Source organism: Streptomyces sp. NPDC006193, from assembly GCF_040613915.1.
Lineage (GTDB): Bacteria > Actinomycetota > Actinomycetes > Streptomycetales > Streptomycetaceae > Streptomyces.
The window spans coordinates 55,467-112,188 of the sequence record NZ_JBEXTB010000009.1; the positions used below are offsets into that span (position 1 = coordinate 55,467).

General features: G+C 73.7%; 53 protein-coding genes and 2 pseudogenes (2 of these 55 only partly in view). 38 read left to right on the forward strand and 17 right to left on the reverse strand.

Annotated features, from left to right (window positions below):
* From ABZ261_RS11985 to ABZ261_RS12010, 6 genes and pseudogenes are all read left to right on the forward strand, one after another.
* Positions 1 to 208, forward strand: the 3' end of a protein-coding gene (locus ABZ261_RS11985; protein ID WP_356858002.1) for a UdgX family uracil-DNA binding protein. Its footprint begins 443 nt before the window's first position; only the last 208 of its 651 coding nucleotides appear in the window; its start codon lies off the left edge, out of view; it ends in the stop codon at positions 206 to 208.
* Positions 209 to 224: 16 nt separating this feature from the next.
* Positions 225 to 750, forward strand: a pseudogene (locus tag ABZ261_RS11990) (GNAT family N-acetyltransferase).
* Between the two features lie 75 nt (positions 751 to 825).
* Complete coding sequence (locus ABZ261_RS11995; RefSeq protein WP_356858004.1) at positions 826 to 1,134, forward strand: DUF4229 domain-containing protein; 309 nt, start codon at positions 826 to 828, stop codon at positions 1,132 to 1,134.
* Between the two features lie 29 nt (positions 1,135 to 1,163).
* A complete protein-coding gene (locus ABZ261_RS12000; RefSeq protein WP_356858006.1) occupies positions 1,164 to 1,853 on the forward strand; it encodes a TetR/AcrR family transcriptional regulator in 690 nt (229 codons plus the stop codon).
* Positions 1,854 to 2,106: 253 nt separating this feature from the next.
* Positions 2,107 to 4,047, forward strand: a complete 1,941-nt coding sequence (locus ABZ261_RS12005) for an AMP-dependent synthetase/ligase (protein WP_356858008.1) — start codon at positions 2,107 to 2,109, stop codon at positions 4,045 to 4,047.
* Positions 4,048 to 4,194: 147 nt separating this feature from the next.
* Complete coding sequence (locus tag ABZ261_RS12010) at positions 4,195 to 4,401, forward strand: hypothetical protein (protein WP_356858010.1); 207 nt, start codon at positions 4,195 to 4,197, stop codon at positions 4,399 to 4,401.
* A gap of 63 nt (positions 4,402 to 4,464) precedes the next feature.
* Here the strand turns inward: ABZ261_RS12010 and ABZ261_RS12015 are convergent, their stop codons facing one another.
* From ABZ261_RS12015 to ABZ261_RS12040, 6 genes are all read right to left on the reverse strand, one after another.
* Complete coding sequence (locus tag ABZ261_RS12015; RefSeq protein ID WP_356858012.1) at positions 4,465 to 7,515, reverse strand: BTAD domain-containing putative transcriptional regulator; 3,051 nt, start codon at positions 7,513 to 7,515, stop codon at positions 4,465 to 4,467.
* Between the two features lie 217 nt (positions 7,516 to 7,732).
* Positions 7,733 to 8,695: an SUMF1/EgtB/PvdO family nonheme iron enzyme gene (locus ABZ261_RS12020; protein ID WP_356858014.1), complete on the reverse strand. Its 963-nt coding sequence runs from the start codon at positions 8,693 to 8,695 to the stop codon at positions 7,733 to 7,735.
* Positions 8,692 to 10,380, reverse strand: a complete 1,689-nt coding sequence (locus ABZ261_RS12025) for a WD40 repeat domain-containing protein (protein ID WP_356858016.1) — start codon at positions 10,378 to 10,380, stop codon at positions 8,692 to 8,694. Before ABZ261_RS12025 ends, ABZ261_RS12020 begins: the two co-directional genes overlap by 4 nt.
* Positions 10,377 to 11,063, reverse strand: a complete 687-nt coding sequence (gene ribA / locus ABZ261_RS12030) for a GTP cyclohydrolase II (protein WP_356858018.1) — start codon at positions 11,061 to 11,063, stop codon at positions 10,377 to 10,379. Before ribA ends, ABZ261_RS12025 begins: the two co-directional genes overlap by 4 nt.
* Positions 11,060 to 12,316 carry an MFS transporter gene (locus tag ABZ261_RS12035; protein ID WP_356858020.1) on the reverse strand — a complete coding sequence of 419 codons (1,257 nt, stop codon included), beginning with the start codon at positions 12,314 to 12,316 and terminating at the stop codon, positions 11,060 to 11,062. Before ABZ261_RS12035 ends, ribA begins: the two co-directional genes overlap by 4 nt.
* Complete coding sequence (locus tag ABZ261_RS12040) at positions 12,313 to 14,199, reverse strand: WD40 repeat domain-containing protein (protein WP_356858022.1); 1,887 nt, start codon at positions 14,197 to 14,199, stop codon at positions 12,313 to 12,315. The genes ABZ261_RS12035 and ABZ261_RS12040 overlap by 4 nt, the downstream gene beginning before the upstream one ends.
* A 585-nt stretch (positions 14,200 to 14,784) precedes the next feature.
* On the opposite strand from ABZ261_RS12040, the gene ABZ261_RS12045 reads away from it, so the two are divergent.
* Genes ABZ261_RS12045 through ABZ261_RS12070 form a run of 6 tightly spaced genes read left to right on the forward strand, consistent with a single transcriptional unit; the run spans position 14,785 to position 21,534 of the window.
* Positions 14,785 to 15,597 carry a cupin domain-containing protein gene (locus tag ABZ261_RS12045; RefSeq protein WP_356858024.1) on the forward strand — a complete coding sequence of 271 codons (813 nt, stop codon included), beginning with the start codon at positions 14,785 to 14,787 and terminating at the stop codon, positions 15,595 to 15,597.
* Positions 15,598 to 15,601: 4 nt separating this feature from the next.
* Positions 15,602 to 17,431 (forward strand): asparagine synthase (glutamine-hydrolyzing), encoded by a 1,830-nt coding sequence (gene asnB, locus ABZ261_RS12050; RefSeq protein ID WP_356858026.1) that lies wholly within the window; start codon positions 15,602 to 15,604, stop codon positions 17,429 to 17,431.
* The gene (locus ABZ261_RS12055) at positions 17,428 to 18,519 is read left to right on the forward strand and encodes a PrpF domain-containing protein (RefSeq protein ID WP_356858028.1); all 1,092 of its coding nucleotides are present in this window, start codon (positions 17,428 to 17,430) and stop codon (positions 18,517 to 18,519) included. The genes asnB and ABZ261_RS12055 overlap by 4 nt, the downstream gene beginning before the upstream one ends.
* Complete coding sequence (locus ABZ261_RS12060; protein ID WP_356858030.1) at positions 18,498 to 19,673, forward strand: acyl-CoA dehydrogenase family protein; 1,176 nt, start codon at positions 18,498 to 18,500, stop codon at positions 19,671 to 19,673. Before ABZ261_RS12055 ends, ABZ261_RS12060 begins: the two co-directional genes overlap by 22 nt.
* Positions 19,661 to 21,028: a dihydroorotase family protein gene (locus ABZ261_RS12065; RefSeq protein WP_356858032.1), complete on the forward strand. Its 1,368-nt coding sequence runs from the start codon at positions 19,661 to 19,663 to the stop codon at positions 21,026 to 21,028. The genes ABZ261_RS12060 and ABZ261_RS12065 overlap by 13 nt, the downstream gene beginning before the upstream one ends.
* Entirely contained in the window at positions 21,025 to 21,534 is a 510-nt protein-coding gene (locus ABZ261_RS12070) for a flavin reductase family protein (RefSeq protein WP_356858034.1), read from the forward strand. The genes ABZ261_RS12065 and ABZ261_RS12070 overlap by 4 nt, the downstream gene beginning before the upstream one ends.
* A 64-nt stretch (positions 21,535 to 21,598) precedes the next feature.
* On the opposite strand, the gene ABZ261_RS12075 is transcribed toward ABZ261_RS12070, so the two are convergent.
* From ABZ261_RS12075 to ABZ261_RS12090, 4 genes are all read right to left on the reverse strand, one after another.
* Positions 21,599 to 22,450 (reverse strand): hypothetical protein, encoded by an 852-nt coding sequence (locus ABZ261_RS12075; RefSeq protein WP_356858036.1) that lies wholly within the window; start codon positions 22,448 to 22,450, stop codon positions 21,599 to 21,601.
* Positions 22,451 to 22,802: 352 nt separating this feature from the next.
* Positions 22,803 to 23,372: an NAD(P)H-dependent oxidoreductase gene (locus ABZ261_RS12080; RefSeq protein ID WP_356858038.1), complete on the reverse strand. Its 570-nt coding sequence runs from the start codon at positions 23,370 to 23,372 to the stop codon at positions 22,803 to 22,805.
* A gap of 16 nt (positions 23,373 to 23,388) precedes the next feature.
* Positions 23,389 to 24,102 (reverse strand): class I SAM-dependent methyltransferase, encoded by a 714-nt coding sequence (locus ABZ261_RS12085; RefSeq protein ID WP_356858042.1) that lies wholly within the window; start codon positions 24,100 to 24,102, stop codon positions 23,389 to 23,391.
* Between the two features lie 316 nt (positions 24,103 to 24,418).
* Positions 24,419 to 24,985, reverse strand: coding sequence for a snapalysin family zinc-dependent metalloprotease (locus ABZ261_RS12090; RefSeq protein WP_356858044.1), 567 nt, complete (start codon positions 24,983 to 24,985; stop codon positions 24,419 to 24,421).
* Between the two features lie 355 nt (positions 24,986 to 25,340).
* On the opposite strand from ABZ261_RS12090, the gene epsC reads away from it, so the two are divergent.
* The 6 genes from epsC (at position 25,341) to ABZ261_RS12120 (ending at position 32,373) form a co-directional block, all read left to right on the forward strand.
* Positions 25,341 to 25,919, forward strand: a complete 579-nt coding sequence (gene epsC / locus ABZ261_RS12095) for a serine O-acetyltransferase EpsC (RefSeq protein WP_356858210.1) — start codon at positions 25,341 to 25,343, stop codon at positions 25,917 to 25,919.
* A gap of 106 nt (positions 25,920 to 26,025) precedes the next feature.
* Positions 26,026 to 27,102 (forward strand): cysteine synthase family protein, encoded by a 1,077-nt coding sequence (locus ABZ261_RS12100; protein ID WP_356858046.1) that lies wholly within the window; start codon positions 26,026 to 26,028, stop codon positions 27,100 to 27,102.
* 165 nt (positions 27,103 to 27,267) lie between these two features.
* A complete protein-coding gene (locus ABZ261_RS12105) occupies positions 27,268 to 28,587 on the forward strand; it encodes an MFS transporter (RefSeq protein WP_356858048.1) in 1,320 nt (439 codons plus the stop codon).
* Complete coding sequence (locus ABZ261_RS12110; protein WP_356858050.1) at positions 28,584 to 29,852, forward strand: ATP-grasp domain-containing protein; 1,269 nt, start codon at positions 28,584 to 28,586, stop codon at positions 29,850 to 29,852. The genes ABZ261_RS12105 and ABZ261_RS12110 overlap by 4 nt, the downstream gene beginning before the upstream one ends.
* Complete coding sequence (locus tag ABZ261_RS12115) at positions 29,849 to 31,129, forward strand: ATP-grasp domain-containing protein (protein ID WP_356858052.1); 1,281 nt, start codon at positions 29,849 to 29,851, stop codon at positions 31,127 to 31,129. The genes ABZ261_RS12110 and ABZ261_RS12115 overlap by 4 nt, the downstream gene beginning before the upstream one ends.
* Positions 31,126 to 32,373 (forward strand): hypothetical protein, encoded by a 1,248-nt coding sequence (locus ABZ261_RS12120; RefSeq protein WP_356858054.1) that lies wholly within the window; start codon positions 31,126 to 31,128, stop codon positions 32,371 to 32,373. The genes ABZ261_RS12115 and ABZ261_RS12120 overlap by 4 nt, the downstream gene beginning before the upstream one ends.
* Before the next feature lie 528 nt (positions 32,374 to 32,901).
* On the opposite strand, the gene ABZ261_RS12125 is transcribed toward ABZ261_RS12120, so the two are convergent.
* On the reverse strand, positions 32,902 to 33,216 hold the full coding sequence (locus ABZ261_RS12125; RefSeq protein WP_356858056.1) for an AzlD domain-containing protein: 315 nt from the start codon (positions 33,214 to 33,216) through the stop codon (positions 32,902 to 32,904).
* Positions 33,213 to 33,911: an AzlC family ABC transporter permease gene (locus ABZ261_RS12130; RefSeq protein ID WP_356858058.1), complete on the reverse strand. Its 699-nt coding sequence runs from the start codon at positions 33,909 to 33,911 to the stop codon at positions 33,213 to 33,215. Before ABZ261_RS12130 ends, ABZ261_RS12125 begins: the two co-directional genes overlap by 4 nt.
* A 68-nt stretch (positions 33,912 to 33,979) precedes the next feature.
* Between ABZ261_RS12130 and ABZ261_RS12135 the strand changes: the two genes are divergently transcribed.
* Positions 33,980 to 34,543 carry an XRE family transcriptional regulator gene (locus ABZ261_RS12135; protein WP_356858060.1) on the forward strand — a complete coding sequence of 188 codons (564 nt, stop codon included), beginning with the start codon at positions 33,980 to 33,982 and terminating at the stop codon, positions 34,541 to 34,543.
* Positions 34,544 to 34,644: 101 nt separating this feature from the next.
* On the opposite strand, the gene ABZ261_RS12140 is transcribed toward ABZ261_RS12135, so the two are convergent.
* Positions 34,645 to 34,848 carry a cold-shock protein gene (locus ABZ261_RS12140; RefSeq protein ID WP_003974443.1) on the reverse strand — a complete coding sequence of 68 codons (204 nt, stop codon included), beginning with the start codon at positions 34,846 to 34,848 and terminating at the stop codon, positions 34,645 to 34,647.
* 285 nt (positions 34,849 to 35,133) lie between these two features.
* Between ABZ261_RS12140 and ABZ261_RS12145 the strand changes: the two genes are divergently transcribed.
* From ABZ261_RS12145 to ABZ261_RS12165, 5 genes are all read left to right on the forward strand, one after another.
* Positions 35,134 to 35,982, forward strand: coding sequence for a menaquinone biosynthesis protein (locus ABZ261_RS12145; protein ID WP_356858062.1), 849 nt, complete (start codon positions 35,134 to 35,136; stop codon positions 35,980 to 35,982).
* Between the two features lie 96 nt (positions 35,983 to 36,078).
* A complete protein-coding gene (locus tag ABZ261_RS12150; protein ID WP_356858064.1) occupies positions 36,079 to 36,825 on the forward strand; it encodes an A24 family peptidase in 747 nt (248 codons plus the stop codon).
* 93 nt (positions 36,826 to 36,918) lie between these two features.
* Positions 36,919 to 38,118: a cyclic dehypoxanthinyl futalosine synthase gene (gene mqnC / locus ABZ261_RS12155; RefSeq protein WP_356858066.1), complete on the forward strand. Its 1,200-nt coding sequence runs from the start codon at positions 36,919 to 36,921 to the stop codon at positions 38,116 to 38,118.
* Positions 38,119 to 38,125: 7 nt separating this feature from the next.
* A complete protein-coding gene (locus ABZ261_RS12160) occupies positions 38,126 to 38,731 on the forward strand; it encodes a hypothetical protein (RefSeq protein ID WP_356858068.1) in 606 nt (201 codons plus the stop codon).
* Between the two features lie 72 nt (positions 38,732 to 38,803).
* Positions 38,804 to 39,499: a demethylmenaquinone methyltransferase gene (locus tag ABZ261_RS12165; RefSeq protein ID WP_356858070.1), complete on the forward strand. Its 696-nt coding sequence runs from the start codon at positions 38,804 to 38,806 to the stop codon at positions 39,497 to 39,499.
* 16 nt (positions 39,500 to 39,515) lie between these two features.
* Here the strand turns inward: ABZ261_RS12165 and ABZ261_RS12170 are convergent, their stop codons facing one another.
* Entirely contained in the window at positions 39,516 to 39,824 is a 309-nt protein-coding gene (locus tag ABZ261_RS12170) for a PASTA domain-containing protein (protein WP_356858072.1), read from the reverse strand.
* A 119-nt stretch (positions 39,825 to 39,943) separates the two neighbouring features.
* On the reverse strand, positions 39,944 to 40,459 hold the full coding sequence (locus tag ABZ261_RS12175) for a GNAT family N-acetyltransferase (RefSeq protein ID WP_356858074.1): 516 nt from the start codon (positions 40,457 to 40,459) through the stop codon (positions 39,944 to 39,946).
* Between the two features lie 100 nt (positions 40,460 to 40,559).
* Here ABZ261_RS12175 and ABZ261_RS12180 point away from each other — a divergent pair, with 100 nt between their 5' ends.
* Positions 40,560 to 41,843 carry a geranylgeranyl reductase family protein gene (locus ABZ261_RS12180; RefSeq protein ID WP_356858076.1) on the forward strand — a complete coding sequence of 428 codons (1,284 nt, stop codon included), beginning with the start codon at positions 40,560 to 40,562 and terminating at the stop codon, positions 41,841 to 41,843.
* 3 nt (positions 41,844 to 41,846) lie between these two features.
* Here ABZ261_RS12180 and ABZ261_RS12185 read toward each other — a convergent pair.
* Positions 41,847 to 42,135: pseudogene (locus ABZ261_RS12185) on the reverse strand (peptide deformylase); the annotation flags it as partial.
* Positions 42,136 to 42,241: 106 nt separating this feature from the next.
* Positions 42,242 to 43,066: a C40 family peptidase gene (locus ABZ261_RS12190; protein ID WP_356858078.1), complete on the reverse strand. Its 825-nt coding sequence runs from the start codon at positions 43,064 to 43,066 to the stop codon at positions 42,242 to 42,244.
* 742 nt (positions 43,067 to 43,808) lie between these two features.
* Here ABZ261_RS12190 and ABZ261_RS12195 point away from each other — a divergent pair.
* The 13 genes in view from ABZ261_RS12195 to ABZ261_RS12255 are tightly spaced (at most 15 nt apart) and all read left to right on the forward strand, a layout consistent with a single transcriptional unit that may run on beyond the window.
* Positions 43,809 to 44,168, forward strand: coding sequence for an NADH-quinone oxidoreductase subunit A (locus ABZ261_RS12195; protein WP_053654533.1), 360 nt, complete (start codon positions 43,809 to 43,811; stop codon positions 44,166 to 44,168).
* 15 nt (positions 44,169 to 44,183) lie between these two features.
* Entirely contained in the window at positions 44,184 to 44,738 is a 555-nt protein-coding gene (locus ABZ261_RS12200) for an NADH-quinone oxidoreductase subunit B (protein WP_143628055.1), read from the forward strand.
* Complete coding sequence (locus tag ABZ261_RS12205) at positions 44,735 to 45,499, forward strand: NADH-quinone oxidoreductase subunit C (RefSeq protein WP_356858080.1); 765 nt, start codon at positions 44,735 to 44,737, stop codon at positions 45,497 to 45,499. Before ABZ261_RS12200 ends, ABZ261_RS12205 begins: the two co-directional genes overlap by 4 nt.
* Positions 45,496 to 46,836: an NADH-quinone oxidoreductase subunit D gene (locus ABZ261_RS12210; RefSeq protein ID WP_356858082.1), complete on the forward strand. Its 1,341-nt coding sequence runs from the start codon at positions 45,496 to 45,498 to the stop codon at positions 46,834 to 46,836. Before ABZ261_RS12205 ends, ABZ261_RS12210 begins: the two co-directional genes overlap by 4 nt.
* Positions 46,833 to 47,705 (forward strand): NADH-quinone oxidoreductase subunit NuoE, encoded by an 873-nt coding sequence (gene nuoE / locus ABZ261_RS12215; RefSeq protein ID WP_356858084.1) that lies wholly within the window; start codon positions 46,833 to 46,835, stop codon positions 47,703 to 47,705. Before ABZ261_RS12210 ends, nuoE begins: the two co-directional genes overlap by 4 nt.
* On the forward strand, positions 47,702 to 49,051 hold the full coding sequence (gene nuoF / locus ABZ261_RS12220) for an NADH-quinone oxidoreductase subunit NuoF (protein ID WP_356858086.1): 1,350 nt from the start codon (positions 47,702 to 47,704) through the stop codon (positions 49,049 to 49,051). The genes nuoE and nuoF overlap by 4 nt, the downstream gene beginning before the upstream one ends.
* Positions 49,048 to 51,552, forward strand: a complete 2,505-nt coding sequence (locus ABZ261_RS12225) for an NADH-quinone oxidoreductase subunit G (protein WP_356858088.1) — start codon at positions 49,048 to 49,050, stop codon at positions 51,550 to 51,552. Before nuoF ends, ABZ261_RS12225 begins: the two co-directional genes overlap by 4 nt.
* Positions 51,549 to 52,913, forward strand: coding sequence for an NADH-quinone oxidoreductase subunit NuoH (gene nuoH, locus ABZ261_RS12230; RefSeq protein ID WP_356858090.1), 1,365 nt, complete (start codon positions 51,549 to 51,551; stop codon positions 52,911 to 52,913). The genes ABZ261_RS12225 and nuoH overlap by 4 nt, the downstream gene beginning before the upstream one ends.
* Complete coding sequence (nuoI, locus tag ABZ261_RS12235; RefSeq protein ID WP_356858092.1) at positions 52,906 to 53,556, forward strand: NADH-quinone oxidoreductase subunit NuoI; 651 nt, start codon at positions 52,906 to 52,908, stop codon at positions 53,554 to 53,556. Before nuoH ends, nuoI begins: the two co-directional genes overlap by 8 nt.
* Positions 53,553 to 54,398, forward strand: a complete 846-nt coding sequence (locus ABZ261_RS12240; RefSeq protein ID WP_356858094.1) for an NADH-quinone oxidoreductase subunit J — start codon at positions 53,553 to 53,555, stop codon at positions 54,396 to 54,398. The genes nuoI and ABZ261_RS12240 overlap by 4 nt, the downstream gene beginning before the upstream one ends.
* Positions 54,395 to 54,694 carry an NADH-quinone oxidoreductase subunit NuoK gene (nuoK, locus tag ABZ261_RS12245; RefSeq protein ID WP_030778338.1) on the forward strand — a complete coding sequence of 100 codons (300 nt, stop codon included), beginning with the start codon at positions 54,395 to 54,397 and terminating at the stop codon, positions 54,692 to 54,694. The genes ABZ261_RS12240 and nuoK overlap by 4 nt, the downstream gene beginning before the upstream one ends.
* A gap of 15 nt (positions 54,695 to 54,709) precedes the next feature.
* On the forward strand, positions 54,710 to 56,656 hold the full coding sequence (gene nuoL, locus ABZ261_RS12250) for an NADH-quinone oxidoreductase subunit L (RefSeq protein WP_356858096.1): 1,947 nt from the start codon (positions 54,710 to 54,712) through the stop codon (positions 56,654 to 56,656).
* A 5-nt stretch (positions 56,657 to 56,661) separates the two neighbouring features.
* Positions 56,662 to 56,722, forward strand: the 5' end (the start) of a protein-coding gene (locus ABZ261_RS12255; RefSeq protein ID WP_356858098.1) for an NADH-quinone oxidoreductase subunit M. 1,511 nt of this gene lie beyond the right edge of the window; the window shows 61 of its 1,572 coding nt (coding positions 1–61); its start codon is at positions 56,662 to 56,664; its stop codon lies beyond the right edge, outside the window.

A 56,722-nucleotide genomic window follows, 5' to 3' on the forward strand; every position in this document is an offset into this window, starting at 1 on the left:
GGGGGCGACGGCCGGCAAGGCGCTGCTCGGGTCGTCGTTCCGGGTGAGCCAGGTGCGCGGGACCGTGGTGGAGGAGGAGATCCACGGCCGGGCGGAGCGGCTGGTGCCGACCGTGCATCCGTCGGCCGTGCTGCGGGCGGACGACCGGGAGGGGGCCTTCCAGGGGCTGGTGGCCGATCTGCGGGTGGCCGCCCGCGCCCTCGGGTGAGGCATAGCATGCCGGCATGCCCCTTGGCTTCACGATGGACCCCGCGGTCACCCCGGCCCTCCGCGACGGCATCCTCGACCTGTGGGCGGACGTCACGGACGCGGGCGGCGCCGTCGGCTTCGTCCCCCCCGGTGACGCGCGAGGAGATCCGGCCGGAGCTGGTGCGGCACTTCGTGCAGATGGCCGAGGGCCGCACCCGGCTGCTGGTCGGCCGCGACGAGGACGGCGCGGTGGCCGCGGCCGCCTTCCTCACCCGCAACACGCACCGGCTGATGACGCACTGGGTGTGGCTCTGCACGGTGATGGTGCACCCCCGGCACCAGGGCAAGGGGTACGGTCGTGACCTGCTGGCCGCCGCCGCGGACGCGGCCCGCGGCATGGACGGGGTGGAGGCGGTCCGGCTGACCTGCCGGGGCGGGCTCGGCCTGGAGCGGTTCTACGCCTCCTGCGGGTACAAGGAGGTCGGCCGCGTCCCCGGCGCCATCCGGGTCGCGCCCGGCGACGACCGCGACGACGTCGTCATGCTGCTGCCGCTCGGCTGACCCCCCTGCATGCCCACCCGTGGGGCGTGCTTCACTGGACGATGACCCCTTATGGAATCGGACGGGTGGATTGAGATGCTCCGCTACACGCTGATGCGCCTCGGGATCTTCGCGGGCTGCCTCGTGGTCGTCTGGGGCGCCGTCTACTCGGGCGTCTTCCCGCGCGGCTTCGGCGACTCCAACGGCCTGTGGGTGCTGCTGCTCGCCCTCGTCCTGTCGGCGCCCGTCAGCTGGGTGGTGCTGCGCAAGGAGCGGGACCGGGCCTCGGTGCAGATCGCGGCCAGGGTCGAGCGCCTGAAGGCCGGCCTGGACGCCGACCGCCGCCAGGAGGACGTGGACGACGACGCGTCGCGCGCGCAGGGCGGGGCCGCCGCGCCCCGCTAGGGGTTTCAGCAGGGCCTAGGCTGGCCCTCATGGGTGCCGTCAAGACCAAACGGATGCCGAGGGCGGTGCGCGAGCAGCAGATGCTCGACGCTGCCGTACGCGTCTTCGGCCGGCGCGGTTACACGGCCGCCTCGATGGACGAGATCGCCGAACTCGCGGGCGTGTCCAAGCCGTTGGTCTACCTGTACCTGAACTCGAAGGAAGAGCTGTTCACCGCCTGCATCCGCCGTGAGGCGAGGGCCCTGACCGAGGCCGTCCGCGCGGGGGTCCGGCCGGGGCTGCCCGCTGACCGGCAGCTCTGGGAGGGGCTGCGGGCGTTCTTCGCGCACACCGCCGAGCACCCCGACGGCTGGTCGGTGCTGCATCTGCAGGCCCGCACGCACGGGGAGCCCTTCGCCGCCGAGGCCGCCGCGATGCGCGCGGAGATCGTCGCGTTCGTGACCCGCCTGGTCGCGGTCGCGGCCCGGGAGGCGCAGTCCCGGTCGCCCGGCTGCGTGGGGGCGGGGAAGGCCCCCCAGGACGCCGGCCCGGCCGGGCACGAGGCGGCCGGGCTCGCCGAGGCGCTGGTCGGGGCCGCCGAGTCGCTCGCCGCCTGGGCGAACGCCACACCCGGCGTCACCGCCCGGCAGGCCGCGGCGACCCTGATGAACGTCGCGTGGGCCGGTCTGGGCAATCTGATGCGGGGCCAGGCGTGGTCCGCGCCGGCCGAACCGCGGTAGCGCCGCGGACAGTCGGGCGCCGCGCCGGCGGGGATCCGGCCCGCCGTTCCTGAACACCCCCGGCCTCCGGCGCCCAGAACGAAGGTGAGCGCCCCTCACATAACCCCCGACGCTGCACATCCCCGGCTCCGGACCATCGACGAACCCGCACAACGCCCTCACAGCGGACCCGTACGATCACCTGCCGACCAGCGGTGACCCCTCTTTTCCGTGAGGGCCCGCCGCAGGTGCACGCACGCCTCAGGAGCCGCCCGTGTCCACGCCGTACCCGCACACCCCCGTCTCCTCCGGCGCCCCCGTCGACGCCACCGACCACGACGGCCGCCCGGTCCTGGTGACGCCCGAGCTGCGGCGGCTGGACGGCGCCGTACGGGAGGCGTCCGTCCAGCCCTTCGCGGCCCCGGTCACCCACGGCTCCCTCGCCGACCTGCCGTACGAGAACGCGCAGGCGGCCCCCGACGCGGCCGTGCTCAGCCGCAAGGGCCCCGACGGCCGCTGGACGGACGTGACGTCCGCCCGCTTCGCCGCCGAGGTGCAGTCCGTGGCCAAGGGGCTGATCGCCGAGGGCCTGATGCCGGGCGACCGGATCGCCGTCATGGCCCGCACGACCTACGAGTGGACCCTGCTCGACTTCGCCGCCTGGGCGGCCGGCCTGGTCACGGTCCCCGTCTACCCCACCTCCTCCGTCTTCCGGGCCCGCTGGATCCTGCACGACTCCGGCGCGGTCGCCCTGGTCACGGAGACCGCCGCGCAGGCCGCCGCCCTCGGCCCCGAACGCGCGCACCTGCCCGACCTGCGCCATGTGTGGGTGATGGACAAGGACGACGTGACCCGGCTCGCCGAGACGGGCGGCGAGGTGCCGGACGGGGAGGTCGGCGTGCGCCGGGGCATGCTCGGCCCCGACACGCTCGCCACGCTGATCTACACCTCGGGCACCACCGGCCGCCCCAAGGGCTGCGCCCTCTCGCACGGCAACTTCTTCGCCGAGGTCGACAACGCGATCGCACTCCTCCACCCGGTCTTCAAGGCCGAGGGCGAGGAACCGTCGGTCCTGCTCTTCCTCCCCGTGTCGCACGTCTTCGGCCGGATGGTCGCCGTCGCCTGCGTGCGCGCCCGCGTCCGGCTCGGCCACGCCCCCAGCCTGGCCCCGCGCGACCTCCTCCCGGACCTGGCCGCGTTCCGGCCGACCTGCCTGCTGACCATCCCCTACATGCTGGAGAAGGTGTACAACTCCGCACGCGCCGAGGCGGAGGCCGGCGGCCGGACGACTCTCTTCGACCGGGCGGCGGCCGTGGCCCGGCGCTACGGCGAGGCGCTGGAGGCCCGCCAGACCGGCGCCGGCAACGGCCCGACCCGCGCCCTGCGAACGGCCCGCGCCTGCTACGACCCCCTCGTCTACCGGCGTATCCGCGCCGCCATGGGAGGCCGCGTCCGGTACGCCCTGTGCGGCGGCTCCCCGCTCGGCCGGAGCCTCGCCGCGTTCTACGCGGGCGCGGGCATCGAGATCTTCGAGGGCTACGGCCTCACGGAGACCACCGGCGCCGCGACGGCCACCCCGCCGCTCAGACCCCGCCTGGGCACGGTCGGCTGGCCGCTGCCCGGCACACGGGTGCGGATCGCGGCGGACGGCGAGATCCTCCTCGCCGGGGACCACGTGCTGCGCGGCTACTGGGACCCGCAGGCGGGCGGAGTCGTCCCCGCGACCCGCGACGGCTGGCTGGCCACGGGCGACCTCGGCGAACTGGACGACGAGGGCTACCTCACCATCACCGGCCGCAAGAAGGAACTGCTGATCACCGCGGGCGGCACATCGGTGGCCCCGGCCCCGCTGGAGAACTGGCTGCGCCAGCACCCGCTGATCTCCCAGGTGATGCTGGTCGGCGACGGCCGCCCGTACGTCGCCGCGCTCATCACCCTCGACCCCGACGGCATCACCCACTGGCGCCGGATGCTCGGCAGGCATCCGGTGCCGCCGGAACTCCTCGCCGACGACCCGGAGTTGACCGCGGTCCTGCAGCGAGCGGTGGACGAGGCGAACAGGCTCGTCTCCCGCCCCGAGTCCATCCGCCGCTTCGCGGTCCTGCCGGTGGACCTCACCGAGGCGGCCGGCCACCTCACCCCGTCGATGAAACTGCGCCGGGAGCAGGTGCTGCGGGACTTCGCCGCCGAGGTGGAGGGCCTCTACCTGCGGTGACACCCGGAGCGGGTACCCGGCACCAGGGTGATACCGGACGGCTTCCGAGTGCGGGGAACGACTCGGGAAGGCGCGGGTAACGGCCCCCCGCAGTATCGGTGACGTCCCGGGGACGGGACCTCACCGAAGACAACAGGGGGTAGAGAAATGCGCAGGATCACGCTGCGGACGAGGTCGGCCGTGGTGACGGTGACCGGACTGGCGCTGCTGACCGTCGCGACGGCCACCGCACAGGCCGACGGCCGCGGCCCCGGGTCCGCCGCCACCACCGTCCTGGCGGACGGCCGCGGCCCCGGAGTGATCGGCGTCGCGGTCCCGGGCGACGGCCGCGGACCGGGCAGCGCGGTCGCCTGACCGGCCCGACCCGCCTGACCGTCCGCGCCGTCCGGGTCCGGTGCGGGCCGGGACGAGGGGCCGTCACAGCCGGCGGCCCTCCTCGGCGACGCCCATCGCGTCGTAGAGCTCCTCGGCCGCCCGGCGGTGCGCCCGGGCCTGCGGCTCGTCGCCCAGCGCCTCGGCCGCCCGGGCCATCCCGTGCAGGGCGCGGGCCGTCTCGATGCGGTAGCCCACGGCCGAGGCCAGGCGGTGGGCGTGCCGGTGGAGCTCCATCGCCCGGTCCGCCTCGCCGCGGCGCAGCCGGACCAGTCCCACCACATTGGCGACCGCCGCCTGCCGCAGGGGAGTGCCGCGGGCCGCGACCAGCTCCAAAGCGTGGTCCGCGTACTCGGCGGCGGTCTGATCCTGGCCCAGCCGCTGGCACAGCTGGGCCCAGTGCGCGTGCACGAACGCCACGTTCCCGGGCTGCAGGGCCTCGTCGCACAGCTCCAGGGCCTGCGACAGGCAGACCCGCGCCCGCTCCTCCTCGTCGAGGCCGAGGTGGGCCAGCGCCAGCCAGGTGAGCGAGGTGATCTCGTTGCCGCGCTCGCCCAGCCTGCGGTTCAGCTCGGTCGCCCGGGCCGCGTGCCGGGCGGCGTCCGCGTACCGCCCGGACCAGGTGAGCACCGAGCTGAGGTTGACCAGCGCCTCCGCCTCCATGCGCGGCACGCCGATCTCCCGGTGCAGGGCGATGCCCTGCTCCAGATGGGCGCAGGCCCGCTCGAAGTTGCCGAGGGCGCTGTGCAGCAGGCCCAGCACGTCGAGGCAGAAGGCCGTCGTGGGCCGGTGGTCGTCGGCCGTCACCAGGTGCAGCGCCTCCTCCGTCACCTCGATGCCGTCCTGGAAGGCGCCCAGCCACCAGTGGGCGATCCCGAGGTTGCCGAGGCTCACCCGCAGCAGCAGGGGGTCGCCGAGCACCCGCGCCGAGGCCACCGCGATCCGGCTGATCGCGCCGAACTCCTCGTGGTGCCCGCGCAGGTTGAGGTAGAACATGAAGTTCCGGGCGAGGACGACCGCGTCGCGGTGCAGCCCGTGGGCGCCCGCCCGTTCCACGACGGCGCGCAGCGCCTCGTGCTCCCGGCCGAACCAGCGCAGCGCCTCCTCGGCGCCGTCCATCCCGGGCAGCTCCCACGGCTGCTGGGGCGCGCCGGAGTCGTACCGGGACCGTCCCGGGAAGAGCACGTCGCACGCGGCCTCGCTGGCCGTCACGTAGTACGACGCCAGGCGCCGCACCGCGTCCTGGCCGTCGTCCTGGTCGCGGCGCAGCGCCATCGCGTAGGTGCGCACCAGGTCGTGGAAGCTGTACAGGCCCATCTCCGGCTGCTCCAGCAGGTGGATGTCGAGGAGATGCTCCATGGCGTCCTCGGCCTCGTGCACGTCGCCGCCGAGCAGCGCCGCCGCGGAGTGCACGTCGAGGGTGCCGCCGGGATGCACCGCCAGCAGCCGGAAGGCGGCCCGCCGGTCCTCCTCCATCGCCTGGTACGACAGCCGCAGCGTGGCCTCCACACTGCGCTCGCCCGCGCTGAGCTCGTGCAGCCGGCGGGTCTCGTCGGCCAGCCGGTCGACGAGGTACTGGATGGTCCAGCGGGGCCGGTTGCGCAGGCGCGCGGCGGTGATCCGCAGGGCCAGGGGCAGGCCCCCGCAGAGCTGCACCAGAGCGGCCGCGGCCCTCGGTTCGCCGGCGGTGCGCTCCTCCCCGAGCGTGCGGGTCAGCAGGGCGGCGCTGTCGTCGCCGGAGAGCAGTTCCAGGGAGATCCACTCGACGCCGTCGAGGTCGAGCATGCGGATCCGGCTGGTGATGAGCACCAGGCAGCTCTCGGAGGCGGGCAGCAGCGGCCGGATCTGCGCGGCGTCCACTGCGTTGTCCAGGACCAGCAGCAGCCGGCGCTGCGCGCAGACGTTGAGCCACAGGGTGATCCGGCGCTCCAGGCCGTCGGGCATCCGGTCGTCCGGCACCCCGAGGCTGCGCAGCAGCGAGTCGATGACCGTACCGGCCTCCTGCGGCTTCTCCCCGGGGCTGAAGCCGCGCAGGTCGACGAAGAGCTGCCCGTCCGGGTAGTCCTCGGCCAGCCGGTGGGCGGCGTGCACGGCGAGCGCGGTCTTGCCGCTGCCGCCCATGCCGTCGATGCCGAGGAGCCGGGCCGCGCCCCGTCCCGGGGCCCGGCCGGCGGCGACGATCCGGCCCAGCTCCGCCTCCCGCCCGGTGAAGTCGGGCAGGTCGTACGGCAGGGTCCGGGGCGGCTGCTCCAGCTTCGGCGGCAGGTCGTCCTGGGCGGCGGGCGCCGGCACCCCGCGGCCGGACACGGACTGCGGCGCCCGCGGCGCCACTTCCGGGCTGTCGCGCAGGATGGCCTCGTACAGCCTGGTGAGTTCGGCGCCGGGGTCGATGCCGAGCTCCTCGACGAGCAGATCGCGGACCCGGCCGAACTCCTCCAGGGCCTCCGCCTGCCGGCCCGAGCGGTACAGGGCGAGCATCAGCTGGCCGCGCAGGGTCTCGCGCAGCGGATGGGAGGTGACCAGCTCCCGCAGCGGACCGACGAGTTCGGCCGCCTCGCCCATGTCGAGGCGCAGCTCGTGGTACTGCTCGGCGACCGCCATGTGCCGCTCCTCCAAAGCGGCGGAGGCGGCGGAGAGCACCGACCCGCCCGCGCCGGCGAGGATCGGCCCGCGCCACAGGTCGAGCGCGGCGCGCAGCTCCTCGGCCGCCTCGGGCGCCCGCCCGGCGGCCATCGCCTCCCGGCCGAGCCGCGCGTGCCGGTTGAACAGGTGCAGGTCGAGCTGGTCCTCGTCGAGGACGACCCGGTAGCCGGTGCCGTCGGTGACGATCAGCTCGGCGCCGCCCGGTATGCGGTTGCGCAGCGCGGCCACGGCCTTGCGGACCTGGTGCGCCGCGGTCTGCGGCGGCTCGTCGTCCCAGGCCGCGGCGACCAGGCGGGACACCGGCACCATTCGGCCAGGCTCCAGCAGCAGCGTGACGAGCACGCGCTCCTGTATGGGACTGCCCAGCTTGAGCCGCTGCTGCCCGTGCCAGCCCTCGAGCGAGCCCAGTATGTGGAATTTGATGGCAGGACGCCCCGACTCCCCCAACGCCATGGACCTTTCCCCCAGCCCCCGGATCTCGCGTCCACCGGAGAAGATCGGGTCCATCCTAGGTGTCCGAGTGATTACTTGAAGTATGCGGTATGTGATCCCGGACACATCTGTTCGCGGGGTGCGCGGCGGGCTTGCGCGCGCCGGGGGGACGTGACGGGACCGGCCCGGGCGGGGCCGGCGGGCCGGTCGCGTCCGGCGCCGGCCCGGGCGGTGCGCGTCACGGCGTTTCGGCCAGCCGGAACCCGATCGCGTAGATGGGCTTGTCGTACCAGCCGTGCCGCCTGCTGCACCGGGTCAGATCGCCGTACCGGGTGAAGCTGCCGCCCCGCGCCACCCGGTACGCGCCCTGCGTCAGCAGCAGATCGTCCGGCCGGGGGTCGCCGCCGGGGTAGGGCCGGTAGTCGTCGGCGACGAACTCCTCCACGTTCCCGGCGACGTCGTCCAGGCCGAACGGGCTGCGCCCGGCGGGGTAGACGCCGACCGGGGTGGTGGTGAGCGGGCCCGCCTCCACGGTGTTGGCGCACTCCGGTCGGAACGTGTCGCCCCAGGGGAACTCACGGCCGTCGCCGCCGGAGGCCGCGTACTCCCACTCGGCCTCCGACGGCAGCCGGAAGCGCCGGCCGGTGCGCCGCGACAGCCAGGCCGCGTACGCGTCGGCGGCCTCGGCCGGGATGCCCCACACCGGGTGGTTGGCCAGCTGGCGGGGGTAGACGCCGAACGGCCACGACCGCGGCAGCCACGTCGAGTGCGTCTCCTCGAGGAACACCCGGTACTCGCTGTTCGTCACCGGATAGCGGGCGATGCGGAAGGCCGCGACGGAGACCTCGTGGGCCGGGCACTCCTTCGCGATCCACTCCTCCGCCACGCCCACGTGCCGCCACCGGTCGGTCACCTCCGCCACCCGTTCCGGCGGCAGGCCCACGGTGACCCGGGCCGCCGGCACGTCGACCATCTCGGGGTCGAGGACGCGGATGCGCGGATCGCCCAGGAGGCCCAGCACGGTGCCGGCCGCGTGCCGCCGGGAGAACTCCTCGTGCGGGGCGGCCGCCACCGCGGCCAGCGTGGCGGGGGACGCGGTGAGCAGGTCCCGGTGGCGCCCGAGGGGTTCCGACGGGGCGCGCTGCACGAACGAGTCGGGCAGCCCCATCGCCTCCCGGTCGCCGACCAGGTTCGGGTTCACCGCCCGCCTCCCGGGATCTCGTACACCCGCCCGTCGTAGGAGCCGGCCAGGAAGACGTCCCGGCCCGGGTCGTGGCACAGCGAGGAGACGCCCGACGTGGTCGGGCGGGTCACCACCGGCCAGGTGCCCGACCCGGTGTCGAACACGGCGACCAGGCCGTTGTACGACCCGGTGGCCACGTACCGGCCGTCCGGCGAGGCGGCGACGCACTTCACGGAGTGGTCGTGCGGGGTGGGGTGGGCGCTCGCGGTGAAGCCGTCCCACAGCCGCAGCACCCGGTCCCGGCTGACGCTGGCGAACCGCCCGCCGGGCAGCGCCGCGCAGCCGTTGGCGATCCGGCCGTGGGCGGCGTCGACGCGGCCCGCCTCGGAGAAGTCCGCCACGGAGAACCAGGAGGCCGCCGCGTCCGCGCACACCGCGAAGATGCGGCCGCCGGAGACGGCCACCCCCTTGACCGCGCCGGAGTGCAGCGGCAGCGTCGCCTCGTGCTCGACGGCGCCGTCGGGCCGGACCGAGAACACCAGGCCCTCGCCGGTGTAGGCGCCGATCACCACGTGCGGCACCCCGTCGCGTTCGAACGCGGCGCCGCAGTTGAGGGGCGAGCGGTGCTGGTACAGCGCCTCGCCCGTCAGCGCGTCGAAGACGGTGCCCGTCTGGCCGCCGCTGAAGACCCGCCCGCCGGCCGGGGTGAGGAAGTTGCACAGGCTGCCCGTCTCGGCGGCCGGCGCCCCGTCCGCCCGCAGGATCCCGGCGTCGCCGATGGTCAGCCGCCGCCCCTCGTGCACCGCGACGGCGTTCACCCCGTGCGTGGGTTCCACGTGGTCGAGGTCCCAGGCGCCGTCGGCGATGCGGTGGACGGCGTACGACGACCCGAAGGTGGCGAACGCCAGCGTGTCGCCGTCCAGGAAGGCGCACGAACGCGGCCACACCTCGGCGGGGAAGGTGGAGGCGGCCACCGGCCGCAGCCCCCGCGTCACGTCCCACACCCGCAGGGTCCGGTCGTAGCTGAGGCTGACCATCCGGCCCCGGGCGGAGTCCAGCACCAGCCGCTTGACGCCGGCCTCGTGGGCGCGGTGGGCCGTGGTGCCGTCCGCGGCGAGCACCACGATCTCGCCCTCGTCGTTGCCCGCGTACACCGTGCCGTCGGGGGCGACGGCGATGGTGTCGGTCTCCACGCCGCCCAGATCGGTGTCGCCGACCAGCCCGCCGGCCCGCAGCGACCAGCGTTTGACCGTGCCGTCGTCGCTGGAGGAGACCAGCTCGTCGCCGTCCGCCGCCCACTCCACGGAGATGACGTCGGCGGTGTGGCCCGCGAAGGTGTGCAGCAGCGTGCCGGCGAAGTCGTACACCCGCACCCGGTGGTCGCGGGAGGCGGTGGCGATGAGCGGCTCGCGGGGGTGGAACGCCGACATCTCCACGTCGTCCTCCTGGTCCGAGAGCACCGCCAGCAGCTTCAGGTCGGGCACCGACCACAGACGGGCGGTGTAGTCGCTGGAGGAGGAGACCAGGTGGCGGCCGTCCGGGCTGAAGGACACCTGGTTGGCGAGGTGGTCGTGGACCGCCCGGGCGAGCGCCCGGCGGGTGGCGGCGTCCCACAGGACGAGCTGGTTGTCGTAGCCCGCGGTGGCCACGAACCTGCCGCCGTGGGCCGCGACTCCGCTGATGGGACCGTTGTGGCGGATCACAGGACAGACACCTCCAGGTCGTCGGTGCGGGAGGCGGACGCGGTGGGCAGCGCGTCCGGGACGAGCAGGGTGTGGCCGGCGTGCCGGGCCTTGGCCTCGAGGTAGCGGCCGTTCTCGCCGGTCAGGTAGACCCCGGTCGGCACGGTCTCGACGACCTCGATGCCCAGGTCGGTCAACTGCGCCGCCTTGTCGGGGTTGTTGGTCAGCAGGCGGATCCGGGTCAGGCCGAGGGCGCGCAGCATCTGCGCCGCCGCCGTGTAGTCGCGCTCGTCCTCGCCCCGGCCCAGCAGCCGGTTGGCCTCGAACGTGTCGCTGCCGCGGTCCTGCAGGAGGTACGCGTCGAGCTTGTTGTACAGGCCGATGCCGCGTCCCTCCTGGCGCAGGTACAGCACGGCCCCGCCCTCCCGGGCGATCCGCAGCAGGGCCTCCTCGAGCTGGGGGCCGCAGTCGCAGCGCGCCGAGCCGAACACGTCGCCGGTCAGGCACTCGCTGTGCAGCCGCACCAGCGGGACGGTGCGGCGGGGGCCGGGGACGACCACCGCCACGTGTTCCTCGCGGTCCGGCAGTGCGGTGAAGGTGACCAGGTCGGCGGTGCGCTGCCCGGCCCGGTGCAGGGTGACCGGGACCCGGGCGCGGACGGCCGTGCGGCCGTCGGACCCAGTGGTGTCGGTGCCGTCGTTCATGCCGGGACGGCCTCCTCTCGGGACGAGTCGAGCGGTGCGGTCGGCGCCCACTGCCCCCAGGTGCGCCACAGCCAGAGCAGGCCGGCGAGCTGGAGGCAGCCGAAGGCGAGGAAGGTGGCGGACGCGCCGAGCGCGTCGGCGAGGGCGGGGACGGCCAGCGGCCCGGCGAGGACCGGCAGGCCGAGGACGAGGTCGACGATGCCGCCGACCCGCCCCAGGGCGTCGGCGGGCACGAACGCGAACACCATCAGGTCGCTGGCCACGCCGAGGGCGGCCTGGAAGCCGAACATCACGACCATCGCGGGGACGAACACCCGCAGCGAGCCGGACGCCATCAGCAGCAGCGCCCCGCCCATGCCGACGGTGCCGGCCAGGACGATCGCCCGAAACGGGAACGTCCGCCGCTCGGAGACCAGGACGGTGCCGAGGACCCCGGCGATCCGCACGGCCACCAGGACCAGGCCGACCGTCCGCGGCGAGAGCTGCCAGTCGTGCTGGAGCCGGAACAGCGACAGGGTCATGGTGCCGGTGGTGCCGACCAGCAGCATCGGCACGAACACCAGCACGGCGTGCCGGAGCACGGGAGTCGTCCCCATCACCCGCAGGCCGTCCGCCAGGCCGCGCAGCAGCCCGTCGTCCCCGCCCGCGGGCCGCTGCCGCGGCGGACGGACGCCCATCAACCACACGGCGATCGGCGCGAAGAAGGTGAGCACGTTCAGCCAGAGCAGGCCGGTGTAGCCGATCCACAGCAGCGCGGCGCTGACCAGCAGCGGCCCCACCACGTTGGTGAGCGTGTAGAGGCTGCCGAGGCTGGCCCGCGAGCGCACCGGGTTGTCCGGGAACATGTGCGCCACACCGGTCATCCAGCCCATCCGGTAGGCGGCGCCGCCGATCTGCACCAGGGCGCCGAAGACGAACAGTGGCCAGACGGGGGCCTGTCCGGCCAGGCCGGTCAGGTTCATCGCGACCGCCGAGGCGGCCTGCACCAGCAGTCCCGGCACCACCAGGACCCGGGCGCCGTACCGGTCGACGACCGCGCCGAGCACCGGGGCGAGCAGCAGCGTCGCCGGGGTCAGCACGGCCAGCAGCGACATCACGGTGAGGGAGCCGGTGCGTTCGTAGACGAACAGGGGCAGGGCGACGGCGTAGACGGCCTCGCCGACGTTGTTGACGACGTTGCCGGCGGCGAAGATCTGGAACCGGCGGTCCCGCCAGGGCGACGGCGCGGACCGCTCGGCGGCCGCCGCGTTCACGGCGTGGTCCTCTGCCGGGGCAGGAGCAGGTCGCGCACCCGGGTCAGCGGCGCCTTGCGGTCCGGGCCGGCCGGAAGGAAGAGCCGGATCCAGCCGCCCCGGCCGCCGGCCAGCACCACGTGCCCGTCCCCGAACGGCACGGCGGCGAGGGCCTTGGCGAAGTCCGGCAGGTCCTCCACGAGGGCGGTGATCTCCGTGGACCGCCGGTCGTACGCGGCGATCTGGGCGCCGTAGGAGACCGCGTACACCGTGTCGGGCAGCAGCGCGCCGTTCTCGACGGTGTTGTCGAGGAGCTCGGTCCAGCGGTGGGTGACCTCGCCGGTGGCGAGCAGGACGCGCTTGACGCCGTTCTCCCCGGTGATGATCACGGCGTCGGCGCCGTCGGCCCACATCCGCTTGGGGTACTCGCCGGTGCCGAAGCGGCGCAGCGCCTCCCCGCCCTCGGCCGGGTACACGGCGACCTCCCCGTTGCTGGAGGCGACGACCCGCTCGCCGGTGGGCAGGTAGCAGCCCGCCCACGCGGACGCCCGGCCGATGTCGATGCGGGCGACCGGCTCGCCGGTGGCCGCGTCGATCTCGTCGACTCCGTCGTTGTGGCAGGCGAGCAGACGGGAGTGGTCGGGGGAGCCGGCGACGGTGTGCCCGAGGGCGTCGAGGCGGCGCCGCCACAGCAGCGTGCCGTCCCGGCGGGCGCGGAAGACCCACCGGTCGCGGGTGATGCCGGCCCAGCCGCCGGGCAGTGGCACCACACGCCGGGTGAAGCCCATGCCGTGGCTGTGGTGGGCGCGCACGTCGAGGCGCGGCTCGCCCATGCCGTCGGGGACCACGCCGAGCACGGCGACGCCGTCGTCGGTGGCGGCGTACAGCTCGGCCGGGTCGTCCACCGAGGCCCGGATGTCCCACACGCACTGCCGCCGGAAGGGGGCGCGGGCCAGGACGCGGGTGCCGTCGGCGGTCAGCCGGCGGATCTCGCCGTCCTGCGTGAGGGTGTAGACCGTGCCGTCGTCGCCGACGGCGAAGTCGGTGAGCTGATGGGAGAAGCCGCCGACCGTGGAGGCCACCTTCAGCTCCGGTGTGCTGTTGTCCAGCAGGTGCAGCTCGCCGTCGAAACCGCCGACGTACACCGTGCGGTGGTCCGGCGAGAACGCCAGGAACTCCACGTCGTCGCGGGCGAGCAGCAGCCGGCCGGTGACGTTGCCGCGGGCGTCCAGCGTGAGCACGCCGTTGGCGATGTTGTCGTTCTCGTCGACGCCGTCGTCCTGGGTGGCCCAGAACCGGTGGTGCAGCGGGTCGTACAGGATGCGGTGGATGTTGCCGCCGTCGGCCTGGACGACGGTGGGGAAGTCGAGGGTCTCCAGGTCGCCGAGGAAGACCCGGCCCGCCTTGTCGGAGGCCGCGTCGACCTCCGGGTGGTCCTGGCAGAACCACTCCACCGGGACATGGCCGGCGAAGTTCGGCACGATGCGCTCGACGGCGAAGGTCTCCAGGTCCAGCACGGCCAACTGGCGGTAGCCGTTGTTGACGTAGACCTTGCCCCGGTGGACGGCGATGCCGCGGCTCATCACCGGCGAGGGCTCCTCGTCCTCCATCAGCCCGGCGCGGTCGGCGGTGCGGTCGGCGTCCAGGACGTCGACCAGGTCCAGGGTGTCCAGCCGCCAGCGCAGCAGGGTGCCGCGCTTGTCGCGGCCCACCACCCAGTCGCCGGCCGCGGTGATCGTGTACACCGGGGCGTGGCCCGCGGCCACGCTGCCCGTCGGGGCGGACGAGGACCTCAGGACGCTCAGGTTCTCGTCGAGCAGGTGGATACGGCCCGTCACGTCGGCGGCCAGCAGCCCGGCCCCCGGTACGTGCACGATCCGCACGACGCGGTCGGTCAACTCCATTTCAGGCTCCTGTGAGGGTGGTTGCTCGAAAAGGCGGTGGCGGGCACGCGGAGGCCGCAGTGCCCGCCACATGAGGGGCCCGGACTACCCGGCCACCGGTGTGCGGAAGCCGTCGCCCCGGCGGACGGGCCCGCCGGTCACGGCTGTTTCTCGCCGATCACGGCTGTTCCTCCGTCCGGGGCCGGCCGGGACAGGTCGGGTCGTCAGGCGAGGACGTTCTTGCGGGAGCTGACACCGCGGCGGACCGGCTTGCGGATCACGGCTGCACCTCCTCTCCGTAACTGGTCGGGACGGGGTGTGCGGCCGTCAGGCGAGCACGTTCTTGCGGGAGCTGACGCCCCGGCGGACCGGCTTGCGGATCATGGTCGTACCTCCTCTCGGGAGCTCGTCCCTGCCGCCGTGTCCCGGCGACGCAGCCACGGTGCCCCCCGGCCTTCCCGACTCGGTCCCGGCCGGTTACCGGTGGCTCCCGTTCCGCCGCCCGCCGCCGGGAGCGGCCGGGTACGTCACCGGTACGGCCCTCCGTGACGCTCGGCACGAACCCGACATGCACGACGCATGCGACGTACGAGCCTGGAGTCATCCATGACAACGACGCGGACGGCGACGTACCTGGGCGAGGCCCGGATCATCCGTTCCGGCGAACTGGACTTCGCGCCACAGGAGGGGATGCGCACCACCGTCGCCACCCCCGTGAGTCCCGAAGCCGGCGCCACCTTCGTCACGCTGCACGTGGCCCGCCTCGCGCCCGGCGAGACCTGGAGCCCGCCCCGCACCCTGCAGGAGGAGAACACCGCGGTCGTCTTCGCCGGCTCCGGCCGGATCGCCGTGGACGGCGAGAGCCGCCCGGCCGGGCCCGCCTCCGCCGCGTACGCGCCGACCGGACGCGCCCTGGCCCTCACCGCGGACGCCGCGGGCATGACCGTGTACGTGTGGCGGTCCCCCCTCCGGCCGGGCCGCCGCCCCGGCGCCGACCCGAAGGTCTTCTCCTCCCTGTGGGACGAGACCACCCGGCTGCAGGGCTTCGCCGGCACCGGGCAGGTCGCCGCCGAGGGCCGCCGGGCCGCCATGAACTTCGTCTTCTGGCCCGGCTCCGGCAGCTGCCAGCTCTGCCTGCACTGCGGCATCCAGCAGCCCGGCGAGACCTTCAACGTCCATCTGCACCCCGAGTCCGACGAGGCGTTCATCGCCTTCGAGGGCGTCGGCCAGATGTACCTCGTCGACCGCTGGGTCGACGTCGCCGCCGGCGACGTGCTCTACGCCGCGCCCGGTGTGCTGCACGGCGCCCGCAACCCGCACACCGGCCCGGAGGCCCGCCGGTTCGTCACCTGCGGCGGCCCCACCCCCTTCGACCCGGCCCTCTACGACGCCGCCGGCGTCTCCAGCGAGGTGATCTGACGCCATGTGCCGCATCTACGGAACCTTCAACGCACGGACCGCGCACCGGGAACTGAGAACGGTCGCCGCCCTGCTGCACCACGGCGGCCCCGACGCCCAGTCGTTCACCGCCGGCACCGGGCCCGCCCACCCGGACTGGGCCCTGGGCAACAACCGGCTGTCCATCATGGACCCCGAGGGCGGCGACCAGCCGTACCACCTCGACGGCGTCACCGTCGTCTTCAACGGCGAGCTGTACAACCACGACGAGCTGCGCGCCCGGCTCACCCGGCAGGGCTTCACCTTCACCGACCGCTGCGACGGCTCCGTGCTGCCCGCCCTCTACCACGTCTACGGCGACCGGTTCCCCGAGCACCTGGACGGCATGTACTCCGTCGCCGTCATGGACCTGCGCGCCGAGCCGAGGCTGGTCATCGCCACCGACGAGTCGGGCATGAAGCCGCTCTACCACACCTGGGACGCGGCCACCGGCCGGTTCCGCTTCGCCTCCGAGATCCCGGCGCTGCTCGGCTTCGCCGACGTCCCCGCCCACGAGGACCCGTTCGGCCTCGACGCCTACCTGGCGCTGAAGACGCCGTTCGGCGAGCGCACCATGTTCGAGGGCATCGACGTGCTGCCGCCGGCCGCGACCCTCGTCGTCACCCGCGAGGACGGCCCCCGCATGCGGGTGCGGGCCACCGCCCGGACCGCCGAGCCGCACGACCGCACCCTCGACGAGACCGGCGCGGAACTGCGCGCCCTGCTCACCCGCGAGGTCTCCCGGCTGCTGGTCGCCGACGCCCCGGTGGCCGCGATCACCTCCGGCGGCCTGGACTCCAGCCTGGTCACCGCCCTGGCCGCCCGGGACCGGGCCGGACTGCACACCTTCAACATCGCCTACTCCGGCGACTGGCCCTTCGACGAGCGGGCCTACGCCGCCGAGGTGGCCCGGGTCGCGGGCACCGTCCACCACCAGGTGGAGATCGACCCGGCGGACTTCCCGGAGCTGCTGTCCGACGTCGTCTGGCACCTCGGCCAGCCCAACGCCGACCCGATCACCCTGAGCACCTTCGCCCTGTTCCGCGCGGTGCGCGACGCGGGCTTCAAGGTGGCCCTCACCGGTGACGCGGCCGACGAACTCTTCGGCGGCTACGCCCGGATGACCGAGGCGGTCAACGCGCCCTGCGGCCCCGGCTGGGTCGGCGCCTACCTCGACCACCTCGCCGCCGTCCCCGCCGCCCTGCGCGCCCGGCTGTACACCGACGCCTACGCGGCGGCCGTCGCCGACCGGGGCCCCGCGCTCCCGGACGACCTGCTCACCACGCTCCACCACGGCCCCGGCACCCGGCTGCAGCGGCTGTGCGCCGTCGAGCAGCGCTACCGGCTGCCCGCCTACCACCTGCGCCGCGTCGACCACCTCAGCATGGCCAGCTCCGTCGAGGTGCGGCTGCCGTTCTGCCAGCCGTCCGTGGTGCGCTACGCCACCACGCTCGCCGACGAGCACCGCATCACCGGCGGCGGGGTCAAGCGCGCCCTGTACGCCGCGGCCGGCGGACTGGTCCCGGACAGCGTGCTCAACCGGCCCAAGCAGCCGTTCACCCTGCCGATCACCGCCATGCTCCGGCCCGGCGCCGCCCTGTGGGACCTGGCCCGCGACACCCTCGCGCCCGCCGTGCTGCGCGCCGACGGCCGGCTGCGCCCCGAGGCGGTCGAGGACCTGTTCACCGAGCAGGCGTCCCGCCCCTCGGACCGGGTGTCCCTCGCCCTGTGGTCCCTGATGACCCACCAGATGTGGCGGGACCAGTTCTTCGGCGCCTCCCACCCGTCCGCCCCGGCACGCCAGGAGGCACGGTGAACGCCACGATCGCACGGGCCGGCGCGGCCCACCTGGTGCACGCCGAGGGCGCCCCGTGTCCCACCCTCGTCGTCGACGCGGACCGCCTTCCCCCCGGTGACGAGGCCCTGCTGGAGGGCCTGGCCCGGGTCCGGGACGGGCTCGGCGCCGAGACCCGGCGGACCGTCCTGAAGAACGCCGTCGTCCGCCCCTCCGCCCACCCGCTGTTCGACCTCGACTACTACTTCGTGCAGTCGCTGCCCGGCGGCCGGGACCGCTTCGACACCCGCGGGTCCTGCGGCCACTCCATCCTCGCCGCCGTCGAGGCCGCCGCCCGGGACGGCATGATCGAGCCGCTGGAGCCGGGCCGGCGCGTCCGGGTCAACGTGCTCAACAACGGCGACCACGTGGTGTGCGAGACCGACGAGACGGGATCCGGCCGCACCCGGTTCACCGCGCACTTCCTGTGCACGCCGGCCCGTCCGGTCGGCGACCTGCTGATCACCGGTGAAGCGGTGACCCGCGTGACGGTCGACGGACGGCAGCTGCCGGTGTCGCTGGTCGACATGGGCAACCCGTACGTCTTCGTCGGCGCCGGCGACCTCGGCGTGCGCGACGCGCAGGAGCTGTTCGCCGCCGGGGACGAGCTGTTCGGCCTGCTGGGCCGGGTCCGGCGGGCGGTCTGCGCCCACATGGGCTGGGACGCCTCCGGCGCCTTCCCGAAGATCGCCGCCCTGCTGCCGGGCCCGGACGGCGACCTCGCGGTCCGCGCGGTGTCCGTGCCGTCCTGGCACCCCACCCTCGCGCTGACCGGCGCGATCTGCCTGGGCACCGCGGTGGGCATCGAGGGCACCCTGCCCTGGTCGCTGGCCCGCGCCGCCGGGCACGACTCCGGACTGGTGCGGCTGCGCACCCCGGGCGGCCCGCTGCGGGTCCGGGCCCGCATCACCGGCCCGGCCGATACGCCCCGCCTCGGCTGGGTGTCCGTCGCCGACAAGTACGTCCGCTACGAGAACGCCGTGCACCTCACGGCCGGCGCCCGCTCCGCCGCGCTCACCCCCGACCGCTCACGCTCCGAGGACCCGTCATGTCTGTCACTGCCCCTGTGAACCCGGCCGCGCCCGCCCGGCCGCTCACCGACGGCCCCGCCGGCGGCTCCGCCGACGGCCTGGCCGACGGCCTCGCCGAACTGGCCCGCTCCGCCGAGGAGGCCGATCGCACCGGCGAACCCGACCTCGCGGCGGTCGCGGTGCTGCGCCGCACCGGGCTGCTCGGCCTGGCCGTGCCGCGCCGCTTCGGCGGGGCGGGCGCCGACGCGGTGGAACTCAACCGCCGGGTGGCCCAGGTCGCCGCGGTCAACGCCTCCGCCTCGATCATGCTGTTCCAGCACTACGCGGTCACCAGCCGCATCGTGGAACAGGGCACCGAGGACCAGCACCGCGAGCTGCTGCCGAAGCTCGCCTCCGGCGAGTGGCTGGCCGCGTCCGCGTGGAGCGAGTCCGGCGCCGGCGCGAACAAGAAGAACCTCTCCACCACCGCCCGCAGGCTGCCCTCCGGCGACTGGCTGCTGGACGGCGCGAAGTCCTTCACCACCAGCGCCGGCATCGCCGACGTCTACCTCGTCCTCGCCCAGAGCGAGGACCCCGGGGAGTCCACCGCCCCCGACACCGGGTACGGCGCCGCCGGCCAGACCTTCTACCTGGTGCGCTCGGGCAACCCCGGCCTCAGGCCGGACACCTCGCTGCGGCTGACCGGGATGCGCGGCTCGGCCACCGGGTTCGTGTCGCTGCACGGCTGCCGGGTGCCGGACCGCGACCGGCTCGGCCCGGTCGGCGCCGCGGCCTCCATCATCGCCCGGGTGCGCGAGAGCGGGGCCACGCTCGGCGCGGTCGCCGTCGGCCTCGCCCAGGCCGCCCTGGACGCGGCCGCCGACCAGGCCGCCCGCCGCGGACTGCTCGCCCAGCAGTCCGTACGGCACTGGCTGGTCGACCTCACCACCCGGGTCGAGGCGGCCCGCGCGGTGGTGGAGCGGGCCGGCCGCCGGGACGCGCCCGACCCCGGCATGGCGACGCTCCACTCCAAGCTCTTCGCCTCGGTGTGCGCCGAGGAGGTGTGCGCGGAGGCCGCCCGGATGCTGGGCTCCGCCGGCTACGTCGAGACGCACCCCGTCAACCGCTGCGGCCGGGACGCCCGCGCCGTGGCCCTCATGGGACCGACCAACGATCTGTGCAGGGAACTGGTGAGCTTGTCATGGAACAGCTGATAGTCGACGGCGGCCGCCTGGTCACCCCCGAGGGGGTGCGGGACGGCGCGGTCGTGGTCCGCGACGGCAGGGTGGCCGCGCTGCTCGGCCCGCACGACCCGCTGCCCGAGGGGCCGCGCCTGGACGCCTCCGGGAAGTACGTCCTGCCGGGCCTGATCGACTCCCACGTGCACTTCCGCACGCCGGGCCTGGAGTACAAGGAGGACTGGGAGCACGGGAGCGCCGCGGCGCTGGCGGGGGGCGTCACGACGGTGATGGACATGCCGAACACGCGTCCGCCGGGCCTGGACGAGGACGCCATGCGGGCCAAGGCGGAACTGATCGCGGGCCACGCGGGGGTGGACCACCGCTTCCACATCGGCGCCGACCCGGCCAACCCGGGCCTGCTGGCCACCCTCGACCCGGACGTGGCCACCTCCGCCAAGGTGTTCATGGCGGGACACCACACCGCCCCGGTCGTCTTCCGGGACCGGACGCGGCTCGCGGCGGCCTTCGAGGCCGCCGCCCGCGGCGGGGTCCGGCTGGTGCTGCACGCCGAGGACCAGCACGTGTTCGACCTGCTCGACTCCTGGCGCGGCGACCCGCACGCCTACGCCGAGTACGAGCCGCACCGCCCCCGCTCGGGCGCCATCGTGGCGGTCGCCCAGGTGGTCGAGCTGGTCCGCCGCTACGGCACCGCCGCGCACGTGCTGCACACCTCCTCGGCGGAGGAGGTCGACCTGCTGGTCGCCGCCGCCCGCGAGGGCCTGCCGGTCACCTTCGAGGTCACCGGCCACCACCTCTCCTTCACCCACGCCGACACCTGCCGGCGCGGCCCGCGCACCCGGCTGTCGCCCGCGATCCGCGGCGAGGCCGACCGGGAACGCCTCTGGCAGGCCGTGCTGAACGGCGAGGCGGCCACCGCCGGCAGCGACCACGCCCCGCACACCGTCGAGGAGAAGAACCGCCCGCCGGCCGACGCCCCGCCCGGACTGCCCGGCGTGCAGGAGCTGGCGGTCGCCCTGTGGACCGGCCTGCGCGCCCGCGCCGTGCCCGCCGACGAGGCGGCCCGGCACCTCGTGCGGCTGATGGGCAGCGGCCCGGCGACCCTGTTCGAACTGCCCGGCAAGGGCCGCCTGGAGCCCGGCGCGGACGCCGACCTGGTGCTCTTCGACCCGGCCGAGCGCTGGCAGATGAGCGCGGCGGACGTGCGCTCCAAGTGCGGCTGGTCCGCGTACGAGGGCTGGACCTTCACCGGCCGGGTGGTCACCACCGTCCGGGCGGGCCGGGTCGCCTGGGACGTGCGCACCGGCCTGCACGCCGGAGCGGACGGCCGCTGGCTGCCGACCGCCCGCCGCGTGGAGGCGGTCCGATGAGGACCCCGCTGCTGGCGGCGCCGCCCGGCGCCGGGGAATCCGTCGACCCGGCGGCCTTCCGCTCCGCGATGGCCGCGCTGGCGGCCCCGGTGACGGTGGTGACCTGCTACGACGAGCTGGGCGCGCCGCGCGGCATGACGGTCAGCGCCGCCTGCTCGCTCTCCCTGGACCCGCCGCTGTTCCTGGTCTGCCTGGACCGCCGCGCCGGCTCGCACGACGCCCTGGTCACGGCGCCGTACTTCTGCGTCCACGTCCTGGGCCCCGGCGACGAGGACCTGGCGATGCGGTTCGCGGGCCCGGCGGAGCACCGGTTCTCCGGCGCGCCGCTGCTGCCGGAGCCGGCCGTGGCGCCCGCGCTGGCGGCCGGCCTGCGCCTGACCTGCGAGCGGTACGCGGTGCGGGACGGCGGCGACCACTCGATCCTGATCGGCAGGGTCACCGGGGTGGACGCCGCCGACGGCGCCCGCGGCGGCCTGGTCTGGCACCAGCGGGGCTTCACCTCCTGACCCCGCCCGGCACGCGAATGCCCCGGTGGACGGCCACCGGGGCATTCGGCGTGCGCGCTGCGCCTCAGGCGAGCAGCCGGTTCGCGTCCCGGGCGCGTTCGGCCGCCTGCTGGGGCGAGTCGGCGGCCAGGACGGCGTGCCCGGCCCGCCTGCCGCCGCTCTCCCTGACCGGGTGCAGGCAGGGCAGCGGGAGCGCCCCCGCGCGCCCGTCGCCCGGCAGCGCGACGGAGGCCGCGAACCGCCGCGCCTGCACGGCTCCGACGTCCCGTCCGGCCAGCACCCGCACGGCGTCGGCCACCATGTCGCGTCCCGCGGCCACCCGCACCAGCGCCGGCACCGGCTCCTCGGCGACGACGGCCTCGCAGCCGGCGATGGCCGGGCCGTGCGGGGTGAGGAGGACGACGGTGTGCGCGGGCCCGTACTGGTACCCGGCCAGGTCCAGCAGGGAGGTGACGACCGACCGGACCGTGGCGGCGGTGTCGCCGGCCAGCGGCGCGGGGTGCAGCAGGCCGTACGGCGTCTCGGCGGTGATGCCGACCGTGTGGTGCATGCCGTGCACGCTGAGGGTGTCCACGCGGTACCGCTCCCCGGCCGCGTCCTCGGCGGCGGGCGGGGACAGCCGGTTGTCGCGCACGAAGCGCCGCAGGGCCTCGGGGCGGGCCAGCAGCCGCACCGCGAGCGGTGGGTTGACGTGCAGGCCGGCGTCCGCGGCCTCGGCGAGGGCGTCCTTGAGCGCGCCCTCGTCGTCGAAGTCGGCGCGCAGGAACCGTTCGGAGAGTGCGGCGACCTCGCCGGGCGGACATCGGCGGGCGTCACTGAGGGACCAGACCCGGAACCCGGCCGCTGCGGCGGTCCGCGCGAGCCGCGCGGACGGGCCGACGATCAGGATCCGGCGCTGCTGGGGTGGTGTGCTCATGGCGGAAGGCTTTCGGGGGTGGGCTGTCGGGGGAAGGGGTTTCCCGGGGTGTCCCCGGGTGGTGCGGGGGTGGTGCGGGGGTGGCGCGGGGGAGGGGTTCCGGGACCCGGCGCGACACAGGGCGCCGGGCGCGGGCCGGGGCGGCAACGACGGCACGGCCGGGCACGGACGACGGCTCTGCCGTCCGTGCCCGGCCGTGGACCGGTACCGCGATCGTGGCCCGGAAGCGCTGCTCCGGGCGGTTCAGGGGGAGGCCGGGGCACCGGTCGCCCGTGGGTGGGTGCATCGTTGCCCGCGGCGGCACGGGAGTGCGCCGGGCGGGACGCGGTGCGTCAGGCGGTGACGCGGTGCGTCAGGCGGCGACGGGTTCGGACCGGCGCACGGCGGCCAGCGCGGCCTGCAGCAGGGCCTCCAGCGCGGCGAGGGTCTCGGCGTCCTCGAACTCGCCCTTCGCGGTGAGCAGTTCCGCCGCGTTGCCCACGGCCACCGGCGGGTGCTCGACGACCGCGGCGCCGGCGTGCCCCAGCACCTCCACCAGCCCCGGCTGCGCGTCCACCGCACCGCGCGGGCCGGGGGAGGCGCTGGCGACGGCCACGGGCTTGCCGTCCAGGCAGCTCTCGCCGTACGGCCGAGACAGCCAGTCCAGAGCGTTCTTGAGGACGCCGGGGGCGGCGCCGTTGTACGACGGGGTGCTGATCACCAGCACGTCGGCGGCGGCGACGCGGTTGCGCATCCGCAGCACCGCCTCGGAGCCGTTCGCCGCGTCCATGTCCTGGTCGTAGAAGGGCAGTTCCGCCGGGTGCACCACGGTGGTGCGGACGCCGTCGAAGCGTTCGGCGACGAGGCGGCGCAGCGTGGCGACGACCGCCGAGTTGTACGAGCCGTCGCGCAGGCTGCCGGACATGAGCACGATCTCGGTCATCGGCCTGACCTCTCCCTCACCTGATGTTTTCACCGGCAGGGTAGGAAGGGTGGTTCCCGTTTCGTTCCCGGTCCGGTACCCGGTGCGGCGTGCCGTCGGCCGGCGGCTTCCGGGCGAAGAGGAACGCCTGCGGGACCGGTGATTCGCCCCGCGTCACCTCGGGTTCGCGCACGGTGCTGGAGCGGAGGACGAAACCGGCGCCGGAAAGCAGCTCGGCCATCTGCTCGGGGCGGCGCCGGTGGTGGTCCAGGGCCACGTCGCGGCCGAAGGGACGTTCGAGGCGGAGCGGCACGTCACCCACCTGGAAGGCGAGCAGGAGCAGCCCGCCGGGAGCCAGTACCCGGTGGAACTCGGCGAAAAGCTCCGGGAGTTCGTCCACAGGGGTGTGGATGCTGGAGTACCAGGAGACCACCCCGGCCAGCGAACCGCCGGCCGAGGGCAGCTCCCGCATGGAGCCCTGCTCGAAGCGCAGCGCGGGATGCTCGCGGCGGGCGACGGCGATCATGGCGTCCGAGAGGTCCAGGCCGAACACGGACAGGCCCAGGCCCGCCAGGTGCGCGGTGACCGCCCCGGGGCCGCAGCCGAGGTCGGCGACCGTGCCGTGGGGGCCGACCTGCTCGGCGTACGCGCCGAGCAGGGCCCGCTCCAGGGGTCTTTCGGCGAGCGGGTCGCGGAAGTGGGCGGCGTAGTCCTCGGCGATGGTGTCGTAGAAGGCGCGGGTGTCGGTCACGGGAGGACCGTAGCGGGTCGCACCGGCACCGCTCGGGCCGCCGGCGGCCGCGCCCGCGCTGCGGCCGGTCCGGGCGGCGGGCCGTCGGCGCCGGTGTCCGGCGGGGAGCCCTCCCCCCCTCGCTCCCCCCCGTCGCAGGCGGACGGCGCCGGGGCGCGGGCACGCGGGTCGGCGCGTCGGGCGGTGCGACGCGTGGTGCGCCGGGTGGTGCGCCGGGTCGTGGCCGGCGCCGCGGTCCGCGACGCCGGGCCGTCGGCGCGGGGGTGGCGGTGTGCCGGTGCGCGGGGACGGGCCGTCCCCGCGCACCGGACGGCGGTCAGTCCACGATCGGCGCGCCGTGCGGGACACCGGCCGGGCGGCTGGGCGCGGCCGCCCCGAAGTCGGCCTCGACCTCCGCCTTCTCGGCCGCGTCCGGGTAGGGGTTGCGGCAGGCGACGCCGGCGCTGGAGCCCGACATCAGGCTGGTGCACGGGCCGGGCTTGCGGTCGGGCAGGCCCAGGATGTGGCCGAGTTCGTGCGCCGAGATCCGTACCGTGTCGTAGCCCTGGTCGACGGCCTGCCGTCCGATGTAGACGGTTCCCCTGCCGAGTGCGGCGGGCAGGGCGCGGGGCCAGCCGTCGTCGGCCAGGACCCGGATGTCGGCGCGCTGTCCGGCGGCGACCGGGCGCAGTTCGACGTTGTCCACGCTCTCGTTCCAGACGGCGGCGCCCCGGTCGACGGCCGCCCTGAACTCCGCCGAGGCGCCGGCGTCGTAGGTGACGACGCGGGCCGCGAGGGTCCGGCCGGCCGGAGCGGCCGGCGCCGCGTGGGCCTGCTGGCAGACGAGGGTGAGGGTGGCCGTCAGGGCGGCGGCCAGGCCCTGGGCGGCGGTGCGTGCGTGCATGTCGACCTCCTGTGGGGAAGGTAGGTGTGTTCATGACACGTGCTGGGACTTCCCTGCCCGGGCCGCGGCGGGTCAATCCGTCGATCGGCACCGGGACATGCCGCCTGCCGGCCCCGGCCGGGCGCCCCGCCGGACGGCGGGCCGCCGCGCGTCCGGCCCCGGGCGCTCGGCCGATCCTGGGACGCCGGGAACGGACCGGTACCGCTTCGGGAACCGCCGGGGTCAGTCTCGGGCCAGTCGCCTGCGGGTGTGAGGAGCGCGCAGGGCACTGAGGAGGAGACCTGTGGCGAAGATCGTTCCCCGCCGGGCGCCGCGGCACCGGGAGGGCAGCGGACAGCAGGGGATCTGGCGGCTCATGCGGGAGGACCTGGAGGTCGTGCTGGCCCGCGACCCGTCGGTCCGCAGCCGTCGCGAGGCGCTGCTGCACGCGGCTCTGCCCGCGCTGTGGACGCACCGCGTCGCCCATCGGCTGCACCGGCGGGGCCTGCGCACCACCGCGCGGCTGCTCGCCGCGCTCGCCCGCCGCGGAACCGCCGTGGAGATCCATCCGGGCGCGCAGCTGGGCCGGCGGGTGTTCATCGACCACGGCGCGGCCGTGGTGATCGGGGAGACCGCCGTGGTCGGCGACGACGTGACGATCTATCACCAGGTGACGCTGGGCGCGGTCGGCTGGTGGAGCGACAACAGGCGTCCCGAGGGCGCCCGCCGCCACCCCGTGGTGGGCGACGGCGTGGTGCTCGGCACCAACGCGACGGTGCTCGGCCCGGTGACCATCGGTGACGGGGCCGTCATCGGCGCGCAGGCGCTCGTCAACAAGGACGTGCCCGCGCGAGCCCGGGTGCTGGCCGCGACCGCCCTGGTCAAGGAGGCCGGCGCGGCGCCGCAGCCGATGGAGGACCTGTACGCGCTCACCGCGTCCGCGGGCTCCTGGTAGGTCCGGCAACCCCCGCCCCGTCCGCGCCCCCGGCGTGCGGCCGCGGCCCGTCCGACCGAGCCCGTACGACCGAGCCGTACGACCGAGCCCGTAGGACCGACCGTTCATGAGGAGTCCAGTCATGGCACGACCCGCCAACCGCCGGATCGCCGACAGCATCGAGGACCTGATCGGCTCGACCCCGCTCGTCCGCCTGCCGTTCGAGGACGCCGCGCCCGGCTGCCAGGTGCTCGCCAAGCTGGAGGCGGCCAACCCGATGTCCAGCAGCAAGGACCGCGCCGCGTTGTACATGCTGCGGGCCGCCGAACGGCGCGGGGAGCTGACGCCCGGCCAGGGCACGGTGATCGAGGCGACGTCCGGGAACACCGGCATCTCGCTGGCGGCGCTGTCCGCCGCACGCGGCTACCGGTGCGTCATCGTGCTGCCCGACAGCGCCACGCCGGAGCGGTGCGCGCTGCTGCGGGCGCTGGGCGCCCAGGTCGTGACGACCCCGCGCGACCAGGGGTACCCCGGCGCGATCGCGAAGGCGGAGGAGCTGTACGCGGCCACGCCGGGGTCCTGGTTCGCGTGCCAGCACGACAACCCGGACAACGTGCGGGCGCACTACGAGACCACCGGCCCGGAGATCTGGGCCGACACCGAGGGCAGGATCGACGTCCTGGTGTGCGGCGTCGGGACGGGCGGGACCCTGACGGGGAGCGCCGCCTACCTGAAGGAGCGCAACCCCTCGGTCCGTGTGGTGGCCGTGGAGCCGGAGAGCTCCCCGGTGCTGTCCCGCGGCGAGAGCGGCCCGCACCGCATCCCCGGTCTCAACGGGGGCTTCGTCGCCCCCACCACCGACGTGTCGCTGATCGACGAGGTCGTCACCGTGTCCGACGGCGACGCGCTGGCGGCGGCCCGTGCCCTCGCCCGCCGCCACGGCATCTTCGCCGGGGTGTCCTCCGGCGCCGTCGCCCACGCCTGCTCCCGGCTGACGGCCCAGCCCGACTACGTCGGCCTGACGGTCGTGGCGGTCCTGCCGGACACCGGCGAGCGCTACCTCAGCCTCTGGGACGCGACCGAGGAGGCGGACGGCGCCGCCGAGAGCACGGACGGCGCGGCCCGGGAGACGGGCGGCGCGGCCGGACCGGCCGCCGCGGACGGCCGTGCGGCCGGGCCGCACGCCTTGGCCGGCACGTCCTGAGTCCCCCACCACCACCCCCGACTCCGCTTTCGAAGGAGGCCCCGACATGCCGTCGAGCACAGCCCACCGGTGGCAGGGCGGCGACCGCGAGCAGCGTGCCGAGCCCGTCGCCGGTCGCACCGGGAGCGCCGCGCCGACGGCGGCGTGCCCGCCCGGAGGCGGTCGATGAACATCCGCAGCCTCCACCCGAACATCAAGCTGCGCATAGGCGTCGGCTTCGTCCAGCGGCTGCTCGGCATCATGCTGATGCCGCTGATGGTGATCCACCTCGCCGGGCTGTACGGCGCGGCCACGGCCGGCGTGCTGACGCTCGCGGCGGCCGCGGCGGGCATCGCCAGCAACTTCCTGGGCGGGCACCTCGCCGACGCGCACGGCCGCAAACCGCTGATGGTGGCGGGCGAGCTGGGCGCGGCGCTCACCTTCGCCCTGCTGGCGCTGGCCAACTCGCCGTGGTGGCAGTCGGGGGCGGCGACGTTCGTCCTGTTCCTGCTCAACACCTGCCTGTCGAGCGCGGCGACGCCCGCGGCGGACGCCATGATGATCGACGTCTCCACCCCGGAGAACCGTGCGCTCGTCTACACGGTCAACTACTGGTCCATCAACCTCGCGTTCACCGCGGGCGCCCTCATCGGCGGCTTCTTCTACGGCGACCACTTCGCCCTGCTGCTCACGGCGGCCGCGGCGCTGTCGGCCGTCACGACCCTGGTGACGTGGCGGTGGATCGCGGAGAGCGCGCCCCCGGCGGCGCAGCGGCCGTCGACCGGGCCGGCGGCGATGCTCCGCGGCTACGTCACGGTCGCCCGCGACCGGGTGTTCCTGCGGCTGCTGGCCGCCGCGGTGCTGACCCGGGCCGTCGAGGTGCAGATCGGCTACTACATCGCGGTCCGGCTGGCCGACGAGTTCCCCGAGCAGACGCTGGTCGCGGTGGGCTCCTGGGCGCCGAGGGTGGACGGCGTGGCGATGCTCGGCATCCTGCGCGCCGTCAACACCGCGCTGGTGGTGGGTCTGGCGCTGTTCGCGGGCAGCCTGTTCCGGTCGCTGTCCGACAAGGTGCGGCTGTACGCGGGGATCGCCGTCTTCACCGGCGGCTACATGGTGTGGGCCGTCAGCGACACCGGCTGGCTGCTGATCGCCGCCGCCGTGGTGCTGACCCTCGGCGAGATCGCCAACGTACCGGTCAAGCAGGCCCTGCTGGCCGACCTCGTGGACCCCGCGGCACGCACCAGGTACCTGGCCGCCTACGGCCTGAACGCCCGCATCGGCCTGCTGATCGGCTCGCTGTGCGTGACCGTCGGCGCCTTCGTCCCGCCGGCCGGCATGGGCGCCCTGTACGGGGCCTTCGGCCTCGGCGCCATCCTCGTCTACCGCTCCCTGCTGCGGGTGCGCGAGCACCGCCGGGCCGCCGGGGCCGCGGGCGCGGACGAGACCACCACGCGGCAGTCCCCGACGGCCCCCGGGCCGCTCGCGAACGGAGCGACGTCATGACGCACCCCCGCCACCCCGACCGCCTCCTGATGGTCATGCCGTACGAACAGCTCGTACGGAAGGCCGTCGCGGCCGGCTTCCGGGTCTGGTCGATCTGGGACCCGGCGCTGCGCGGTCCCGAGTACCTGCGGAAGGTCGAGGAGCACTCGGAACAACTGCTGCTCACCGACTTCCGCGACGAGGCGCGGCTGCGCGCGCTGATCGCCGCGACCGCGCGCGAGCACGGCGTCGGGCACGTGCTGCACCTGGGCAGCGAGGGCAGCATGCCGCCGGTCCTCGCGGAGGCCGAGGCGCTCGGGCTGTCCCCGAACAGCGCCGCGTCGGTACGCCTGCTCAACGACAAGGCGGCCATGCGGCGGCTGCTGAACGAGGCCGGCGTCTCCGTGGTCCGTGCCGAGCGGGCCGCCACGGTCGCCGACGTGGCGGCGCTCCTGGACCGGTTCGGACACCCGGCCGTGGTCAAGCCCGCCAACTCGGCCGGGAGCCGGGGCGTCGCCCTGGTGCGCGACGCCGACGGGCTCGCCGAGTGGGCGCAGCGCGTCACGAGCGGCGGCCACGCGGGCCCGTACATCGTCGAGGACTACCTCCAGGGGCCGGAGTTCAGCGTGGAGACGCTGACCGTCGGCGGCCGGCACCACGTCGTCGGCATCACCGCCAAGCGGACCAGCGGGCCGCCCGGGTTCGTGGAGACGGGGCACGTGCACCCCGCACCGCTGCCCCGGCAGGCCGCGGAGGCGATCGGCGCGACCGTGACGGCACTGCTGGACCTCGCCGGGTACCGCTTCGGCCCGGCGCACACCGAGGTCATCCTCACCCCGGCGGGTCCGCGCGTGGTCGAGTCGCAGGCCCGCCTCGGCGGCGACCGGATCCCGCTGCTCGTGGAGGTCGCCACCGGCTTCGACCTGGAGGCCGCCGTCTTCCGGGCGCTGGCGGGCGAGGACGTCCGGGTGCCCGCCCCGCACCGCTTCGCCGCGATCGGCTTCTTCCAGCTTCCCGCCGGGACGCTGAGGTCGGTGGCCGGCCTGGACGAGCTGCGGGCACTGCCGCACCTGCACGCCCTGCACTTCCCCTACGGTCCCGGGGACGTGCTGCCGCGCACCACCGACTCGGCCAGCCGGCACGGCTACGCCGTCGTCGACGCGCCGTCCCCCGCGGAGGCGGAACGGCGCGTCGAGGCGGCCCGCGCCGGACTGCGCGCCGAGATCACCGAGCTGCCCCGGACCACCGAACCCGCCGCCCCCACCCGAGAGGAAGTCCTTTCATGACCGCGGACCGGACCATGCTGCTCGTCGGCGGGACGGACCAGCATCTGCAGCGGGCGAAGGCCCTCGGCGTACGGGTGGTGCTGTTCCAGCACCCCGACAAGATCAGCGCGTACCAGACGGGGCGGGCGGACGCCCTGCTGATGGCCGACTACACCGACTGGGAGGTCGTACGGCCGCTCGCCGAGGCCGCCCGGCAGGTGTGGGGCTTCGACGTCGTCGTGTCGCTCACCGAGGGCGGGCTGGACACGGCGGCGCGGCTGAACGCCCACTTCGGCTTCCCCGGGACCCGTCCGGAGGTCAGCCGGCGGCTGCGCGACAAGTGGCTGATGCGGCGGCACCTCGCCGAACACGGCCAGGGGCGGTTCACCGTGCACGGCGAGCGGGTCACCGACCGGGCTTCGCTGGACGCCTTCGCGGAGCGCGCCGGGTACCCGTTCATCGTCAAGCCGACGGACGCCACGGCCGGCTTCGGGCTGCTGAAGGCGGGCGGCCCGGAGGACCTGCCGGGCGTGTGGCAGCGGATCGAGGAGCTGCGGGGCCGGCGCACGGACCGCGGCTCGACCCTGTTCACGGTCCGCGAGTTCCTGATGGAGCCCTACGTCGACGGGCCGGAGTTCAGCGTCGAGGCGTTCAGCTTCGCCGGGCGGCACGTGGTCGTCGCGGTCACGGAGAAACTCGTCGACGAGACGCACTTCGCCGAGCTGGGCCACGCGCTCCCGGCGCGGCTGGCCCCGGCGGAGCACGACGACATCGTGCGTGCGGTCGCCGACTTCCTCGACATCATGGGCGTGACGGACGGCCCCAGCCACACCGAGCTGCGGCTCACGGCGGGCGGCCCCGTCGTGATCGAGTCCCACAACCGGGTCGGCGGCGGCCACATCAACGAGCTGGTCGAGGCGGCGTACGGCATCGACCTGATCGGGTACGGCGTGGCCTGGCCGCTCGGCCTGGTGGAGGCGCTCCCCGGGAGCCCGGTGGCGAAGGGCGGCGCCTGCACCCGGTTCGTGCGGCGCGACCCGGGCACGGTCACCGCCGTGTCGGGGGTCGAGGAGATCGCGGCGCGTCCGGACGTGCTGGCGGCGCAGGTGTCGGTGCGTCCCGGGGACACGGTCCGCCCGCTGCGGGACAACTGGGACCGGCTCGGCTTCGTCGCCGTACGGGCCGAGGACACCGACGCCGCGGTCGCGCTGTGCGAGCGGCTGACCGAGGAGGTCCGCGTCGAGGTGGCCCCGGCCGCCGGGCCGGCTTCCGCACCCGACCTGGAGGTGGCGGCGTGACCGTCCTGGTGATCAACCGTTTCCCGCTCGGCCCGTTCCCGTACGACCGCTGGCTGGCGGACCACGACGGCGGCGTGGTGATGATCGCGGCGCGCGACCGGATCGCGGCGGGCGGCGAGCGGCCGCCGGCCGGACCCGGCGGCTACCGGCACCTGGAACTCCTCGACAGCTTCGACACCGACGAGGAGCTGGTGCGGCGGGTGGCGTTCGACCTGGCCGCCGAGCACGGGGTGCGGCACGTCATCGCCCACCACGAGGCCGACCAGTACCTGGCCGCCGAACTCCGCGAGAAGTTCGGCCTGCCGGGCCAGACGCCGGCGCAGGTGCGTCCGTTCCGGGACAAGGTGCTGATGAAGGAGCGGGTGTCGCGGGCGGGCGTGGAGGTCGCCCCGCACACCGTCCCGGCCGACGCCGCCGCGGTGCGGGCGTTCGCCGCGGCGCACGGGCTGCCGCTGGTGTTCAAGGCGCGGGACGGCTTCGGCTCGATCGGACTGGTGATCGTCCGTACCGCGCAGGAGCTGGAGCGGCAGCTGGAGCGGGCGTTCCCGCCGGACGCGCCCCCGCGCGACGACCTGCTGCTGGAGGCGTACGTGCCGGGCCGGATGTGCCATGTCGACGGGGTCGTGGCGGGCGGTCGTCCGGTGATGGCCTGGCCGTCCCAGTACCAGTACGACCTCAGCTCGTTCCAGGCGGACGCGGGGGCGCGCGTCGACCTGACGCTGTCGCCCGACGACCCGCTGACTCCGCGGCTGCTGGCGCTGGTGGAGCAGGTCCTCGCCGCGCTGGACGGGCCGCCGGACCACGCCTTCCACGCCGAGGTGTTCCACACGCCGGACGACCGGCTGGTGCTGTGCGAGATCGCGGCGCGCCCGGCCGGCGCCCGCATCCGGGACGTGCTGAACGCCGTGTTCGAGGTGCACCCGGTGGAGCTGGCGTCCCGGGCGCAGACCGGCCTGCCGCTGCCGGCGCTGCGCGGGCGGGAGCGGCTGGAGCCGCAGCGGATGGCCGGGCAGGTGCTGATGATGAAGCGGCCCGGCACGGTGCGGAGCATCCCGGTCACGCCGGAGGAGCCGTGGGTGGAGTTCTACGGGGTGTTCGCGGAGCCGGGGCAGGTCCTGGGCGAGGCGGCGATCTCCTCCGACTTCCTGGCGGCGGCGGTGCTGTCCGGCCCGACGCGTCAGGAGTGCGAGAAGCGGCTCCGGGAACTGGGCGCGCGGTTCGAGCGCGAGATCGTCATCGACTGAACCGGATGCCCTCCCGCTGCGAACCCGCTCGCGAGACCCCCGCACGGGCCGCGTCCCGCCGCTCGCGCGGCGCAGGGAGACGCCCGCGTCACCGGTGAGAGCCGGCCCGGCCCGGCTGCGGCGCGGGCGTCTCCCCAAGGCGGGCAGTCGCCTGCGGCCCCGGCCCGGCGAGCGCCGGTGGGAGCGGCTGGGGGCTCCGTGCGTGCGGCTCTGTCTTCCGGCCGGTTGCGCGGTCCGGCGCGGCCGCGTGACGGGCGGGCAGCGGCGGGCGGTCGCGTGTACCCCCGGCCCGTCCAGGGGCCGGTGGGAGCGGCTCGGGGGCCCTGTGCGTGCGGCTGCTCTCCGTGCGCGCGGCAGGGTGTTCCCGGTCGTGGGGCCGGCGGGCAGCGGCGGGACTGCGCTGCGGGCGCGGGCGTCTTCCGGGGACGGGCTGTCGTGCGCGGCCGGTGGCCGCGGCGTACGAGGGCACCCGGGCCCGCCGGCCGCACCCGTGCCTCGGCCGCGGCCCCGCCGCACCCGCCGGTGCCCTCAGCCCACCCCCGCGAGCCGCAGCAGCGCCGTCGTCGCAGCGGCGGCCAGGACCACGACCGCGAACGGGGCACGCCGCCAGGCCAGGACCGCGCCCACCAGGACGCCCGTGGGGCGGGCCCAGCCCGCGAAGCCGCCGGACTCCGTCAGGGCGCCCGTGGCCAGCAGGGCGACCAGCAGGACCACCGCCCCGGCGGAGGCCAGTTCCTGGACCCGGGCCGGGACGGTGACCCGGCCGTGCAGAAGCGGGCCGACCAGCCGGAAGGCGTACGTCCCGGCCGCGAGGGCGAGGATCACGGCGGCCGTGGCGTTCACGCGGCGGCCCCCGGACGGCGGTGGAGCAGCAGCCCGGCGAGGGCGAGCAGCACCGGCACCCCGGCCGGGACGGCGGGCGTGACCGCGAGGGCCAGGGCGGCGCCGAGCAGGGCGCACCGCCGTACCGCCGCGTCCGCGCGCAGGGCGGGCAGGACGAGGGCGGCCAGGACGGCCGGGAACGCGGCGTCCAGCCCGTAGCGCGCGGTGTCGCCGAGGGCTCCGCCCGCGAGCGCCCCGGCGAGGACGCCGGTGTTCCAGGCGGCGAACAGTCCGATGCCGGAGATCCAGAACGCCCGCCGCTGCCGGGCCCGGCCGGACTGGGCGAGGGCGAAGGCGACGGTCTCGTCGGTGACGAGGTGGGCGCCGAGGAAACGGGACGCGCGCCCGGCGCCGAGTATCTCGGCCACGGCCAGGCTGAAGGCCGCCGTCCGCGTGTTGAGCAGCAGCCCGGTGGCCACGGCGGCGGCCGGACCGCCCCCGGCGAGCAGCACGCCGACCGCGCTGAACTGGGCCGATCCGGCGTACACCAGCAGCGACATCAGCACCGGCGCCCACACCGGAAGCCCGCCGGCGACGGACACGGCGCCGAAGGAGACGCCGACGATTCCGCTGGCCAGCCAGACGAGCGAGCTGTCGCGGACCAGCGGGTCGACGGCACGGGCGCACCCGGGCGGTGTTCGGTGTGGCGAACGCATGTTCTCTACGATGGACACTGCGCAAGCCGTACGTCAAGGCGAACGATCGTACCGATGGAGCGAACGACATGTCCGAGGTTCCCGCCCGGCTCCCCCTGGAGTGGATCGCCGCGTCCCTGAAGCGCGAGCGCGGCCGCGCCGGTCTGTCCCTGTCCGAACTGGCCAAGCGCGCCGGCATCGCGAAGTCCACGCTGTCCCAGCTCGAGGCGGCGAGCGGGAACCCGAGCATGGAGACCCTCTGGGCGCTCGCGGTCGCCCTCGGCGTGCCCTTCAGCGCGCTGGTGGAGTCGCCCGCGCCGGCGGTCCGGGTCGTCCGCGCCGGGGAGGGGCCCGCCGTCCGCTCCGAGCAGTCCAGCTATCTGGCCTCGCTGCTCTCCGCCTGCCCGCCCGGCGCGCGCAGGGACCTGTACGCCGTGTCGCTGGAGCCCGGCAGCGTGCGGGACTCCGCCCCGCACATCCCGGGGACCGTCGAGCACCTCGTGGTCGGCGCGGGGAGGGTGGTGGCGGGTCCGCGGGGGGAGACCGTGGAGCTGGGGCCGGGGGACTACATGTCCTACCGCGGCGACGTGCCCCACTCCTACGAGGCGCTCGCCGCCGGCACGCGCTTCGTCCTGGTCATGCAGCACGTCTGACGGCCGGGGCGCGGGCGGCGGGCCGAAAAAGGCAGGAGCCCCGTCGCCGGCCGGCGCGGGGCTCCTTGGTACTGCACTCAGGTTCTGCGATCAGGCAGTGATCAGACGGGGGTGACGTTCTCCGCCTGCGGGCCCTTCGGGCCCTGCGTGACGTCGAAGGAGACCTGCTGGTTCTCCTCGAGAGAACGGAAACCCTGCGCGTTGATCGCGGAGTAGTGGACGAAGACGTCGGGGCCGCCGCCCTCCTGGGCGATGAAGCCAAAGCCCTTTTCGGCGTTGAACCACTTGACGGTTCCGGTAGCCATAAGCCCTCCTTGGGCTCAAAAGGGTTGCCCTGCTCCAGAACCTGCACGTGCGAAACGGTGCTGCACAACTGCATTCGTCTGAATACGACGAGAGCCCGCGGTCACATGCTCCGCAGGCTCTGTACTGCAAGGGAAACCAAACTGCAACTTGCGGCGAGCCTAGCATGCGGGCGACCGGACGCAACAGAGGTCAAGATCACGTCACCCGGATGTTTGAACAGCCGTAGGCCGTTCGGCCCAGGGGCCGGTCCCGGCGTGCCGCCGCGCGGGGTCTAGCCTCGCGATGTGGACACAGCTCGCTCCCGGCCGCGCGTCGGCCACATCCAGTTCCTGAACTGCCTGCCCCTGTACTGGGGGCTCGCCAGAACCGGCACGCTCCTCGACTTCGAGCTGACCAAGGACACCCCGGAGAAGCTCAGCGAGCGGCTCGTGCAGGGCGACCTCGACATCGGGCCGGTCACGCTGGTCGAGTTCCTCCGGCACGCCGACCGGCTGGTCGCCTTCCCCGACATCGCCGTCGGCTGCGACGGCCCGGTGATGTCCTGCGTGATCGTCTCCCAGGTCCCGCTGGACCGGCTGGACGGCGCCCGCGTCGCCCTCGGCTCCACCTCCCGCACCTCGGTCCGGCTCGCCCAGCTGCTGCTCGCCGAGCGGTACGGCGTCCGGCCCGACTACTACACCTGCCCGCCCGACCTCGGCCTGATGATGCGGGAGGCCGAGGCCGCCGTCCTCATCGGCGACGCCGCCCTGCGGGCCAACCTCCACGACGGCCCCCGCTTCGGCCTGCAGGTGCACGACCTCGGCGCGCTGTGGAAGGAGTGGACCGGCCTGCCGTTCGTCTTCGCGGTGTGGGCGGCCCGCCGGGACTACCTGGAACGCGAGCCGTCCATCACCCGCCAGGTCCACGAGGCCTTCCTCGCCTCCCGCGACCTGTCCCTGGAGGAGGTCGGCAAGGTCGCCGAGCAGGCCGCCCGCTGGGAGGCCTTCGACGAGGAGACCCTCGCCCGGTACTTCACCACCCTCGACTTCAGCTTCGGCGCGCCCCAGCTGGAGGCCGTCGCCGAGTTCGCCCGCCGCGTCGGCCCGACGACGGGCTTCCCGGCGGACGTCGAGGTGGAGCTGCTCCAGCCGTGACCGGCCCGCGCCGCCCGCGGCGCGTCGCCCGCTCCCGCGGGGTGCGGGCCGTCCGCGGCGGGTAGGGACCCGGGGAACGCGAAGGGGGTGGTCGGGGTGGGCGGTGTCACCACGGCGGTGCCGGTGCTCGTCGCCGGGGTGTGGGGCGCGCTGGCGGGCCTCCTGCTGCCCCGTGCCGCCTACCGCTTCGCCGTCCCGCCCGGCGAACCCTTCCGGAGCCGGTGCCCGGACGGGCACCCGATCCGCGGATGGCTCGGCAGGACGGGCTGCGGGCGGTGCGCGGGGGCGTGCCCCGGCGCGGGCGTCCGCTCCGCCGCGCCGCTCGCCGCCGTGACCTGCCTGGTCTGCGCCGTCCTCGCCGCCGCCACCGGCGCCCGGCCCGAACTCGCCGTCTGGCTGCTGCTCGCGCCCGTCGGCGTGCTGCTGGCCGCGGTGGACCTCCGGGTGCAGCGGCTGCCCGACCCGCTGACCCTGCCGCTCGCCGCCGCCGCGCTCGCCCTGCTCGGCCTCGCCGCCCTCCTCCCCGAGCACGCGGGCCACTGGCGCACCGCCCTCTACGGCGCCTGCGCCCTCGGCGCCGGCTTCTACGCGCTGTACCGCGTCAACCCCGGCGGCATGGGCTTCGGCGACGTGAAGCTGGCCGTGGGGGCGGGCGCCGTGCTCGGCTGGTACGGCTGGCCCACCGTGCTGCTCGGCGCCTTCGCCGGGTTCCTGCTCGGCGCGCTGTACGGCGGCGCTCTCGTCCTGGCCCGCCGGGCCGGACGCCGCACGGCCGTGCCGTTCGGCCCGTTCCTCCTGGCCGGCGCCCTCGCCGGGCTGCTGGCCGGGGCATACGCGGCCTGAGCGCCGGGGCGTACGCGGCCTGAGCGCCGGGGCCGGAAACGGCTGGCGTAGGCTGGTCCGGTCTGTCCACACCCTTGACGAAAGGGACGCCCGGTGACCGAGAAGGCCGACCTCCAGTCCGTGCTCGACCGAGCCGCGGCGGGCGGACGCATCACGCCCGAGGAGGCGCTCGCCCTCTACCGAGACGCGCCCCTGCACGCCCTGGGCGCCGCCGCCGACGCGGTACGCCGCCGCATGTACGCCGGCACCGAGCACATCGCCACGTACATCATCGAGCGGAACATCAACTACACGAACGTGTGCGTCACGGCGTGCAGGTTCTGCGCCTTCTACGCGGCCCCCAAGGACACGGAGAAGGGCTGGACCCGCGACCTCGACGACATCCTGCGCCGCTGCGCGGAGACCGTCGAGCTGGGCGGCACCCAGATCATGTTCCAGGGCGGCCACCACCCCGACTACGGCGTCGAGTACTACGAGATGCACTTCCGGGCCATCAAGGAGGCCTTCCCGCAGCTGGTGATCCACTCGCTGGGCGCGTCCGAGGTCGAGCACATGGCCCGGATCAGCGGCGTCTCGGTGGAGGAGGCCATCACCCGCATCCACGAGGCCGGCCTGGACTCGTTCGCGGGCGCCGGCGCCGAGCTGCTGCCGGAACGGCCGCGCAAGGCCATCGCCCCGCTGAAGGAGAGCGGCGAGCGCTGGCTGGAGATCATGGAGACGGCGCACCGGCTGGGCGTGGAGTCGACCTCCACCATGCTCATGGGCACCGGCGAGACCAACGCCGAGCGCATCGAGCACCTGCGGATGATCCGGGACGTCCAGGACCGCACCGGCGGCTTCCGCGCCTTCATCCCCTACACCTACCAGCCGGAGAACAACCACCTGAAGGGCCGCACCCAGGCGACGATCTTCGAGTACCTGCGGATGATCGCGATCGCCCGACTCTTCCTCGACAACGTGCGGCACATCCAGGGCTCCTGGCTCACCACCGGCAAGGAGGTCGGCCAGCTCTCCCTGCACTACGGCGCGGACGACCTCGGCTCGATCATGCTGGAGGAGAACGTGGTCTCCTCGGCCGGCGCCCGGCACCGCTCCAACCGCCTGGAGATCATCGACCTGATCCGGAAGGCCGGGCGGGTGCCGGCCCAGCGGTCGACGACGTACGAGCACCTCGTGGTCCACGACGACCCGGCGAACGACCCCGCCGACGACCGCGTGGTCTCCCACATCTCCTCCACGGCCATCGAGGGCGGCACCGCGCACCCCGAGCTGCAGCTGCTGCCGGCCGACTGAGCCCGCCGTGCTGACGCTCCACGCCGACTCCCGGGGGCACGCCCTCGCCGTCGAGGGCGAGTGGATCGCGGGCGCGGGGCCGCTGGAGGAACTGGCCGCCGCGCACCCGCACGCCCGCGTGCGCACCTGGCCCGGCATCCTCACGTCCGGGTTCGTCAACCTCCACGGCACCGAACTGCTGGAGGAGTCCTACCACCCCGACCCGCGGGAGGCCGGCCTGCTCGGCACCGAGCCGCTGACCGGGGACGCGCTGACGGCACTCGGCCCCGACGACGCCCGCTGGGGCGCGAGCGCCCGGCGCGGGGTGCAGCGCATGCTGGCCCACGGGACGGTCGCGGCGGCCTGCGAGCCGCTGCGCAACCGCGCGGTCCGGGACGCCGTGCGGCGCACCGGACTCGGCGTCGTCGGCCGGCCGGGCCGACCCGGCGGCGTGCCCTCCCTCGACCCCCTCGCCTGCGGTCTGCCGCCCGAGTGCCCGCCGCCGCGCGAGGCCGGCTCCGCCGCCCGCTTCGCGGTGTTCGACGTGCGCGACGAGGCGGAGCTGGCCGAGCGCGGCACGGGGACGTGCGTGGCGACGGTCCTGGCGGGACGGCTGGTCTTCCGGCGCCGCTGAGGGCGCCGGCCCGCGCACGGCGCGCGGGAAGCCGGCGCCCCCGCGGGGGGACCGGGCTGCAAGAATGGGCGGGTGACCCGCGCCTCCCTGAACAAGCAGCCGCACGAAGTCGCCTCGATGTTCGACGACGTGGCGGAACGGTACGACCTGACGAACGACGTGCTGTCGCTCGGCCAGGACCGGCGCTGGCGCAAGGAGGTCGCCGAAGCGGTCGACGCGCGCCCCGCCCAGAAGGTCCTGGACCTCGCCGCCGGCACGGCCACCTCCTCGCTGCCCTTGGCGCGGACGGGCGCGTACGTCGTCCCGTGCGACTTCTCCCTCGGGATGCTCCAGGTCGGCAAGCGCCGGCACGGCCGGCTGCCGTTCACCGCGGGCGACGCGACCCGCCTGCCCTTCCGGGACGACACCTTCGACGCCGTCACCATCTCCTTCGGGCTGCGCAACGTTCAGGACACGGACGCGGCCCTGCGCGAGATGCACCGGGTGACCCGGCCCGGCGGACGCGTGGTGATCTGCGAGTTCTCGCACCCGACCTGGGCGCCCTTCCGGACCGTCTACACCGAGTACCTGATGCGGGCGCTGCCGCCGGTCGCGCGCGCGGTGTCCTCGAACCCCGACGCCTACGTCTACCTCGCCGAGTCCATCCGGGCCTGGCCCGACCAGCCCGCCCTCGCCGAGCGGCTGCGGAAGGCCGGCTGGACCAGGGTGGCCTGGCGCAACCTGACCGGCGGTGTGGTCGCGCTGCACCGGGCGTTCAAGGAGGGCTGAGCCGCCCGGGGCGGCCTCAGCGGCCGATCGTCTCGAACGTGCCCCCGGGCTCGCCGAGTTCACGGTGGAGTCCGCCCGTCGGAGGCCGCGGAAGCCGTGGTTCGCGCACGCCTCCGCCGCCCTCGCCCTCACCGAAGTCGAACCACACGTACACCATCGAGTCCCGCGGCACCTCGGCCCCGGGCTGCGGATACTGGCGTACGACGTAGTCGACGACGGTGCGGTGGAAGTCCGGGCGGTCCGGCGCGTCGAGGACCAGGCCCCGGGCCCGGGCCGCCTCCCGCGCGTCCACGGCCATCAGGCCCACCAGACGCGGGACGCGCACTTCGGGTGTATTGGGTGTTATACGCACAGATGTCACCCCCAGCGGTACTGGAAGGGTAACTCCCGGCCCCGCCGCCCGGAAGGCGCCGGTGTCTTTCTGTGACAGATCGTCACTCTGCGTCACTGATCGGTGAGCGACAGCCGGAAACAGAGCACCGGCTCCTCCCGCGCCGGGTGCGTGTAGGTCTCCGCCGGCTCCATGCCGAGCCGCCGGGCCACCGCCACCGACCGCTCGTCGTCCGGCCGCACCAGCGCCACCACACCCGGCACCCCGGCCGCCCGCACCCGCCTGAGCGTCTCCCGCGCCGCAGCGGTGGCGTACCCCCTGCCCCAGTGCGCCCGCCCGAGCCGCCAGCCGATCTGCGTCTCACCGGCCGGCCCCCACGCCCGCTCCCACGGCTGCGCGCCGGTGAACCCGATGACCTGCCCGGAGTCGTCCAGCAGGGTCCACAGGCAGAAGCCGAGCTCCGCGTCGTGCCGCCGCTGCCGCGCGGTCAGCTCCTCGTAGACCGACAGCTCCGCCGGCCGGCCGCCGAGGAAGCGCATGACCTCCGGGTCGCCGAACACCCGGTGCCAGGCGACCGCGTCCTCGTGCGTGGGGACGCGCAGCCGTACCGCGGGGAGAGGTCGGTTCACAGGGCAGCCCTTCAGCCGGGTGATCGGATGCTGCTGCATAGACTGCCCATGTCCAGTGCCGGTCGGCACGCAGATTTCGAAACCTTGGGGAGATCCCGCCGTGACCGAGCCCCTCTCCGACCACACCGCCGATGTGATCGTCGTGGGCGCGGGGCCAGCCGGCTCCACGACCGCTTACCACCTCGCCAAGGCCGGTCTCGACGTCCTGCTCCTGGAGAAGACCGAGTTCCCGCGCGAGAAGGTGTGCGGCGACGGTCTCACCCCGCGCGCGGTCAAGCAGCTCGTCGCCATGGGCATCGACATCTCCGAGGAGGCGGGCTGGCTGCGCAACAAGGGCCTGCGCATCATCGGCGGCGGCGTCCGCCTCCAGCTCGACTGGCCGGATCTCGCCTCCTTCCCGGACTACGGCCTCGTCCGCAAGCGCGACGACTTCGACGAACAGCTCGCCCGCAACGCCCAGAAGGCCGGGGCCCGCCTGCGGGAGCGCTGCAACGTCAGCGGCCCCGTCGTCGACGAGCGCACCGGCCGCATCACCGGCGTGCGGGCCAAGCTCGGCGAGGAGAAGCGCGAGGTCACCTTCCACGCGCCGCTCGTCGTCGCCGCCGACGGCAACTCCACCCGCCTCTCCCTCGCGATGGGCCTGCACCGCCGTGAGGACCGCCCGATGGGCGTCGCCGTGCGCACCTACTTCACCTCGCCGCGCCACGACGACGACTACCTGGAGTCCTGGCTGGAACTGTGGGACCGCCGCGGCCCCCAGGACCGCCTGCTGCCCGGCTACGGCTGGATCTTCGGCATGGGCGACGGCACCTCCAACGTCGGCCTCGGCGTCCTCAACACCTCCGCCTCCTTCAAGGAGCTGGACTGGCGCGAGATCCTGAAGGCCTGGTGCGCCTCCATGCCGGAGGACTGGGGCTACACCCCCGAGAACATGACCGGCCCGATCCGCGGCGCCGCGCTGCCCATGGCCTTCAACCGCCAGCCGCACTACACGCGCGGGCTGCTGCTCGTGGGCGACGCCGGCGGCCTGGTGAACCCCTTCAACGGCGAGGGCATCGCCTACGCCATGGAGTCCGGGCAGATCGCCGCCGACGTCATCGTCCAGGCGCACGCGCGGGCCACGCCCGCGCAGCGCGAGACGGCCCTGCAGCGCTACCCGCGCATCCTCAAGGACACCTACGGCGGCTACTACACGCTCGGCCGCGCCTTCGTGAAGCTCATCGGCAACCCGAAGGTCATGCAGATCGCCGCCCAGCGCGGCCTGACCCACCCGATGCTGATGAAGTTCACCCTCAAGCTCCTGGCGAACCTCACCGACCCCACGGGCGGCGACGCGATGGACCGCATCATCAACGGCCTGAGCAGGGTGGCCCCGAAGGCGTGACCAGGCGCTGAAAGCCTCGGAGTTGGCGGCCCGGCGCGCGTGCACCGCGTCCCGCCGGTCCGCCATCTGCCGCAGCGCGTCCTTCCTGTCGCGGTACGGCCATCACGGCACCGGGCACCGACAGGCACGCCTCGCCCTCGTCCAGCAGCCGCCGCCCCGCCGTGGGCGTGTCGAGCACCGGATCGACGGTGTGCCCGACATGCCGGACTCCGTCGTCGTCGGGGCAGTCGTACACGAACAGCCGTAGATTTACCCCGGCCTGACGCGCCGCCGGCCCCGCGCCCTCGGCGACGGACCGCCGGACGGCGGCCCGAGCAGAGCATGTCAGGGACGGCGCAAGGGCCGCTGCCCCCAAGGGGGCCGCGGCCCTTGCGCGTGCACGTGGTGCGTCGGTGCGCTCAGAGCACGCGCACGGCGCCGGTGGGCGGGTCGTACGACAGCGGGCGCTCCACGACGCCGGTGGAGGGGTTCTGCGCGCCGACGAACATGCCGTCGCCCACGTACACGCCGACGTGGTACGCGCTGCCCGCGCTGCCCCAGTACAGGATGTCGCCGGGCTGCAGGTTGCTCAGCGAGACCTGGGTGCCGGCGGTCGACTGGTCCTGCGAGACGCGCGGCAGGCTGATGCCGACCTGCTTGAAGGCCGTCTGCACCAGACCGGAGCAGTCGTAGGCGGAGGGGCCGGTGGCGCCCGAGACGTACGCCTTGCCGACCTGCGCCTTGACGAAGCTGATGACGGCCGCGGCCGAACCGGTGGCCGTGGAGCTGCTGGGGGAGGTGGTGCTCGCGGTGGTGGCGGTGCTCGCGGTGGTGGAGAGCGTGGTGCGCTGTGCGGTGCGCGAAGCGCGTGCGGCGGCCTGCTTGCGGGCTTCCTGCTCGGCCTTCTTCTTGGCCTCGGCCGCCTTCTTCTTGGCCTCGGCGAGGTCCGCCTCGGCCTGCTTCGCGGCCTTCGCTGCGGCAGCGTCACGCTCGGCCTGCAGCTGGTAGTTCGCGGCGGCCTGCTGGGTGGCGTCCGCGGACTGGGCCGCCTGGGCGGCCAGATCGGCCGTCAGGGTGGGCAGTTCGAGGGTCTGCGTCACCGGCTCGGCAGCGTTCGCCGAGCCCGACGCCCCGGCGACTGCCAGGGTGCTGAGGACACCACCGGCAACTCCGGCCCGCACGGCGAGGGCAGAGGTGCTGCGGCGGGGCTTCCGGTGGCTGCGTATGTGAGCGGTGTGGGACATGGGAACAACCGGTACCAGGGGCTCCTTCATATCTTCAAGCAACGTGTGGTGCGCCACAGTTGTTCAATTCGGGTCTCAAATTCGGGTGACGAGGCTCTTTATTGACGCCGTAACGGACATTGCGGACGCCGGTGATCAAGCCGTTGATCACGTCCTTTGATCATTACGTCCGAATTGCGCCGCGCTTACCACTGGTGGGGGCCGCCGGCCAAGTCGGGTCCCCGGGAAGCCGCCCCGCATGTGGCAGAGGTCACGGAACGGTCACCGGAACCGCGGCGTCCCGCGCCCGCGGAGTTCGTGAACGCGTGCACGCGCCCGGGTGTCCGTCCACACCCCGCCGCGTCCCTCCCTCTGATGTGTGAACGGCCCTTTAGCAGGCCGCGGCGGCCGACGCGAATTTGCATGCGGCAGAACTCTCTTGATATGGAGACGCCCCCTCCGGCCTGCGACGACGAGCTGGATTGTCACCTGTGGTGATCAATTGAACGCTTCCCGTATGAAGATCACTCATCATCCGACTTCATGATCCTTCGTCAGGTGGTGGAGATCACAAAGCTTGTGGAATACCCCGTGTCGCAGATCACAGAGCGGCGGGCATAAGATGCGAGGCAGTTGGGCTTGTGACCTGCTTCACATGTTCTCGATCTCCGCCGGGACCAGCGGTGCCCAAGGGACCGGTGAGGCGGGAGCGAGCCCTCTGCAACCGCCAGCAGTCAGTGCCGACTGAGAGGAGCGAGGAGCGGTGAACGCGTATGCGCCCATCCTCGTACTGGGAGCCCTCGGGGCAGGCTTTGCGATCTTCTCCGTGGTCATGGCCACGCTGATCGGTCCGAAGCGGTACAACCGCGCCAAGCTCGACGCCTACGAGTGCGGCATCGAGCCGACCCCCACGCCGGCCGGAGGCGGCCGCTTCCCCATCAAGTACTACCTGACGGCGATGCTCTTCATCGTCTTCGACATCGAGATCGTCTTCCTCTACCCCTGGGCCGTCACCTTCGACGCCCTGGGGATCTTCGGGCTCGTGGAGATGCTGCTCTTCGTGCTCACCGTCTTCGTCGCGTACGCGTACGTATGGCGGCGCGGCGGCCTGGAATGGGACTGAGGGGCTCTTAACGACATGGGACTCGAAGAAAAGCTGCCGAGCGGCTTCCTGCTGACCACCGTCGAGCAGGCCGCGGGCTGGGTGCGCAAGGCGTCCGTCTTCCCGGCCACCTTCGGGCTGGCCTGCTGCGCGATCGAGATGATGACCACCGGCGCCGGCCGCTACGACCTCGCCCGCTTCGGCATGGAGGTCTTCCGCGGCTCACCCCGCCAGGCGGACCTCATGATCGTCGCCGGCCGGGTCAGCCAGAAGATGGCGCCCGTCCTGAGGCAGGTCTACGACCAGATGCCCAACCCCAAGTGGGTGATCTCCATGGGCGTCTGCGCCTCCTCGGGCGGCATGTTCAACAACTACGCGATCGTCCAGGGCGTCGACCACATCGTCCCGGTCGACATCTACCTGCCCGGCTGCCCGCCCCGCCCCGAGATGCTGATGGACGCGATCCTCAAGCTCCACCAGAAGATCCAGTCCGCCAAGCTCGGCGTGAACGCCGAGGAAGCGGCCCGCGAGGCGGAGGAGGCGGCGCTCAAGGCCCTGCCCACGATCGAGATGAAGGGGCTGCTGCGGTGAGCGACGCGAACGGCGCCGAAGGCGTGAACCGGTCCGCGGACGGGGTGAACCCCGAGAAGGACCTCTCCGCCTCCAACCTCCCCGGCCGGCGCGGCGAGGGCGGCGAGGAGATCCGCGTCCAGCGCGGCATGTTCGGCGCGAACAACGGCGGGGACACCTCCGGCTACGGCGGCCTGGTCCGCTCGGTCCGACTCCCGGGACCGGCGAGCCGCCCCTACGGCGGCTGGTTCGACGAGGTCGCCGACGAGCTGGAGGGCGCCCTGGAGGAACAGGGACTCCTGCCCGAGAACGCCATCGAGAAGACGGTCGTCGACCGCGGCGAGCTGACCTTCCACATCGAACGCGAGCACCTGGTCCGCGTCGCCCGCACCCTGCGCGACGACCCGGCCCTGCGCTTCGAGCTGTGCACCGGCGTCAGCGGCGTCCACTACCCGAACGACAAGGGCCGCGAGCTGCACGCCGTCTACCACCTGCGCTCGATCACCCACAACCGGCTGATCCGCCTCGAGGTGAGCTGCCCCGACGGCGACCCGCACATCCCGTCGCTGTTCTCGGTCTACCCGACGAACGACTGGCACGAGCGCGAGACCTACGACTTCTTCGGGATCGTCTTCGACGGTCACCCGGCCCTGACCCGGATCATGATGCCGGACGACTGGCAGGGCCACCCGCAGCGCAAGGACTACCCCCTCGGCGGCATCCCCGTCGAGTACAAGGGCGCCCAGATCCCGGCTCCGGACCAGCGGAGGTCGTACTCGTGAGCACGCAGTCAGCATCCGCCGCGTCGGCCGCGTCCGCACGCGAGACCACCGAGGGCACCGTCTACACGGTCACCGGCGGCGACTGGGACGAGGTCGTCCAGTCCGCGTCCCGCGCCGACGACGAGCGCATCGTCGTCAACATGGGTCCCCAGCACCCGTCCACCCACGGGGTGCTCCGCCTGATCCTGGAGATCGAGGGCGAGACCGTCACCGAGGCCCGCTGCGGCATCGGCTACCTGCACACCGGCATCGAGAAGAACCTCGAGTACCGCACGTGGACGCAGGGCACCACCTTCGTCACGCGCATGGACTACCTCACGCCGTTCTTCAACGAGGCCGCCTACTGCCTGGCCGTCGAGAAGCTCCTCGGCATCGAGGACCAGGTGCCCGACCGGGCCACGATCATCCGGGTGCTCCTGATGGAGCTGAACCGGCTCTCCTCCCACCTGGTGTGCATCGCCACCGGAGGCATGGAGCTCGGCGCCACCACGATCATGATCTACGGATTCCGTGATCGCGAGATGATCCTGGACCTCTACGAGCTCATCACGGGCCTGCGCATGAACCACGCGTACATCCGGCCCGGCGGACTCGCCCAGGACCTGCCGCCCGGCGCGGTGGACCAGATCCGCGAGTTCGTGAAGAAGATGGACAAGAACCTCCCGGAGTACGACAAGCTCGCCACCGGGAACCCCATCTTCAAGGCCCGCATGCAGGACGTCGGGTACCTCGACCTGGCCGGCTGCATGGCCCTCGGCGCCACCGGCCCGATCCTGCGCTCCACCGGCCTGCCGCACGACCTGCGCAAGGCGCAGCCCTACTGCGGCTACGAGACGTACGACTTCGACGTGCCGACCGCCGACACCTGCGACGCCTACGGCCGCTTCCTGATCCGCCTGGAGGAGATGCGCCAGTCGCTCAGGATCATCGAGCAGTGCCTGGACCGGCTCCAGCCCGGCCCGGTCATGGTCGCCGACAAGAAGATCGCCTGGCCCGCCCAGCTCGCCCTGGGACCGGACGGGCTCGGCAACTCCCTCGACCACATCAAGAAGATCATGGGCTCCTCCATGGAGGCCCTCATCCACCACTTCAAGCTGGTCACCGAGGGCTTCCGGGTCCCGCCCGGCCAGGCCTACGCGGCGGTCGAGTCGCCCAAGGGCGAGCTCGGGGCGCACGTGGTCTCCGACGGCGGCACCCGCCCCTACCGGGTCCACTTCCGCGACCCGTCCTTCACCAACCTGCAGGCCATGGCGGCGATGTGCGAAGGCGGCCAGGTCGCCGACGTGATCGTCGCCGTCGCGTCCATCGACCCCGTGATGGGAGGCGTCGACCGGTGACCACCTCTTCTTCGGAGCGGGGCGTCAGCCTGGGCATGCCCGAACTGCCCGCGCCCGCGTACCCGGACGAGGTCCGGGCCCGGCTGGAGGCGGACGCGCGCGAGGTGATCGCGCGCTACCCGGACTCCCGCTCCGCCCTGCTGCCCCTGCTCCACCTCGTGCAGTCGGAGGAGGGCCACGTCACACGCACCGGCATGCAGTTCTGCGCGGACGTGCTGGGCCTGACCACGGCCGAGGTCACCGCGGTCGCCACCTTCTACACCATGTACCGGCGCAAGCCCTCCGGTGACTACCAGGTCGGCGTGTGCACCAACACGCTGTGCGCGGTCATGGGCGGCGACGCGATCTTCGAGACCCTCCAGGAGCACCTCGGCGTCGGCAACGGCGAGACCACCGACGACGGCAAGGTCACCCTGGAGCACATCGAGTGCAACGCGGCCTGCGACTACGCGCCGGTCGTGATGGTCAACTGGGAGTTCTTCGACAACCAGACGCCCGGCAGCGCCAAGCGCCTGGTCGACGACCTCCGCGCCGGGCGGCCCGTGCAGCCCACGCGCGGAGCCCGGCTGTGCACCTTCAAGGAGACCGCGCGGATCCTGGCCGGCTTCCCCGACGAGCGGCCGGGGGCCGTCGAGGAGGGCGGCAGCGCGGGACCCGCGTCGCTGGTGGGCCTCCGCCTGGCGAAGGGAGAGGCCGCACCCGCCCGCGTGGTCCATCCGCGCGACGGCGGTCCGCACGACGAACCGCAGGACCGGGCGGTGCACGAGCCGTCGCCCGCCGAGCACCTCAGCTCGCACGACGCGCCGCAGGACACATCGGCCTCCGACCCGGCCCACCCGGCAGGGCCCGCCGCCGAGGAGGGGGAGTGATGAGCGTGGCGACCGAACTGAAGGACACGAGCCCCGAGAAGCTGCTCGCACCCGTGCTGTCGGCCTTCTGGGACGAGGACCGCTCCTGGACCCTGGACGTCTACCGCGCGCACGAGGGGTACGAAGGGCTGCGCAAGGCGCTCTCCATGTCCCCGGACGAGGTGATCGCCTACGTCAAGGACTCCGGGCTGCGAGGCCGCGGCGGCGCGGGATTCCCGACCGGGATGAAGTGGCAGTTCATCCCCCAGGGCGACGGCAAGCCGCACTACCTGGTCGTCAACGCCGACGAGTCGGAACCGGGCACCTGCAAGGACATCCCGCTCCTCTTCGCGAACCCGCACAGCCTCATCGAGGGCATCGTCATCGCGTGCTACGCCATCCGGTCGTCGCACGCCTTCATCTATCTGCGCGGTGAGGTCGTCCCCGTGCTGCGGCGGCTGCACGAGGCGGTGCGCGAGGCCCGCGAGGCCGGCTACCTCGGCGAGAACATCCTGGGCAGCGGACTCGACCTCGAACTCACCGTGCACGCGGGCGCGGGCGCGTACATCTGCGGTGAGGAGACCGCACTGCTCGACTCGCTCGAAGGCCGCCGCGGGCAACCGCGGCTGCGTCCCCCCTTCCCCGCCGTGGAAGGCCTCTACGCCTGCCCCACCGTGGTGAACAACGTCGAGTCGATCGCCTCGGTTCCCGCCATCCTGAAGAACGGCAAGGACTGGTTCAGGTCGATGGGCAGCGAGAAGTCCCCGGGCTTCACGCTCTACTCGCTCAGCGGACACGTCGCGAGCCCCGGCCAGTACGAGGCCCCGCTCGGCATCACACTGCGCCAGCTCCTCGACATGAGCGGCGGGATGCGGCCGGGGCACCGGCTGAAGTTCTGGACGCCGGGCGGCTCCTCCACGCCGATGTTCACCGACGAGCACCTCGACGTCCCCCTCGACTACGAAGGGGTGGGCGCCGCCGGCTCCATGCTCGGCACCAAGGCGCTGCAGTGCTTCGACGAGACGACCTGCGTGGTGCGGGCGGTGACCCGCTGGACCGAGTTCTACGCCCACGAGTCCTGCGGCAAGTGCACGCCCTGCCGCGAAGGGACGTACTGGCTGGTGCAGTTGCTGCGGGACATCGAGGCCGGCAAGGGCGTCATGTCCGACCTCGACAAGCTCGCCGACATCGCCGACAACATCAACGGCAAGTCCTTCTGCGCCCTCGGCGACGGCGCCGCATCCCCGATCTTCTCCTCGCTGAAGCACTTCCGCGAGGAGTACGAGCAGCACATCACGGGCCGGGGCTGCCCCTTCGACCCGGCCAAGTCGACGGCCTGGGCGGATCGCCCGGAGGTGAACGCATGACCGTGACCACCAGTGCTCCGGCCGGCGGGGGGGAGGCGGCTCTCCCGCCGGAGGACCTCGTCACGCTGACGATCGACGGCATCGAGATCAGCGTGCCCAAGGGCACCCTGGTCATCCGGGCCGCCGAGCAGCTGGGCATCGAGATCCCGCGGTTCTGCGACCATCCCCTGCTGGACCCGGCCGGCGCCTGCCGCCAGTGCATCGTGGAGGTCGAGGGCCAGCGCAAGCCGATGGCGTCCTGCACGATCACCTGCACGGACGGCATGGTCGTGAAGACCCACCTCACCTCTCCGGTCGCCGAGAAGGCCCAGCACGGGGTGATGGAGCTGCTGCTCATCAACCACCCGCTGGACTGCCCGGTCTGCGACAAGGGCGGCGAGTGCCCGCTGCAGAACCAGGCGATGTCGCACGGCAGCGCCGAGTCCCGCTTCCACGGCAAGAAGCGCACCTACGAGAAGCCCGTCCCCATCTCCACCCAGATCCTGCTGGACCGCGAGCGCTGCGTGCTGTGCGCCCGCTGCACCCGCTTCTCCCAGCAGATCGCGGGCGACCCGATGATCGAGCTGGTCGAGCGGGGCGCGCTGCAGCAGGTCGGCACCGGCGAGGGCGACCCGTTCGAGTCGTACTTCTCCGGCAACACCATCCAGATCTGCCCGGTCGGCGCCCTCACCTCGGCGGCCTACCGGTTCCGCTCCCGCCCCTTCGACCTCATCTCCTCGCCCTCGGTGTGCGAGCACTGCTCGGGCGGCTGCGCCACCCGCACCGACCACCGGCGCGGCAAGATCATGCGGCGGCTCGCCGCCAACGACCCCGAGGTCAACGAGGAGTGGATCTGCGACAAGGGACGCTTCGCGTTCCGGTACGCGCAGACCAGGGACCGCCTCGACACCCCGCTCGTCCGGGGCGCCGACGGCGTCCTGGAGCCCGCCTCCTGGCCCGAGGCGCTGGAGGCGGCCGCACAGGGCCTGAGCGCCGCCCGCGCCCGGGCCGGCGTGCTGATCGGCGGCCGGCTCACCGTCGAGGACGCCTACGCCTACAGCAAGTTCGCGCGCGTGGCGCTCGGCACCAACGACATCGACTTCCGCGCACGCGTGCACAGCGGCGAGGAGGCCGACTTCCTCGCGGCCCGGGTCGCCGGCCGCGGCCGCGACCTCGACGGCACGGGCGTCACGTACGCCTCCCTGGAGAAGGCGCCCGCCGTCCTGCTCGCCGGCTTCGAGTCCGAGGAGGAGGCCCCCGGCGTCTTCCTGCGGCTGCGCAAGGCCTGGCGCAAGCACAAGCAGCAGGTCTTCGCCCTGGCCACCCACGCCACCCGCGGCCTCGAGAAGGCGGGCGGCACGCTGCTGCCGGCCGCTCCGGGCACCGAGACCGAGTGGCTGGACGCCCTCGCGAGCGGCATCGGCCTGGAGGAGCCCGGCACACGGGCCGCCGAGGCGCTGCGCGCCGAGGGCGCGGTCATCGTCGTCGGCGAACGGCTGGCCGGCGTTCCGGGCGGTCTCACCGCCGCCCTGCGCGCCGCCGCCGCGACCGGCGCCGAACTGGTGTGGATCCCGCGCCGGGCCGGTGAGCGCGGCGCCGTCGAGGCGGGCGCCCTGCCCACGCTGCTGCCGGGCGGCCGCCCCGCGACCGACCCGCGCGCACGGGAGGAGGTCGCCGCCGTCTGGGGCCTCGCCGAACTGCCGTCCCGGCACGGCCGCGACACCCACCAGATCATCGAGGCCGCCGCGGCCGGCGAGCTCTCCGCGCTGCTGGTCGCCGGAGTGGAGGTCGCCGACCTGCCCGACCCGGCACGCGCCCGGGAGGCGCTGGCGAACGCCGGCTTCCTGGTGTCGCTGGAGCTGCGGCCCAGCGAGGTCACCGAGCACGCCGACGTCGTCCTGCCGGTCGCCGCGGTGCCCGAGAAGGCGGGCACCTTCCTCAACTGGGAGGGCCGCGTCCGCTTCTTCGAGGCCGCGCTCAAGCCCGACCAGATGACCCGCAGGCTCGCGCCGGCCGACGCCCGCGTGCTGCAGATGCTCGCCGACGCCATGGACGTCCACCTGGGCCTGCCCGATCTGCGCACCACCCGCGCGGAGATCGACCGGCTCGGCCTGTGGACCGGCCCGCGCGCCGCCGAGCCGGCCGAGTCCGCGGGCGCGCTGCCCCGCCCGGCCGCCGGCGAGGCCGTGCTCGCCGGGCACCGGCTGCTGCTCGACCAGGGCGTCCTGCAGCAGGGCGACGAGGCGCTCGCCGGCACCCGGCACGCCGCGCACGCGCGCGTGTCCGCGGCGACGGCCGCCGAGACGGGCGTCGAGGACGGCGGGCTGCTGGCCGTCACCGGCCCCTCCGGCTCGGTCGCGTTCCCCCTGGAGATCACCGACATGCCCGACCGGGTGGTCTGGCTGCCGCTCAACTCCGCCGGCGCCGGCGTCCCCTCCGACACCGGCGCACGGCCCGGCTCCCTCGTCCGCATCGGCCCGGCGGCGTCCGCCGACGAGGCCCCCAAGGAGGTGGAGGCATGAGCCCGTTCCTGGCCGCTGAAGACCTCTCGATGTTCGGCCGCGACCCCTGGTGGCTGGTCGTCGTCAAGGCGGTGTTCTGCTTCGCCTTCCTGATGGTGACCGTGCTGTTCTCCATCGTCTGGGAGCGCAAGGTCGTCGCCTGGATGCAGCTGCGCATCGGCCCCAACCGGCACGGCCCCTGGGGCATGCTCCAGTCGCTCGCCGACGGCGTGAAGCTGATGCTCAAGGAGGACCTCGTCGTCAAGCGCGCGGACAAGGTGGTCTACGTCCTCGCGCCGATCGTGGCGGCCGTCCCGGCCTTCATGGCGATCGCGGTGATCCCGTTCGGCCCGGCCGGCAACGAGATCTCGGTCTTCGGCCACCGCACCGCCATGCAGCTCACCGACCTGCCGATCGCGATGCTCTACATCCTCGCGGTCGCCTCCGTCGGCATCTACGGCATCGTCCTGGCGGGCTGGAGCTCCGGCTCCACCTACCCGCTGCTGGGCGGCCTGCGCTCCTGCGCGCAGATGATCTCCTACGAGATCGCCATGGGCGCCGCGTTCGCCTCCGTGTTCCTGTACTCGGGGTCGATGTCGACGTCCACCATCGTGGAGCAGCAGCACGACCGCTGGTACATCCTGCTGCTGCCGGTCTCCTTCCTCCTCTACATCGTCACGATGGTCGGCGAGACCAACCGCGCCCCCTTCGACATGCCCGAGTCCGAGGGCGACCTGGTCGGCGGTTTCAACACCGAGTACTCGTCGATCAAGTTCGCGATGTTCATGCTCGCCGAGTACGTGAACATGGTGACGGTCTCGGCCGTGTCCACCACCCTGTTCCTCGGCGGCTGGCGCGCCCCCTGGCCGGTCAGCGGCTTCTGGGAGGGCGCCAACCACGGCTGGTGGCCGCTGCTGTGGTTCGTCGTCAAGGTGCAGCTGCTGCTGTTCTTCTTCATCTGGCTGCGCGGCACGCTGCCCCGCGTCCGCTACGACCAGCTCATGAAGCTCGGCTGGAAGGTCCTCATCCCGGTCTCCGTGACCTGGCTGATGCTGGTCGCGACCGTGCGGGCGCTGCGCAACGAGAACTACGACTTCGCCGACATCGCCCTCTACGTCGGCGGCGGTGTCCTCGCCCTGCTGCTGATCTCCTTCGTCGCCGACATGCTCCGCGCGAAGGCGGGCACGGCCGAGCCGCCCGCCGCCCAGCCCCCGGCCTTCGACCCGACGGCGGGCGGATTCCCCGTGCCGCCGCTGCCCGGACAGCAGCTGCCACCGGTGCCCAGGCGCCGCCCGCGCGCAGAGCGGGAGCTGATCGCCAGCGGCGGACCGGACACGGCCAGTGACGGATCTACGGATGGAAAGGAGGCGTCCGATGGCTGAGGAGCCTCAGGAGGCCGGGCAGACCAAGCCCGGTCCCCAGAACCCCGTGGCCGGCTTCGGCGTGACCTTCAAGGCCATGTTCAAGAAGCGGCTCACGGAGCAGTACCCGGAGCAGAAGAAGACCACGGCTCCGCGGTTCCACGGACGGCACCAGCTCAACCGCCATCCGGACGGCCTGGAGAAGTGCGTCGGCTGCGAGCTGTGCGCCTGGGCCTGCCCCGCCGACGCCATCTACGTGGAGGGCGCCGACAACACCGACGAGGAGCGCTACTCGCCGGGCGAGCGGTACGGCCGCGTCTACCAGATCAACTACGCCCGCTGCATCCTGTGCGGCCTGTGCATCGAGGCGTGCCCCACCCGCGCGCTGACGATGACCAACGAGTTCGAGCTGGCCGACTCCAGCCGCGCCGACCTCATCTACACCAAGGAGCAGCTGCTCGCCGGGCTCGAGGAGGGCATGGTCGACACGCCGCACGCGATCTTCCCGGGGACGGACGAACAGGACTACTACCGGGGCCTGGTGACGCAGGCCGCGCCCGGCACGGTCCGGCAGACCGCCGTCTCCAAGGGCGAGGCGCCGCAGGAGGCCGCGTCCACGTTCGGCGAGGAGGAGCCGGCCTCCGAGAAGGTGATCGGCCGATGAACGCGCAGCACCTCGCCGCCTACGCCACCTCCACGGGCGAGGCGTTCCAGTTCTGGGTCCTCGGCACGGTCGCGGTGATCGGCGCCCTGTGCACCGTCCTCATGAGGAAGGCCGTGCACAGCGCGCTCTGCCTCGCCGGCACCATGATCGTCCTGGCGGTGTTCTACCTCGCCAACGGCGCCTACTTCCTGGGCATCGTGCAGATCGTCGTCTACACCGGCGCGATCATGATGCTGTTCCTGTTCGTGGTGATGCTCGTCGGCGTCACGGCCGCGGACTCGCTGAAGGAGACCATCAGGGGCCAGCGCCGGCTGGCCCTCCTGTGCGGCGCCGGGTTCGGCACCCTCCTGCTGTCCGGCATCGCGAACGCCTCCCTGACCGAGTTCGAGGGCACCGGCCAGGCGAACGCCAACGGCAACGTGGAGGGCCTCGCGGCCCTCATCTTCACCAAGTACGTCTTCGCCTTCGAGATCACCGGCGCCCTGCTGATCACGGCCGCCGTCGGCGCCATGGTGCTCACCCACCGCGAACGCACCGAGCGCGCCAGGACCCAGCGGGAACTGTCCGAACAGCGCATCCGCGAGGGCGCGTACATCCCGCCGCTGCCCGCCCCCGGTGTCTACGCCCGGCACAACGCCGTGGACATCGCGGGCCTGCTGCCCGACGGCACCCCGTCGGATCTGACCGTCAGCAAGACGCTCCGCGAACGCGGCCAGATCCGTGACGTGTCCAGGGAGGCGCTCAACGACCTGCGGGCGCTGGAGCAGCGCGCGGAGGAGCGCCTGGAGCGCCGGGCGATCGAACCGGCGACGTTCAAGCGGCCCGAGGAGGCGTCCAAGTGAACCCGGTCAACTACCTCTACCTCGCCGCCCTGCTGTTCACGATCGGTGCGACCGGCGTGCTGATCCGGCGCAACGCCATCGTGGTCTTCATGTGCGTCGAACTGATGCTGAACGCCTGCAATCTCGCGTTCGTCGCCTTCTCCCGGATGCACGGCAACCTCGACGGCCAGATCATCGCCTTCTTCACGATGGTCGTCGCCGCCGCGGAGGTCGTGGTGGGTCTCGCGATCATCGTGTCGCTGTTCCGCACCCGCCACTCGGCCTCGGTCGACGACGCCAGCCTGATGAAGCTGTAAGGGGTCGGAAGAATCGTGGAGAACCTCATCGCGCCGCTCATCGCGGCGCCCCTGCTCGGAGCGGCCGTCCTCCTGGTCGGCGGCCGGCGGCTGGACCGCGCCGGCCACTGGATCGGCACGCTCCTGTCGGCCGCCTCCTTCGTGCTCGGCCTGATCCTCTTCGCCGGCCTGCTCGGCAGGGAGGCCGAACACCGCACCCTGATCCAGCACCTGTTCAGCTGGGTCCCGGTGGCCGGATTCCAGGCGGACGTCACCTTCCGCCTCGACCAGCTGTCGATGACCTTCGTCCTGCTGATCACCGGCGTCGGCTCGCTGATCCACCTGTACTCCGTCGGCTACATGGAGCACGACGAGCGGCGCCGCCGCTTCTTCGGCTACCTGAACCTGTTCCTCGCGGCGATGCTGCTGCTCGTCCTCGCCGACAACTACCTCCTGCTGTACGTCGGCTGGGAGGGCGTCGGCCTCGCCTCCTACCTGCTGATCGGCTTCTGGCAGCACAAGCCCAGCGCCGCCACGGCCGCGAAGAAGGCCTTCCTGGTCAACCGGGTCGGCGACATGGGCCTGTCGATCGCGATCATGCTGATGTTCACCACCTTCGGCAGCTTCGCCTTCGGCCCCGTCCTCAGCCACACCGGCGACACCTCCGAGGGCAGGCTCACCGCGATCGGCCTGATGCTGCTGCTCGCCGCCTGCGGCAAGTCCGCCCAGGTGCCGCTGCAGTCCTGGCTCGGGGACGCCATGGAGGGCCCGACCCCGGTCTCCGCCCTCATCCACGCGGCGACCATGGTGACCGCGGGCGTCTACCTGATCGTCCGCTCCGGCGCCCTCTTCGACGCCGCGCCCGACGCCCAGCTCGCCGTCACCGTCGTCGGCGCGGTCACGCTGCTGTTCGGTGCGATCGTCGGTTGCGCCAAGGACGACATCAAGAAGGCGCTGGCCGGCTCGACCATGTCGCAGATCGGCTACATGGTGCTGGCGGCGGGCCTCGGCCCCGTCGGCTACGTCTTCGCGATCATGCACCTGGTGACGCACGGCTTCTTCAAGGCCGGGCTGTTCCTCGGCGCCGGTTCCGTCATGCACGGCATGAACGACGAGGTCGACATGCGCCGCTACGGCGGCCTGCGCACGTACATGCCCGTCACCTTCGTCACCTTCGGCCTCGGCTACCTGGCGATCATCGGCTTCCCGGGTCTGTCCGGCTTCTTCTCCAAGGACAAGATCATCGAGGCGGCCTTCGCCAAGGGCGGCGCCGAGGGCTGGATCCTGGGCGGCGCGGCCCTGCTGGGCGCGGCCCTCACCGCCTTCTACATGACGCGCGTGATGCTGATGACGTTCTTCGGGGAGGAGCGCTGGCGGAACCGGCCCACTCGCTCGCCGCAGGCGCCCAGCGCGGAGCCCGCGGCGGAGCACCGCGGCGAACACGCCGTACCGCACCCGCACGAGTCCCCCAAGGTCATGACGATCCCGATGATCGTGCTGGCCGTCGGCTCCGTCTTCGGCGGCGCCTTCTTCAGCGTCGGCGACCGCTTCCTGCACTGGCTGGAGCCGGTCACCGGCCACAAGGAGGGCGACTCCCCGCTCAGCGCGGCCACCGTCACCGGCGCGACCATGGTGTGCCTGCTCATCGGCGTCGCCATCGCCTGGGCGCAGTACGGCCGCAAACCCGTCCCGGCCGTCGCCCCGCGCGGCTCGCTGCTCACCCGGGCGGCCCGCCGCGACCTCCTCCAGGACGACTTCAACCACGTGGTCCTGGTGCGCGGCGGCGCACACCTGACGCGCTCCCTGGTGTACGTCGACCACACCCTGGTCGACGGCGTCGTCAACGGCACGGCGGCCGGCTTCGGCGGCCTGTCCGGACGCCTGCGCCGGCTCCAGAACGGCTTCGCCCGCTCCTACGCGGTCTCGATGTTCGGCGGCGCGGCGCTCCTGGTCGCCGCGACCCTGCTGATGAGGGCGGTCTGATACCGATGTCCTTTCCCCTGCTGACAGCGACGGCGGCGCTCCCGGCCCTCGGGGCCGTCGCCACGG

Bases quoted from the DNA above. Each gene is read 5' to 3' on its own strand.
- ABZ261_RS12240 (WP_356858094.1), top strand. From the start codon at position 53,553: ATGAACGCGCAGCACCTCGCCGCCTACGCCACCTCCACGGGCGAGGCG.
- ABZ261_RS12200 (WP_143628055.1), top strand. From the start codon at position 44,184: ATGGGACTCGAAGAAAAGCTGCCGAGCGGCTTCCTGCTGACCACCGTC.
- epsC (WP_356858210.1), top strand. From the start codon at position 25,341: ATGCGGGAGGACCTGGAGGTCGTGCTGGCCCGCGACCCGTCGGTCCGC.
- ribA (WP_356858018.1), bottom strand. From the start codon at position 11,063: ATGAACGACGGCACCGACACCACTGGGTCCGACGGCCGCACGGCCGTC.
- ABZ261_RS12115 (WP_356858052.1), top strand. From the start codon at position 29,849: ATGACCGCGGACCGGACCATGCTGCTCGTCGGCGGGACGGACCAGCAT.
- ABZ261_RS12080 (WP_356858038.1), bottom strand. From the start codon at position 23,372: ATGACCGAGATCGTGCTCATGTCCGGCAGCCTGCGCGACGGCTCGTAC.
- ABZ261_RS12190 (WP_356858078.1), bottom strand. From the start codon at position 43,066: ATGTCCCACACCGCTCACATACGCAGCCACCGGAAGCCCCGCCGCAGC.
- ABZ261_RS12040 (WP_356858022.1), bottom strand. From the start codon at position 14,199: ATGGAGTTGACCGACCGCGTCGTGCGGATCGTGCACGTACCGGGGGCC.
- ABZ261_RS12060 (WP_356858030.1), top strand. From the start codon at position 18,498: ATGTCTGTCACTGCCCCTGTGAACCCGGCCGCGCCCGCCCGGCCGCTC.
- ABZ261_RS12135 (WP_356858060.1), top strand. From the start codon at position 33,980: ATGTCCGAGGTTCCCGCCCGGCTCCCCCTGGAGTGGATCGCCGCGTCC.
- ABZ261_RS12130 (WP_356858058.1), bottom strand. From the start codon at position 33,911: ATGCGTTCGCCACACCGAACACCGCCCGGGTGCGCCCGTGCCGTCGAC.
- ABZ261_RS12105 (WP_356858048.1), top strand. From the start codon at position 27,268: ATGAACATCCGCAGCCTCCACCCGAACATCAAGCTGCGCATAGGCGTC.
- ABZ261_RS12100 (WP_356858046.1), top strand. From the start codon at position 26,026: ATGAGGAGTCCAGTCATGGCACGACCCGCCAACCGCCGGATCGCCGAC.
- nuoI (WP_356858092.1), top strand. From the start codon at position 52,906: ATGGCTGAGGAGCCTCAGGAGGCCGGGCAGACCAAGCCCGGTCCCCAG.
- ABZ261_RS12065 (WP_356858032.1), top strand. From the start codon at position 19,661: ATGGAACAGCTGATAGTCGACGGCGGCCGCCTGGTCACCCCCGAGGGG.
- ABZ261_RS12140 (WP_003974443.1), bottom strand. From the start codon at position 34,848: ATGGCTACCGGAACCGTCAAGTGGTTCAACGCCGAAAAGGGCTTTGGC.
- asnB (WP_356858026.1), top strand. From the start codon at position 15,602: ATGTGCCGCATCTACGGAACCTTCAACGCACGGACCGCGCACCGGGAA.
- ABZ261_RS12045 (WP_356858024.1), top strand. From the start codon at position 14,785: ATGACAACGACGCGGACGGCGACGTACCTGGGCGAGGCCCGGATCATC.
- ABZ261_RS12015 (WP_356858012.1), bottom strand. From the start codon at position 7,515: ATGGCGTTGGGGGAGTCGGGGCGTCCTGCCATCAAATTCCACATACTG.
- ABZ261_RS12070 (WP_356858034.1), top strand. From the start codon at position 21,025: ATGAGGACCCCGCTGCTGGCGGCGCCGCCCGGCGCCGGGGAATCCGTC.
- ABZ261_RS12225 (WP_356858088.1), top strand. From the start codon at position 49,048: ATGACCGTGACCACCAGTGCTCCGGCCGGCGGGGGGGAGGCGGCTCTC.
- ABZ261_RS12010 (WP_356858010.1), top strand. From the start codon at position 4,195: ATGCGCAGGATCACGCTGCGGACGAGGTCGGCCGTGGTGACGGTGACC.
- ABZ261_RS12000 (WP_356858006.1), top strand. From the start codon at position 1,164: ATGGGTGCCGTCAAGACCAAACGGATGCCGAGGGCGGTGCGCGAGCAG.
- ABZ261_RS12110 (WP_356858050.1), top strand. From the start codon at position 28,584: ATGACGCACCCCCGCCACCCCGACCGCCTCCTGATGGTCATGCCGTAC.
- ABZ261_RS12090 (WP_356858044.1), bottom strand. From the start codon at position 24,985: ATGCACGCACGCACCGCCGCCCAGGGCCTGGCCGCCGCCCTGACGGCC.
- ABZ261_RS11995 (WP_356858004.1), top strand. From the start codon at position 826: ATGCTCCGCTACACGCTGATGCGCCTCGGGATCTTCGCGGGCTGCCTC.
- ABZ261_RS12075 (WP_356858036.1), bottom strand. From the start codon at position 22,450: ATGAGCACACCACCCCAGCAGCGCCGGATCCTGATCGTCGGCCCGTCC.
- nuoH (WP_356858090.1), top strand. From the start codon at position 51,549: ATGAGCCCGTTCCTGGCCGCTGAAGACCTCTCGATGTTCGGCCGCGAC.